The 57,671-nt window shown below is 73.3% G+C and carries 41 protein-coding genes and 1 pseudogene (1 of these 42 running past the window's edge); 24 read left to right on the forward strand and 18 right to left on the reverse strand.

Annotation, left to right across the window (positions count from 1 at the left end; translation table 11 throughout):
* Positions 1-100 precede the first annotated feature (100 nt).
* The 10 genes from ACWCXH_RS20545 to ACWCXH_RS20590 form a co-directional block, all read right to left on the reverse strand.
* Entirely contained in the window at positions 101-1,051 is a 951-nt protein-coding gene (locus ACWCXH_RS20545; RefSeq protein WP_449802861.1) for a 3-oxoacyl-ACP synthase III family protein, read from the reverse strand.
* 162 nt (positions 1,052-1,213) lie between these two features.
* Positions 1,214-2,194: an aldo/keto reductase gene (locus ACWCXH_RS20550; RefSeq protein WP_449802862.1), complete on the reverse strand. Its 981-nt coding sequence runs from the start codon at positions 2,192-2,194 to the stop codon at positions 1,214-1,216.
* Positions 2,195-2,222: 28 nt separating this feature from the next.
* Positions 2,223-2,762 (reverse strand): carboxymuconolactone decarboxylase family protein, encoded by a 540-nt coding sequence (locus tag ACWCXH_RS20555; protein ID WP_449802863.1) that lies wholly within the window; start codon positions 2,760-2,762, stop codon positions 2,223-2,225.
* Between the two features lie 43 nt (positions 2,763-2,805).
* A complete protein-coding gene (locus tag ACWCXH_RS20560; protein WP_449802864.1) occupies positions 2,806-4,371 on the reverse strand; it encodes an FAD-dependent monooxygenase in 1,566 nt (521 codons plus the stop codon).
* 3 nt (positions 4,372-4,374) lie between these two features.
* Positions 4,375-4,668 carry a putative quinol monooxygenase gene (locus ACWCXH_RS20565; RefSeq protein WP_449802865.1) on the reverse strand — a complete coding sequence of 98 codons (294 nt, stop codon included), beginning with the start codon at positions 4,666-4,668 and terminating at the stop codon, positions 4,375-4,377.
* Positions 4,665-5,321, reverse strand: coding sequence for a histidine phosphatase family protein (locus ACWCXH_RS20570; protein WP_449802866.1), 657 nt, complete (start codon positions 5,319-5,321; stop codon positions 4,665-4,667). The genes ACWCXH_RS20565 and ACWCXH_RS20570 overlap by 4 nt, the downstream gene beginning before the upstream one ends.
* A gap of 11 nt (positions 5,322-5,332) precedes the next feature.
* The gene (locus ACWCXH_RS20575) at positions 5,333-5,575 is read right to left on the reverse strand and encodes an acyl carrier protein (protein WP_449802867.1); all 243 of its coding nucleotides are present in this window, start codon (positions 5,573-5,575) and stop codon (positions 5,333-5,335) included.
* A 58-nt stretch (positions 5,576-5,633) separates the two neighbouring features.
* The gene (locus ACWCXH_RS20580; protein ID WP_449802868.1) at positions 5,634-6,635 is read right to left on the reverse strand and encodes a beta-ketoacyl-ACP synthase III; all 1,002 of its coding nucleotides are present in this window, start codon (positions 6,633-6,635) and stop codon (positions 5,634-5,636) included.
* Entirely contained in the window at positions 6,632-7,666 is a 1,035-nt protein-coding gene (locus tag ACWCXH_RS20585; RefSeq protein WP_449802869.1) for an AvrD family protein, read from the reverse strand. Before ACWCXH_RS20585 ends, ACWCXH_RS20580 begins: the two co-directional genes overlap by 4 nt.
* Entirely contained in the window at positions 7,666-8,133 is a 468-nt protein-coding gene (locus ACWCXH_RS20590; protein WP_449802870.1) for a PaaI family thioesterase, read from the reverse strand. Before ACWCXH_RS20590 ends, ACWCXH_RS20585 begins: the two co-directional genes overlap by 1 nt.
* 421 nt (positions 8,134-8,554) lie before the next feature.
* On the opposite strand from ACWCXH_RS20590, the gene ACWCXH_RS20595 reads away from it, so the two are divergent.
* The gene (locus tag ACWCXH_RS20595) at positions 8,555-9,532 is read left to right on the forward strand and encodes an aldo/keto reductase (RefSeq protein ID WP_449802981.1); all 978 of its coding nucleotides are present in this window, start codon (positions 8,555-8,557) and stop codon (positions 9,530-9,532) included.
* Positions 9,533-9,604: 72 nt separating this feature from the next.
* On the opposite strand, the gene ACWCXH_RS20600 is transcribed toward ACWCXH_RS20595, so the two are convergent.
* Both ACWCXH_RS20600 and ACWCXH_RS20605 read right to left on the reverse strand, forming a co-directional pair.
* On the reverse strand, positions 9,605-10,180 hold the full coding sequence (locus ACWCXH_RS20600; protein ID WP_449802871.1) for a helix-turn-helix transcriptional regulator: 576 nt from the start codon (positions 10,178-10,180) through the stop codon (positions 9,605-9,607).
* A 627-nt stretch (positions 10,181-10,807) separates the two neighbouring features.
* A complete protein-coding gene (locus ACWCXH_RS20605) occupies positions 10,808-11,497 on the reverse strand; it encodes a ScbR family autoregulator-binding transcription factor (protein WP_449802872.1) in 690 nt (229 codons plus the stop codon).
* Between the two features lie 75 nt (positions 11,498-11,572).
* Between ACWCXH_RS20605 and ACWCXH_RS20610 the strand changes: the two genes are divergently transcribed.
* From ACWCXH_RS20610 to ACWCXH_RS20700, 19 genes are all read left to right on the forward strand, one after another.
* Complete coding sequence (locus ACWCXH_RS20610) at positions 11,573-12,529, forward strand: ScbA/BarX family gamma-butyrolactone biosynthesis protein (protein ID WP_449802873.1); 957 nt, start codon at positions 11,573-11,575, stop codon at positions 12,527-12,529.
* Between the two features lie 1,024 nt (positions 12,530-13,553).
* A complete protein-coding gene (gene eccCa / locus ACWCXH_RS20615) occupies positions 13,554-17,534 on the forward strand; it encodes a type VII secretion protein EccCa (RefSeq protein ID WP_449802874.1) in 3,981 nt (1,326 codons plus the stop codon).
* On the forward strand, positions 17,531-18,925 hold the full coding sequence (gene eccD / locus ACWCXH_RS20620) for a type VII secretion integral membrane protein EccD (protein WP_449802875.1): 1,395 nt from the start codon (positions 17,531-17,533) through the stop codon (positions 18,923-18,925). The genes eccCa and eccD overlap by 4 nt, the downstream gene beginning before the upstream one ends.
* Before the next feature lie 13 nt (positions 18,926-18,938).
* Positions 18,939-20,279: a type VII secretion protein EccB gene (gene eccB, locus ACWCXH_RS20625; protein WP_449802876.1), complete on the forward strand. Its 1,341-nt coding sequence runs from the start codon at positions 18,939-18,941 to the stop codon at positions 20,277-20,279.
* Positions 20,276-23,584, forward strand: a complete 3,309-nt coding sequence (locus ACWCXH_RS20630) for a hypothetical protein (RefSeq protein ID WP_449802877.1) — start codon at positions 20,276-20,278, stop codon at positions 23,582-23,584. Before eccB ends, ACWCXH_RS20630 begins: the two co-directional genes overlap by 4 nt.
* Positions 23,581-26,910, forward strand: a complete 3,330-nt coding sequence (locus ACWCXH_RS20635) for a right-handed parallel beta-helix repeat-containing protein (protein WP_449802878.1) — start codon at positions 23,581-23,583, stop codon at positions 26,908-26,910. The genes ACWCXH_RS20630 and ACWCXH_RS20635 overlap by 4 nt, the downstream gene beginning before the upstream one ends.
* A gap of 11 nt (positions 26,911-26,921) precedes the next feature.
* Positions 26,922-27,266, forward strand: a complete 345-nt coding sequence (locus tag ACWCXH_RS20640; protein WP_449802879.1) for a WXG100 family type VII secretion target — start codon at positions 26,922-26,924, stop codon at positions 27,264-27,266.
* A gap of 42 nt (positions 27,267-27,308) precedes the next feature.
* Positions 27,309-27,596, forward strand: coding sequence for a WXG100 family type VII secretion target (locus tag ACWCXH_RS20645; RefSeq protein ID WP_449802880.1), 288 nt, complete (start codon positions 27,309-27,311; stop codon positions 27,594-27,596).
* Positions 27,593-28,252 (forward strand): hypothetical protein, encoded by a 660-nt coding sequence (locus ACWCXH_RS20650; RefSeq protein WP_449802881.1) that lies wholly within the window; start codon positions 27,593-27,595, stop codon positions 28,250-28,252. The genes ACWCXH_RS20645 and ACWCXH_RS20650 overlap by 4 nt, the downstream gene beginning before the upstream one ends.
* 77 nt (positions 28,253-28,329) lie before the next feature.
* Positions 28,330-30,999 carry a WXG100 family type VII secretion target gene (locus ACWCXH_RS20655; protein WP_449802882.1) on the forward strand — a complete coding sequence of 890 codons (2,670 nt, stop codon included), beginning with the start codon at positions 28,330-28,332 and terminating at the stop codon, positions 30,997-30,999.
* A gap of 21 nt (positions 31,000-31,020) precedes the next feature.
* Positions 31,021-31,455: a YbaB/EbfC family nucleoid-associated protein gene (locus ACWCXH_RS20660; RefSeq protein ID WP_449802883.1), complete on the forward strand. Its 435-nt coding sequence runs from the start codon at positions 31,021-31,023 to the stop codon at positions 31,453-31,455.
* Positions 31,448-31,834: a WXG100 family type VII secretion target gene (locus tag ACWCXH_RS20665; RefSeq protein ID WP_449802884.1), complete on the forward strand. Its 387-nt coding sequence runs from the start codon at positions 31,448-31,450 to the stop codon at positions 31,832-31,834. The genes ACWCXH_RS20660 and ACWCXH_RS20665 overlap by 8 nt, the downstream gene beginning before the upstream one ends.
* Positions 31,831-41,796 carry a WXG100-like domain-containing protein gene (locus ACWCXH_RS20670; protein ID WP_449802885.1) on the forward strand — a complete coding sequence of 3,322 codons (9,966 nt, stop codon included), beginning with the start codon at positions 31,831-31,833 and terminating at the stop codon, positions 41,794-41,796. The genes ACWCXH_RS20665 and ACWCXH_RS20670 overlap by 4 nt, the downstream gene beginning before the upstream one ends.
* 247 nt (positions 41,797-42,043) lie before the next feature.
* Positions 42,044-42,805, forward strand: coding sequence for a DeoR/GlpR family DNA-binding transcription regulator (locus tag ACWCXH_RS20675; protein ID WP_449802886.1), 762 nt, complete (start codon positions 42,044-42,046; stop codon positions 42,803-42,805).
* Between the two features lie 77 nt (positions 42,806-42,882).
* A complete protein-coding gene (locus ACWCXH_RS20680) occupies positions 42,883-44,220 on the forward strand; it encodes an ABC transporter substrate-binding protein (RefSeq protein ID WP_449802887.1) in 1,338 nt (445 codons plus the stop codon).
* Positions 44,221-44,309: 89 nt separating this feature from the next.
* Positions 44,310-45,263, forward strand: a complete 954-nt coding sequence (locus ACWCXH_RS20685) for a carbohydrate ABC transporter permease (protein WP_449802888.1) — start codon at positions 44,310-44,312, stop codon at positions 45,261-45,263.
* Entirely contained in the window at positions 45,263-46,099 is an 837-nt protein-coding gene (locus tag ACWCXH_RS20690; protein ID WP_449802889.1) for a carbohydrate ABC transporter permease, read from the forward strand. Before ACWCXH_RS20685 ends, ACWCXH_RS20690 begins: the two co-directional genes overlap by 1 nt.
* Positions 46,096-47,085 (forward strand): zinc-dependent alcohol dehydrogenase family protein, encoded by a 990-nt coding sequence (locus ACWCXH_RS20695; RefSeq protein ID WP_449802890.1) that lies wholly within the window; start codon positions 46,096-46,098, stop codon positions 47,083-47,085. Before ACWCXH_RS20690 ends, ACWCXH_RS20695 begins: the two co-directional genes overlap by 4 nt.
* Complete coding sequence (locus ACWCXH_RS20700; RefSeq protein WP_449802891.1) at positions 47,082-48,098, forward strand: carbohydrate kinase family protein; 1,017 nt, start codon at positions 47,082-47,084, stop codon at positions 48,096-48,098. The genes ACWCXH_RS20695 and ACWCXH_RS20700 overlap by 4 nt, the downstream gene beginning before the upstream one ends.
* A 24-nt stretch (positions 48,099-48,122) precedes the next feature.
* Here ACWCXH_RS20700 and ACWCXH_RS20705 read toward each other — a convergent pair.
* Positions 48,123-48,269, reverse strand: a pseudogene (locus ACWCXH_RS20705) (pirin family protein); the annotation flags it as partial.
* Between the two features lie 95 nt (positions 48,270-48,364).
* On the reverse strand, positions 48,365-49,048 hold the full coding sequence (gene rpe, locus ACWCXH_RS20710; protein ID WP_449802892.1) for a ribulose-phosphate 3-epimerase: 684 nt from the start codon (positions 49,046-49,048) through the stop codon (positions 48,365-48,367).
* A gap of 208 nt (positions 49,049-49,256) precedes the next feature.
* Between rpe and ACWCXH_RS20715 the strand changes: the two genes are divergently transcribed.
* On the forward strand, positions 49,257-50,111 hold the full coding sequence (locus tag ACWCXH_RS20715) for an SCO6745 family protein (RefSeq protein ID WP_449802893.1): 855 nt from the start codon (positions 49,257-49,259) through the stop codon (positions 50,109-50,111).
* Between the two features lie 21 nt (positions 50,112-50,132).
* On the opposite strand, the gene ACWCXH_RS20720 is transcribed toward ACWCXH_RS20715, so the two are convergent.
* From ACWCXH_RS20720 to ACWCXH_RS20735, 4 genes are all read right to left on the reverse strand, one after another.
* Positions 50,133-50,771, reverse strand: a complete 639-nt coding sequence (locus ACWCXH_RS20720; RefSeq protein WP_449802894.1) for a C39 family peptidase — start codon at positions 50,769-50,771, stop codon at positions 50,133-50,135.
* 90 nt (positions 50,772-50,861) lie between these two features.
* Positions 50,862-51,848, reverse strand: coding sequence for an aldo/keto reductase (locus ACWCXH_RS20725; protein ID WP_449802895.1), 987 nt, complete (start codon positions 51,846-51,848; stop codon positions 50,862-50,864).
* Between the two features lie 91 nt (positions 51,849-51,939).
* Complete coding sequence (locus ACWCXH_RS20730; protein WP_449802896.1) at positions 51,940-52,767, reverse strand: ABC transporter permease; 828 nt, start codon at positions 52,765-52,767, stop codon at positions 51,940-51,942.
* Positions 52,767-53,738, reverse strand: a complete 972-nt coding sequence (locus ACWCXH_RS20735; RefSeq protein ID WP_449802897.1) for an ATP-binding cassette domain-containing protein — start codon at positions 53,736-53,738, stop codon at positions 52,767-52,769. Before ACWCXH_RS20735 ends, ACWCXH_RS20730 begins: the two co-directional genes overlap by 1 nt.
* A gap of 184 nt (positions 53,739-53,922) precedes the next feature.
* On the opposite strand from ACWCXH_RS20735, the gene ACWCXH_RS20740 reads away from it, so the two are divergent.
* From ACWCXH_RS20740 to ACWCXH_RS20750, 3 genes are all read left to right on the forward strand, one after another.
* Positions 53,923-54,594, forward strand: a complete 672-nt coding sequence (locus tag ACWCXH_RS20740) for a TetR/AcrR family transcriptional regulator (protein WP_449802982.1) — start codon at positions 53,923-53,925, stop codon at positions 54,592-54,594.
* A gap of 433 nt (positions 54,595-55,027) precedes the next feature.
* Positions 55,028-56,524 (forward strand): glycosyl hydrolase family 18 protein, encoded by a 1,497-nt coding sequence (locus tag ACWCXH_RS20745; RefSeq protein WP_449802898.1) that lies wholly within the window; start codon positions 55,028-55,030, stop codon positions 56,522-56,524.
* A 128-nt stretch (positions 56,525-56,652) separates the two neighbouring features.
* On the forward strand, positions 56,653-57,671 hold the 5' portion of the coding sequence (locus tag ACWCXH_RS20750) for a serine hydrolase domain-containing protein (RefSeq protein ID WP_449802899.1). 127 nt of this gene lie beyond the right edge of the window; only the first 1,019 of its 1,146 coding nucleotides appear in the window; its start codon is at positions 56,653-56,655; its stop codon lies beyond the right edge, outside the window.

The following is a 57,671-nucleotide window of genomic DNA, read 5'->3' on the forward strand; positions in this document are numbered from 1 at the left end:
ACCACGAGGTGGCGCTCGTCGCGGGCCAGCGAGTCGGCGCCCTCCCCGGCGATGTCGACGGAGAGCTTCTTCGTCGGCCCCGGACGGCCCGGAGCCGTCCTCAGACCACCTGGAGCGCGGTGACGCCCCAGGTGAACCCGGAGCCGGCGGTGGCGATCAGCACGAGGTCGCCCGACTTCAGGCGGCCCGCCCGTTCCAGGTCCTCCAGGGCAAGGAACGGGTCGGCGCCGCCGAGGTGGCCCTCGACGTGGTAGTTGAAGACGCTGCGCTCGTGCGGCAGACCGAGGGTGTCCAGGAGCTTCCGCTGGGTGTTCTGGTTGCCGTGGGTGACCAGCAGGTAGGCCACGTCCGCCAGATCCCGGCCGACGGCGGTGAGCACCTGGTCGGTCAGGGCGGTGAAGTTGGTGATGAACGCCTCGCCGAGGCCATCGCCGCCCGCCCTGCGGAACACCTTGACCTGGTTCTCCCGGACCTCGCCGTAGTAGAGGTCGACGAAGGTCGGGTCGGTGCGGTTGGCCGAACCCAGCACCTCGTAGCGCGGGTTCTCGGCGGACACCAGGACGGCTGCGGCGCCGTCGGCGAAGTTGAAGAGCTCGACCAGGCCGCCCGGGCGGTCGACCAGTTCGCTGAGCCGGTCGGCGACGACGACCAGCGCGTAGCGGCAGGCCCCGGCCTTGACCTGGTCGTCGGCGATCCGGATCGCGGTGGGCGCGGCGTTGCAGAAGTTGGACACCTCATAGCAGTGCGCCTGGAGGATGCCGAGTTCCTGGGCGATCTTCGCGGCCGGCGACCAGAACGGGGTCCCCCACTCGCTGGAGCCCGCGTAGATGACCAGGCCGATGTCCTCGGGGGACACCCCGTTGCGGGCGAGGATCTTCGCGGCGGCGTCCCGGCCGAGGCTCCACGAGCTCTCGCCCGGCCCCAGCGCCGAGAGCCGGCCCGCGGGCAGGATCTCGTTCACCTTGTCCGGGTCGCAGCCGGATTCGCGGGCGAGCTGCTCGGCGGTGACCTTGCCGCTGCCGGTGGTGAGGGCGAAGTCTGTGATGCCCATGGTGGTCTCCGATTCGGTTTCGTGCTGGGCGGGTTCGGGCGGGAGGCGCCCCCGCGCGCCCGGCCGTTCAGGGTGTGCGGGCAGAAGGGCGTGCGGCAAAAAGGGGCCCGGGGCCCGGCCGTTCGGGGGTGAGGCCGGGCCCCGGGCGTCCGGGGGAGATGGTCAGACGTACTCGACGACCGCGTGCGGAACGTACGGGTCTTCCAGCCGGGCGAGTTCGGCGTCGTCGAGCTCGATGTCGAGCGCGGCGACCGCGTCCGACAGGTGGTGCGGCGCGGTGGCGCCGATGACCGGGGCGGTGACCGCGGGCTGGCGCAGCAGCCAGGCCAGCGCGATCCGGGCCCGCGGGACCCCGCGTTCGGCGGCGATCTCCGCGACCGCCCGGGCGACGCGCCGGTCGGCCGCTTCGGTCGGCCCGTAGAACCGCTCCTGGACCGGGTCGCCGGCCGTCCGGGCGGACCTCGCGTCCCAGTCCCGAGTCAGCAGGCCGCGGGCCAGAGGCGACCACGGGGTGACGCCGACGCCCTCCTCGAGGCAGAACGGGATCATCTCCCGCTCCTCCTCGCGGTTGATCAGGTTGTAGTGGTTCTGCATGCTGACGAACCGCGTCCACCCGTTCAGGTCCGCGGTGTACTGGGCCTTGACGAACTGCCAGGTGTGCATGGACGACGCGCCGAGGTAACGGACCTTGCCCGCGGTGACGGCGTCATGCAGCGCCGCCATGGTCTCCTCGATCGGCGTCTCGTAGTCCCAGCGGTGAATGATGTACAGGTCGAGGTAGTCGGTGCCGAGCCGGCGCAGGCTCGCGTCCAGCTCACGCATGATGGCGCTGCGGGACAGACCTCCGGACAGCGGCCCCGGGCCCGTCGCCTCGTACACCTTGGTGGCGATGACGACGTCCTCACGCCGGGCCAGTTTCTTCAGGGCGCGGCCCAGGTACTCCTCGCTGGTGCCCAGCGAGTAGACGTTGGCCGTGTCGAAGAAGTTGACGCCGAGGTCGAGGGCCTGGGCGATGAACGGCAGGCTCTCCTCCTCCGGCAGCGACCAGGGGTGGGTGCCCCGGCCGGGCTCGCCGTAGCTCATGCATCCGAGCGCCAGCCGGGACACCTTGAGGCCGGACGAGCCCAGCCGTGCGTACTTCACGTTGCTTCTCCTCGTACGTGGCGGCTGGTCACTTGACTTCGGTCAGGCGGCCCCAGGAGGCGATGTCCTGGTCGAGCGGGATCTCCAGGCTGGCCAGGAACATCGCGGTCATCGCGCTGTGGCCGGCCAGGTGGGTCACCTCGGCGACCTCGTTCTGCGAGTAGTGCTCGCGCAGGCCCCAGAACGCGTCGTGGCCGGCCTTGTGGTGCAGGATGCAGTCGTCGACGTAGCGGACCAGGGCGGCGCGGGACGGCGGCATCTCCTCGAACCGGCCCTCCTCGACGGCCTCGATCTCGGCGTCGGTCAGTCCGGCCTTGACGGCCAGGGGGTAGTGCAGCAGGCGCTCGAACTCGCTGTCGCGCAGCTTCGCCACCCGCAGCACGATCACCTCGCGGTCCAGCAGGCTCAGCAGGCCGACGGTGAACGAGCCGCCCAGGGCGAGGTGCGGACCGGCGGAGCCCTTGGTGAGCAGCAGCGCCCGGGTCAGGTTGGACTGGAATTTCTCGTACACCTCGCGCTGCTCGGGGGTCATGTCGGCGACGTCGGTGAGGGTCACGCGGTCGGTCATCTCGGTTCTCTTCTCTCTCGGCGTGAACGGTTGTTCAGGTTGTTCAACTGGTGACGAGGGCCCGGGCGGGGCTCGGCACGTGGCGGTCGTCCAGCGCCCGGTCGACGGCGCGGACGGCGGCCTCGGGCTCGCGGTCGTCGAGGTCGACGACCGTGTCCAGGTGGCCGTCCGGGCGGACCACGAGCGCGCACGGCGTCGCGCCCAACTTGGCCGGCAGCGAGCCCGGCGGGCGGCCGCCGAGGTCGGTGACCTCGGCGCGGTCGACGGCCTCGCCCAGCCGCTCGACCAGCTGGACCCACCGGTCGTACCGGTACTCCAGGCCGGGCCAGAGCAGGACGGTGTAGCGGTCGACGGCGAGGACCGGCGCGGCGGCGGACGCCCGCCAGCCGAGCGGAAGCCGCTCGCCGGGGACGAGGCCGCGGCGCTTGGGCCGCGGGCCGTAGTGGGTGTCGACCTGGGCCAGCTTCGGTGCCAGGACGCGTTCCAGGAGCTGGGTGGCCGAGCCGAACCGATAGGCGATGTCCCGGCCGATGACCTGGTGCGGCTTGCTGAACAGGCCGATCCGGGCCAGCCGGGTCGACAGCCCGGCCACCGTCTCGACGGCGGGCCGACGCTCCCGGTCGTAACTGGCCAGCAGGCCGGGCCGGTAGTCGCCGCGCAGCACGCCCGCGAGCTTCCAGCCGAGGTTTACGGCGTCCTGGATGCCGGTGTTGACGCCCTGCGCGCCGGAGGGGCTCATGGCGTGGGCGGCGTCGCCGACCAGGAACACCCGGCCGCGCTGGTAGGTGCTCGCCGACCGGACGTGCGCGGTGAAGACCCCGCTGAACTTCATCTCCCCGAGCCGCCGCTCCCCGGGGACCCGCTCGGACAGCAGCCGCTCGAAGAATGCCCGGTCCGGCTCGCCCTGGTAGCCGTCCGGCACACTGGCGCCCACCCGGAAGATCCCGCCGCCGAGCGGGGCGAGCACCATGTTGCCGGTGCGAGTGAGGTAGTAGGCCGCCTCGCTGCTGGTGGTCTCGCCGACCAGCTCGGCGTCGGTGATCGCCAGCCGGGTACGCATCGTCCGGCCGGCGAACTCGAAGCCGAACGCCGGGCGGACGGTGCTGTTGTAGCCGTCGGCACCGACCACGTAGTCGTACGACCGGGTGGTCGACGCCCCGTCGGGTCCGCGCAGGACGCAGTGGACAGCGTCGGCGGACTGAGTGCCCTCGACGAAGGCGTGGTCGTAGCGGACCGTACCGCCGAGGGCTTCGAGGTGCTCCTCCAGCACGGCCTCGGTGCGCCACTGCGGGATGGTGATGGCGAACGGGTAGCCGACGCCGCGCAGCCGGTCAAACCGAACAAGGCCGATCATCTTCTTGTTGGAGTAGTAGTTCATCTGATCGAAGTAGTGGCCCGCCGCCACCAGCTTCTCCCCCACGCCCACCCGGTCGAGCAGCTCCAAGATCCTCGGCCACAGGATGGTGGCACGCGAATGCGGGCTCTCCCGGCGGGCGTTGGAGATCACCTCGACCTGGACGCCGTGGCGCAGCAGCTCACAGGCGAGTACCATGCCGACCGGCCCGGCGCCCACCACAAGCACGCGCGGCTGTCCGTGCTCCTCCGCCATGGCTCAACCGCCGATCTCGGCCAGCCGGTGCACCCGGGCCGGGGCGCGGAAAGCGCCGTCGACCTTGGCCAGGAACGCCCCGGTGTACTCCTCCTTCATGTGCAGGTCGATGGCGTGCTGGTCGGCCCAGTCCTCGACCAGCACGACCGTGTGCTCCTCGGCCTGCGAGCGGAACACGTCGAAGCGCAGCGCGCCCTCCTCGCGGCGGGTGTGCTCGGCCAGCTCCTGGAACGCGGCCAGGGTCGGCTCCAGCCGCTCGGGAACGACGTCGAAGGTGACGACGATCTGAATGGTCATGCCGGGGTCCTTTCGTTCGGGGGCAGCGGGGACGCCGCAACGGGGCCGTCCTCGCACTCGTGCGGGGCGACGTCCCAACGCCACCCTTCGATCTGAAGCTCGCCGTCCGGGGTGAGAACGGCGTCAAGGCCGACCGCTCGGCAGTTGCCCACCATCCCGCCGTACGCGCTGCCGGGCAGGCCACCGCGCAGCAGGTTCAGGACGCCGCCGTGGGTGACCACCAGGACGGGTCCGTCGTGGTCGGCCGCGACGAGGTCGCGCAATGCGGCGACGAAGCGGCTGTGGGCCTCGACCCCGGTCTCGCCGCCGGGCGGCCCGTAGCCGGGATCGGCGAGCAGCCGGCGCATGGCATCCGGGTTCTCGGCGGCGTAGCGGGCACGGTCGAGGCCGTCGACCGTGCCAAGGTGCCGTTCGCGCAGCCCGTCGAGGGTGGACAGCGACAGGCCGAGCCGTTCGGCGGCGGGCCTGGCGGTCTCCACGGCCCGTGCCAGCGGAGACGCGTGGACGGCGGCCCACCGGCCCGGTGTCAACCGCTCGGCCACCTCCCGGGCCTGACGCCGTCCTTCGGCGTTGAGCGGGGTGTCGGTCTGGGACTGGAAACGGTTCCGGGTGTTGAGGTCGGTCTCACCGTGGCGGAGCAGGACGAGGCGCACGACGGTCGGCCTCAGGCGGCCGCGCCGAGCGAGCTGATCGTCTCGGCGGCCTCGCCGACGGTCTGGCCGGCATCGAGGACCCCCTCCTTGATGGCGATGCCGAGGCGCTTCTCCAGGATCAGGGACATCTCCAGCAGGGTGAGCGAGTCCACGGAGAGCTCGTCGAAGGCGACCTCCGGGGAGACCTCCTCGGCGGGCACCTGGTACTTGGTGGTCAGGATCTCGATAATCATCTCGGTGACGGTCCGGGTCATTCGTGGTCTCCTCGTGCGTAGGGGTGGTGGCCGGTCGTGCAGAGGGCTGCCGCCGGGCTCAACCCGGGGTGACGGCGGGCCAGGTGAGGGTTGCCGACCCCCAGGTGGCGCCACCGCCGAATGCGGTCAGGAGCACCCGGTCGCCGGGCGTGAGCCGACCGTCGACGGCGCCGTCCGCGAGGGCGAGCGGGATGGAGGCGGCGGAGGTGTTGCCGACCCGGTCGATGTTGAGGACGGCCCGGTCGGCGGGAACGCCGAGTTGGTCGGCGACGGCATGGATGATCCGGACGTTGGCCTGGTGGGCGACGATCCGGTCGACATCGGCGACCTGCCACCCGGTCCGTGCAAGGACGTCCAGGGAGGATTCGGTCATCCGGCGCACGGCGGTGAAGAACACCGACTTCCCGTCCATCCGGAAGTAGGCGTCCTCCTGGCGGGGCGGCCGGCCGCTGGTGCGCTCCTCGGATCCGCCGCCGCGGACGGTGATCAGGTCGGCCATGCTGCCGTCGCTGCCGAGCCGGATCTGCCGGACCGCGCCCGGTTCGTCCGGCTGCCCGGCACGCAGGACCACGGCACCGGCGCCGTCGCCGAAGATGGCCCTGGTGGAGCGGTCCTCGGGGTCGAGGATGGTGCTGAAAGTCTCGGCGCCGATGACCAGCACACTCGCGGCGTGGCGGGCGGAGATGGCGGCCACGCCGGCCTGCAGGGCATAGAGGAAGCCGGAGCAGACCGCCGCGACGTCGAAGGCCGGCACGCCGACCAGGCCGATCCGGGTGGCCACCGAGGGAGCTGTGGCCGGGCAAAGCCGGTCGGGGGTCGTGGTGGCGAGCACCACCAGGTCGACACCGGTCGTCCCCGCGCTCTTGAGGGCTCGCTGTCCGGCCTCGACGGCGAGATCGCCGGTGGTCATGCCGGGCTCGACGACATACCGCTGGGCGATGCCGGTACGGGTGCGGATCCACTCGTCCGAGGTGTCCAGACGCTGCGCCAGTTCGGCGTTGGTCACCACGCGCGGGGGCACAGTGGCACCGACACCGGCGAGGACGGCCGCGCGGGTCATCGCGCCACCGCCTCGGAGGCCGTCAACGGGTGGCCGGCGGGGAGGCGGTGGGTGACAGCGGAGCGAAGATCGATGCCGGCCGTGTCGGCGGCGACGGTCATGGTGCGCCAGGTGCCGCCGTTCAGCCGGAGCAGGTCGAGTTCGGTGAGGGCGGTGGTGACGGGCACTCCACCCTCGTACGGGCGGTGCGGGCCGACCGCGGTCATCACGGTCCGGCGCATCCAGAGGGTGTCGCTGTCCTGACGGCGGACGCCGTCCATCTCGTAGAGCATCACCTGGGCCAGCTGGAGCGCGGTCACGAAGGCATCGACCATGGTGACCGACGGGCCGTGGCCCGACTCCAGGCCTCGTGGGGCCGGGCTCGCCGGCTCCTCCTGCTCGATGCCGAGCCGGGCGGTGGCGAGGAGCGCGCCCTGGTCCACCGCGACCTCGCGGATCAGCTGGCGGCGGGTGGTGAAGCCGTGGTCGTAGTACCTGCCGGCGGCGGGCCCGAGAGCCTCGGCCGGGTTCGCGTACTGCCACTGGCCCGGGCGCGGATCCTCGCTCTGGTGGACCAGTTCGCAGCGGACCCGCATGGTGCCGATGCTGCAGTCGATCACCGAGACCGACCAGCCGGGGGCACCGTCGAGCGCTTCCAGTCGGCGGCGCGTGGCGACCGCCTCCAGCTGGTCGAGGTCCTCCTGCGGGCGGCTGCCCGCCGTGATCCGCACCTTGCGCAGCCAGGCCTCGCTCAGGTCGTCGCCGCGTCGGTCGGACAGGCAGAGTTCGGCGAGCTGCGCCGCGAGCACCAGCCCGTCGATGGTGCTGAAGTGCGGCCGGAGGTCACCGATGGCCTTGCGCGACCAGTCCGCCGGGTACCGGACCCGGACCACGGCCCGGGCGCCGGCCACGCCGTCCGCGGTGCGGACGACCCGGATCCGGCTCAGGTCGTAGTGGACCCGCCGGAAGCCCCGACCGAAGAAGCGCCGGTCGCCGGGGCCGAGGTAGTCGTCGACCGAGGCCAGTGTGGTGTTCGCGACCTGGATCGTCATCAGTTCTCCGTCCGTCGGGGGGCGTCCTGGGGCCGGCCGGCCCAGCGCCGGGTGGCGCCGCGCCGGATGACACAGGTGAGCAGTGCGGTACACGTTCGCTGTCCGGAGTCGTCGGTGATGGCGATCTGGTACGAGGCCACCGACTCCCGTTCGTACAGCGTCCGGCACTCGCCGGTCAGGGTGCCGGAGGAGACCCAGCGGTGGTGCGTGCAGGAGAGATCGAGACCGACCGCGCTTCCGTCCGGTCCGGCGTACACCAGTGCGGCCAGCGAGCCGAGGGTCTCGGCCAGCACCGCGTTGGCGCCACCGTGCAGGATGCCGATGGGCTGGCGGTTGCCGGCGACGGGCATCGTGCCGGTCACCAGGCCGGGTTCACAGGTGTGGATTTCGATTCCCATGCGCTGGGTGAGCTGTTCGAGTTCGTAATCGGCTTCGACGGGAACTGGCCCGAGCGTCATGCGGGACATCACGACATCCTTCCGCCCGCGGGCACGGGCACAGGAACGGCGGGAACAGACCGCTCTGCTGGATTGGAGGATTCTGGAAATTCGGCGGCGCTGCGTGGTCGGCACGGTTCGACAAGGGCGACACTGCCCGCGAATCCGACCGCCGGACCGGCGCTGCGGAATTGAACGACTCCGAGTCAACACGACCGACAGGAAGCGAACAAGTGTGTGGCCGATAGCTGCCACACACCGCTCCGGACCTGCTGGCACACCCCTCGAAGCCGAACGGCAGCCGGGTGGCCCGATCGGCATGACGGAGCCTCAGACCTGGTTTGGTGCACGGTCGTCGGCTGTGGTTATCTGCTGCCGTCAGAACCGGGCGGGAGCGGGCGGAACACCCGTCTCGCCGCTATCCGTTCACGAAGGGATGGTTTTGCCCTCCATGCAACACATTTCTCTGGGCGCGCTTGAGGTGTCCCGCATAGGCCTCGGCGCGATGTCGATGTCGGACTACTACACCGGCGCCGGCGACGACGACGCGGAATCGGTGCGAACGATCCGACGTGCACTCGACCTCGGGGTGAACTTCCTGGACACCGCGGAGATCTACGGTCCATTCGTGAACGAGGAGCTGGTCGGTCGGGCGATCGCGGGGCGGCGTGACGAGGTGGTGCTGGCCACCAAATTCGGCCTGGTCTCGCACGGCGGCGCCGGCCCGAACGTGCTCGACAGCTCTCCCGCCAACGTCCGTACCGCGGTTGAAGGTTCGCTGAGGCGACTGGGCACCGACCGGATCGACCTGTACTACCAGCACCGGGTCGACCCGGACACTCCGATCGAGGAGACCATCGGCGCGGTTGCCGAGCTGGTCCGTGAGGGCAAGGTGCGGCACATCGGCCTGTCCGAGGCCGGCCCGGAAACCATCCGGCGTGCTCACGCGGTGCACCCGGTGACGGCGGTGCAGACCGAGTACTCACTGTGGACCAGGGACCCGGAGGCAGATCTACTGCCGTTGCTGCGCGAGCTCGGCATCGGACTGGTCGCGTACTCGCCGCTCGGTCGCGGCTTCCTCACCGGAGCGATTCGCTCGACGAGCCAACTTGACGCCAGCGACTTCCGATTGACAACCCCCCGGTTCGCCGGGGAGAACCTCGAGGCCAACCTGCGCATTGTGGACGAGGTGGAGCAAGTGGCCGCGGAGGCTGGGGCGACGGCGGCCCAGGTCGCGCTCGCCTGGCTGTTGGCCCAGGGGGAGGACATCGCGCCGATCCCCGGAACCAGGCGCAGTGCCCGGGCGGAGGAGAACGCGGCTGCCGCCACCGTCACGCTGACTCCGGCCCAACTGGCGCGGCTCGACGCACTGACGCCGGCCACGGGGGCGCGTTACGCCGAGCAGGACCTCGCCCGGACCGGTCTCTGAGGGGCGCGGTCGGGGCGAACCGCCTGCCTCCGCCCCGACCGGACGACCTCGTCCGACGGAACCGGCGATCCGTCAGACCCATGTCCGCCGGGCCGCTTCGGCGCCGGCCTGAAAGCGGCTGCGGGCGCCGAGTCTGGCCATCAGGTCGGCGATGGTCCGTCGGTTGGTGCGCACGGAGAGCCCGGTGCGCGCGGCAATGGCCGCGTCGGTCAGTCCTTCGGCCAGCAGCCGCAGGACCTCACGCTCCCGACGGTCCGGCCCGCAGTCGACCCCCGAATCACCCGATCGCCCCAACTCCCTTCCTTGGTCCCAGAGTTGTTCGAAGAGCAATCGGCATGCGGCCACCGGGGCCACTCCGCGAAGGAAGACCCAGCCGGCCTGCTCGACGAGCGGGTCGGTCGGGACGATCGCCGCGTCCCGGTCAGCGACAGCCATCCACAGCGGCGGCTGCGGCACGGCCAAGAGTTCCACGCCGAGGGCCGCCATCCGCTCGGCACTGCCACCACAGGCGGGATCGTCCAGGTTCTCGGGGCCGAGCGCACGGACCCGCACCCCACGGCCGACCAGTTCCGCGCCCAGGAGTTCGAGGCGGGCGCGGAGCCGAGGGTCGACCGGCGCACTCGGCAGCACCAGCAGGATCTCGCGCACGGCCCGTCTGGCCAGCGCACCGAGCCCATCGAGCAGTCCGATCGGGCAGCCGGGACTCCGCACGGGCCCGCCCGGAGCCGGGGGCTGCGACGGGACACTCCGACCATTCCGCGACGGCGCCTTCCAGCTGCTGACAGTCGCTGCATCCCCGCCGGCGGCCGGCTCGCGCAGACCGCTCCCGGGAACTCGATCGTTGGGCCCAGCCAGTACCTGGACCTCAGACGCACCCATCGCTCCCCCTGTCACATTCGAGTGGCCAAGTTGGAGGAACACATGACGTCCCGGCCTTCCGGTTGCACTACTCCCCCGCCCGCCACCCGGGCCGACTCCGCCAGCGAGAATACAGAACGTTCTCATTGTTTTTGTGTGATGGCGATCACAATGCGCCAGGGGGGAATGGCCAGCTCAGGACCGGCCCAACGCCTCCCGACACCAGGGGGCCGCGGCTGCGATCCGGGCCAACGGTCCCGGTCCAGCGGGGCAGCGAGGTCGCCGCTCACCCAGTCCGCTCGTCCGCCACTCTCCGGCACCCGACGGGCCAGAGCGCGCACGCGCGCACCGCCGTTGGCGAGGACCCGCAGCACGGCCGAGCCGATGAAGCCGGTGCCCCCGTGAGTGCGACGCGGGTCAGCACGACCGCCCCCGGCATCGCTCGGCGTCCACCACCAACTTGTCGCGCGACCCCGGCATCGCGATGCCGGGCAGCAGGCAACGCCAAAGATTGGCGATCCGCTCCGGCAGGTCCACCCGGCCGCTCGCAATCTGCGACATCACCTGGGAACCGGTGAACCCCGCCACCAGGACGGCAGCGAAGACGCCCTCCTCCGCCTCGGGCAGCAACTCGCCCGCCGCCCGGGCCGCGGTCAGCTCGGCACGGAAGCACTCGATCCACTCCTGGTAGATCGAGTACTCGGACAGCCCGGACTCGCCCTGCTCGACCGCCAGCCGCACACCGGCCCGGAACACCACATCCCGCTGGAGTTCATAGGCGAGGTAGAAGGTGAGGTCGATCAGCTGCTGGAGGCCATTGGGCTTCTGGGGCAGCCCCTTCAGATGGGCCGCCTGATACATGATCACCGCCCGCGCCAGCCCCTCCTTGGACTTGAAGTGGAAGTAGATCGCCCCCTGAGTCGTCGCAGCACGTTCCGTGATCCTCGTGATCGAGCCACCGGCGAAGCCGGATTCGTCAAACACCTCCGCCGCCGCCTCCAGAATGAGCTCCCGGGTGCGAACCGCACGTTGCTGTCTGCCCACCATTGACGTCTCTCCAGTCTCACTTCGAGAAGAAAACACCCGAGCACCGATCTGAACCATCATTCGATATATTCGACACCCGTCCACCATTCCGGATGCGCAACCGAAAGAGCATCGAAAGAAGGAAAGTGCACCACCATGTCCGATATTGAGATCCTCTTGGAGCCGACCGCCCACCACCCCATCAACCGAAAGCTCGTCCACAAGCTGGATTCGGGCGAAGTCTTCCTCACGACGTGGCGCCGGACCGAACCCGACACGTTCTCGGTGACCGCACACTGGCCTGCCGATCGGCCATTCTACCGATCGGCCGACGGCAACTTCGATTCCTTACTCCTCACCGAGACGATCCGTCAACTCTTCCCGCTGATCTGCCATGTGGGATACGACACACCCTTCGACCACCATTTGGTCTGGGAGCACTACCGGTACGACCTGGATCCGGCGGTGCTGCGGGCCGGCAACGGACCAATCGCGCTGGAGCTGCGCGTGGCCTGCTCCGACCTCGTCCACAGGAGAACCGGGCTGGCCGGCATGACGATGAACGTGGACGTCCTGCGAGACGGAATTCGACTCGCCTCGGCCACCTCCCGGTTCACCGTCCAGGCACCCGCAGTCTACCTGCGGCTACGCGGGGCAAATTCCGACCGCATGCGTGCGATGGCAGCCGCACCGCCGACTCCTGCGGGAATTCCTGCAACCAGCACCGGACGCCCGGCCCAGGCCGACGTGGTACTTTCCGAAATCCATCACGAGGACATATCGGAACGAATAGTCGGCGAAATGTCCGATTTCTTGGGAACCAGCGCCGGCAGCTGGTGGCTTCGCGTGGACACCGCCCACCGGAAATACTTCGACCACCCGGTCGACCACGTTCCCGGCATGCTGCTGCTGGAGGCCGCCCGGCAGGCTACCCAGGCTGTACGGCACCCAGTACCGGCCCTGCCGCTGACCATGTCCGCCACCTTCCATCGCTACGTGGACCTCGACGCCCCGTGCCGAATCACGGCTTGGGTCGAGTCGCCCGCACTGATCCGGGTCACCGCCGAGCAACACGACCGGCTCTGCTTCACCTCGGATGTCGGCACAGCGTGAGCCGGTGAACCGCCCCCGTTGACCACCTGGCAGTCGACGGCGGTCCGATACCTCCGATCCGGGCCGCCGTCAAGGCGATCACACACCAGACCATGCCGTGGGCCCGTCACCGCACCAACGGCAGCACCTGTGCCCACACGCTGCAACGTCCGGCGGCGGACTTCCTCCGCGCCGTCATCGACCTGGAGGTCACTCCGGCCCCGTCGCCGCGGCGAACGACCACCCGCCGTCGCGGGCTCGGCCGGAGCGGCCGTGGCGGTGTGCCCGTCCCGGCACGCCACCCCTCGAAAGGCCGGTTCGGCGGCCCGCACCCCCGCGCGCCGATCGCCCGCGCCGGCCCGAGGTATCGCCGGGCTGCTGGCGCATTTCATTTCAGGCGTATACGTCGGACATTCCGTTGAATCCCGGCCGCCGAACCCGGTTGCCCGGTAATCGCCGGAATCCCCGGACCGCGGGCGGGCGCGCCTCATTGCGCGAGGCGTCCGGCGGCGGCGAACCCGGGCCCCGCCGCCGGGAGTTCGGCATTCGGGCGACGCGGGATCGGCGGGTCGGGCGCCCGGACCGGAGCCGTCCGGGCCCGAAAGGCCCGTCGGGCGCCACCGGAGGGTGCGGACCGACTGCGTCCGGCCCGTCGCGAGCGGGGCAGCGACAGGCCGGTTCACCAGCGGGAAGGCGGACTCCCGGCGCCCAATCGGGAACAAACCGGACCGGCTGCCCGATTAGCCCGACCTGCCCGGCAGCCGGGGGCCGGTGACCCGTTCCGAATTACCGGAATCCTGCCCGAGTGATGCCCGGATCGCCCACCCGGGAGTGGCGGTGGGCTCGCCGACCGGACGTGACCTCGTTCTTTTGAGCTCCAGCTGAGCTTTCGTCAATTCCGTTAACCTGCACGTCATGTCCGAACGGGCAAAAACGCCGGTGAACGGCGGATCGGCGTCCGGATCGCATTTACAGGGCCCCGTCAACGCCCCTAGAGTCCCTGATGCGATTTGTCGTGCCGACGCACGAAGGAATGCGAACTCCCTTGAGCAACTTCCAAGTCAAGCGCGCCGCGCGCGCCGAAAGTCCTGCCATGCCGGAGGGCGAGATCGAACTCGCCGAGCCGCCGGTTCTGGGCGAGCCCGCCGGGTTGGATTTCGGCACCGCGATGATGTACCTGCCGATGGGTCTGGGCGCGGGTGCCATGGTGCTGATGTTCTCCATGCGCTCCGCCGGTCCGACCACCTACCTGATGTCCGGGATGATGGGCGTCGCGATGGTGAGCATGACGCTCACCCAGCTCGGACGCTCCAGCGGCGAGCGGCGGCGCCGGTTGCGCGCCGAACGCCGGGACTACCTCAGGTACTTGGCGCAGAAGCGGCGGCAGGCGCAGCAGGCGGCGAGCCGGCAGCGGGCCGCGCTGTTGTGGGACAACCCGGAGCCCGGCGAGCTGTGGGCGCTGGCCCGCGGCCCGCGGCTGTGGGAGCGGCGTCCCAGCCACGAGGACTTCGGGCGGGTCCGGATCGGGCTCGGACTGCGGCGCGCCGCGCTGGAGTTCGTGCCACCCCAGACCAAACCGGTGGAGGACCTGGAGCCGCTGGCGGCGGTGTCGCTGCGGCGGTTCACCAAGGCGCACCAGACCGTCCGCCGGCTCCCCGTCCCGCTGGCACTGCGGCGGTTCACCAGTGTGGAGTTCGCGGGCGAGGGCGAGCCGGCCCTCGGCCTCCTGCGGGCGATGGTGGCCCAACTGGCGGTCCTGCACTCGCCGGACGAGCTACGGATCGCGCTGCTGGCCGATCCGGCCGGCCGCGCGGAGTGGGACTGGCTGAAGTGGCTGCCGCACAACGCGCACCCGACGCAGCAGGACGCGGCCGGTGCGGTCCGACTGGCGGCGGGGGACCACGACGCGCTGCTGGAGCTGCTCGGCCCCGACGTCACCGACCGGCCGGACCACGATCCGACCGCCTCCCCCGGCATCGCCGAACCGTTCGTGGTGGTCGTCGCCCAGGGCGTCCGGCTGCCGGAGACCTCCAGGCTGCTCCACGGCGGCCTGCGCAACCTGGTGCTGCTGGACGCCACGGGGGCGATGACCGGCGGGCCCGAGGTGCTGCGGCTGAGCCTGCACGGCCGCCGGGTGGAGTTCCCCTCCGGCACGGACACGGTGACCGCGACGGCGGACGCGCTGCTGCCGGCCGAGGCGGAGACCCTGGCCCGGGTGCTCGCGCCGCGGCGCACCGGCGGCGCCGTCGACCTGGTCGACCGCCCGCTGGAGCAGGACCTGGAGCTCACCACCCTGCTCGGCGTACGGGACCCGTACCGCTTCGACGTGCCCACGCTCTGGGGGCCGCGGCAGGCGCAGGCCGCCCGGCTGCGGGTGCCGCTGGGCGTGACGGACGAGGGCGAGGTGGTGGAGATCGACCTCAAGGAGTCGGCGCAGGGCGGCATGGGCCCGCACGGGCTGCTGATCGGCGCCACCGGTTCCGGCAAGAGCGAGCTCCTGCGCACGTTGGTCGTCGGTCTGGCCGCCACGCACTCGTCCGAGGTGCTCAACCTGGTGCTGGTGGACTTCAAGGGCGGCGCCACCTTCCTGGGCCTCGACCGGCTGCCGCACACCTCCGCCGTCATCACCAACCTCGCCGACGAGATCCACCTGGTCGACCGGATGCGGGACTCCATCAACGGCGAGATGATCCGCCGTCAGGAGCTGCTCCGGGACTCCGGCCACTCCTCGCTGTTCGAGTACGAGAAGGCGCGGAACGCCGGCGCCGACCTGGCCCCGCTGCCGTCGCTGCTGATCATCGTCGACGAGTTCTCCGAACTCCTGTCCAGCAAGCCAGAGTTCGTCGACCTCTTCGTCTCGATCGGACGGCTCGGGCGCAGCCTCGGCGTGCACCTGCTGCTGGCTTCGCAGCGGCTCGACGAGTCCCGCATCCACAAGGTGGAGGGTCACCTGTCCTACCGCATCGCCCTGCGCACCTTCTCGTCGATGGAGTCCCGCAGCGTGATCGGCGTCGGCTCCGCCTACGAGCTGCCGTCGGCGCCCGGGCACGGCTACCTCAAGGTGGACACCACCAACCTGGTGCGCTTCAAGGCGGCGTACGTCTCCGGTCCGGCGCCGGAACCGGTGGGCCCGGACGAGGAGTCGGCACTGCGGGCCACGGCACGCGACGAGGTGACCGCGTTCGCGCTGGACCGGCAGGGGCCGCTGCTCTCCGAGCCCGAGCCGGCCGAGGAGACCCTGCGGCCCGGTCCGCAGGCCCCCGCGGGGGCCGGGGAGGCCGGCGAGTCGCACGACACCGAGAGCCTGCTGGAGGTGCTGGTCGACCGCTTGGAGGAGAGCGGCCCGCCCGCCCGCCAGGTCTGGCTGCCGCCGCTCACCGAACCGTCCAGCCTGGACCAGCTGTTGCCCGGCATCGTGCCGGATCCGGTGCGCGGCATGAGCGCGGCGGACCACCCGGGGGTGGGGCGGCTCACCGTCCCGCTCGGCACCGTGGACCGGCCGTTCGAGCAGTCCCGCGAGCTCCTGCTGGCCGACCTGTCCGGCGCGGACGGCCACGTGGGCCTGGTCGGGGCGCCGCAGACCGGCAAGTCCACCCTGCTGCGCACCCTGGTCCTGGCGCTCGCGCTCACCCACACCCCGGAGGAGGTCCAGTTCTACGGGCTGGACTTCGGCGGCGGGGGCCTGGTCTCCATCGCCGGCCTGCCGCACGTCGGCTCGGTGGCGACGAGGCTGGAACGCGACCGGGTGCTGCGCACCATCGCCGAGCTCACCCAGCTGCTGGAGCGCAGGGAGCGGGAGTTCACCGAGCGCGGCCTGGAGTCGATGGCCGCGTACCGGCGGCTGCGCGCGCTGCGCCAGGTGGACGACCCGTACGGCGACGTCTTCCTGGTGGTGGACGGCTGGTTCACCCTGCGCCAGGACTTCGAGGACCTGGAGCCCCGGGTCATGGAACTCGCGGTGCGCGGCCTGTCGTTCGGCGTCCACCTGGTCGCCTCGGCCGTGCGCTGGTCGGAGATCCGGCCCCGGCTGCGCGACATGCTGGGCACCAAGTTCGAGCTGCGCCTCGGTGACGCGCTGGAGTCCGAGGTGGGCACCCGGATCGCCGCGGCCGTCCCGCACCAGCCGGGCCGGGGGCTGTCGGCGTCCGGCTACCACTTCCTGGCCGCGCTGCCCCGGTTGGACAGCTCCTCGGCGACCACCGACCTCACCCAGGCCACCAAGTCGGCGGTCGCGGAGATCGGCACCTTCTGGACCGGCCCGTCGGCGCCCGGCGTGCGGCTGCTGCCCAGCCGGCTTCCGGTCGAGCAACTCCCGGCCGCCGAAGGGGACGTGCGGATCTGCCTGGGCCTGGACGAGCAGCGGCTGGAGCCCGTCTGGCACGACTTCTCGGCGAACGGGCACCTGATGGTCTTCGGGGACGACGAGACCGGCAAGACCAACGCGCTGCGGCTGGCGATCCGGGCCATCACCGACCGGTACACCCCCGACCAGGCGCGGATCGCGCTCGCCGACCCCGGACGCGGGCTGCTCGCCATGGTCCCCGAGGAGTACCGGGTCGGCTACGTGGTGGACCGGGAGTCGCTCGGGCTCCTCGCCAAGAACACGGTCGTCTCGCTCGGCAAGCGCGTCCCCGGGCCCGACATCACCCCGGAGCAACTCGCCCGGCGCGACTGGTGGAGCGGCCCGCTGCTCTTCGTCGTCATCGACGACTACGACCTGCTCGCCGGCACAACCGGCCAACCCCCGGCGCTGGCCCCGCTGGTGCCGCTGCTGTCGCAGGGCCCCGCCATCGGGATGCACATGGTGATCGCACGCAGCACCTCCGGTGCCATGCGCGCCATGATGGACCCGGTGCTGCGCCACCTGTGGGAGCTCGGCAATCCGGCCCTGTTGTTCTCCTACCCGAAGGAGGAGGGCAAGTTCCTCGGCGAGGCGAAACCGCGCACGCTGCCCGCCGGACGCGCCCAACTCGTCACCCGCCGGTCCGTCCGGCTCGTCCAGACCGGATTGGTGACCGCCCCATGACCCCCGCAGCCCGCACCACCGCACTCCGCGAGCCGTTCGCCGTCCCCGAGGTGTGCCGGATCACCGTGGACGGTCCGGCCGGCCGGAGCGACCTCGCGATCCCCGTCACGCTCAGCGTCGCCGCCCTGCAGTCCGTCCTGCTGGACGCCCTGCCGGGGCGGTCGGCGGAGCCCGGCACCGCCTGGGTCCTGCAACGGCTCGGCGAGGATCCGCTCGATCCGGCCGGCACCGCGCAGACCCTCGGCCTGCACGACGGCGACGTGCTCCACCTCCGTCCGGCCGAAACGGCGCTGCCCGCGCTGCAGTTCGACGACCTCGCCGACGGCGTGGCCCACGTGGTCGGCGGGCAGGCCGACCGCTGGCAGCCGCGGTCCACCCGCCGGCTGGCACTCGCCCTGGCCGGGCTGACGCTGCTCGCCCTGGCGGCGGCCCTGCTCGGCAACGGGCCGGGCACGCTCACCGCGGCCTGCGCGGGCGGACTCGCCGTGGCGCTGGCCGGCGGCAGCGTGGCGGCTCGACGGCTGGTCGCGGACCGCGCCGCCGCGGTGATCACCGGCGGCGCCGCCCTGCTCTTCGGCGCGCTCGCCGGGCTGACGTCCGGCGGACCCCGTCCGGGAGCGCCCGGCGTGCTGATCGCCGCGGGCTGCGTGACCGTGTTGTCGGCCGTGCTGCTGGCCGTACGGGCGCTGCCGATCGCGCTCACCGGCACCGCCCTGCTGACCGCCCTTTCGGCGACCGGCGCGGCGGCCCTCGTCGAACTGGCGCACTGGAGCGCCGAGCAGGCCGCCGGCATGACGGCCGGGGCGATGTTCGTGCTCGGCCACTTCGGCCCGCGCGCGGTACTCCGGGTGGCCCGGCTGCGCGCCCCGCAACTACCCAACAACGCGGAGGAGTTGCAGGAGGACATCGAGCCCGAGCCGCAGGAGCGGGTCGAACGCCGGGTGGCCACCGCCACCGCGTGCCTCGACGCGCTCGGCCTGGCGGGCGCCCTGGTCCACACGGCCGGCTTCTGGTACCTGGCCCACCGGCCCGACTGGACCGGCTGGTTGGTGCCGCTGGTCTTCGCCGCGGCGGTGCTGCTGCGCGCCCGCGGCCTGACCGGCACGGTGCAGCGGGTGTCCGCGGTGCTGTCCGGAGCCACCGGTCTGATCGTGCTGCTCCTGGTGCGCGTGGCCGCCGCCGGGGACGGGCCGCGGCTCGCCGTGCTCGCGCTGCTGCTCACGTCCGCCACGCTGCTGCTGCTCGCCGCCCGGCGCCTGCCGAACAGCCGTCCGCTGCCGGTGTGGGGTCACACCGGCGACATCCTCGAACTCCTCACCTCGCTGGCCCTCCTCCCGCTGCTCGTGCAGACCGTCCACCTCTACGCCGCCGTCCGGCTGCTGTTCAGCTGAGGGGACGACACCAGTGCAGACCCGACGCGACCACGTCCAGGCCTACCAGTTCGCCATGGGCAGGCTGGCCACGGCCCTGGTCAGCGGTGACCCCGGACGCGGCGAGAGCCCGACCCGGCGCGCCGCGATGGGCACCTTCCTCGGGGCCGGGGCCACCGCCCTGCTGTGTGCCGGCTTCGCCGTCTACGGGCTCATCTCACCCGTCCCGCCGGCCGGTTGGCGGACGCCCGGCTCGATCGTCCTGGAACAGCAGACCGGCAACCGCTACCTGTACGTCAACGGCGAGCTGCGCCCGGTCCGCAACCACGCCTCCGCGATGCTCCTCGCGGGCAGCGGCGCCCCGATGCAGACGGCCGCCCGCGCCACGCTGGCCGGCACCCCGCACGGCGCCCCCGTCGGCATCCCCGGCGCCCCGGACACCGTGCCCACCGCCGCGGGCCTGCTGTCCGGCGGCTGGACGCGCTGCCTGCGACCCGACCTGAAGACCGGTGAGGCCGTGGACTTCGCCCCCCAGGGGCGCACCACGCCCGTCCCGGCCGGCCGCCGGGCCCTGCTCACCGACCCCGACGGCAAGCGCTACCTGCTGTTCGGCGGCACCCGCTACCCGGTGCCCGGCGACGGCGCGCTGATCGCCCTCGGCCTCGACGGCGACCGCGCGATACCGGCGCCGCGGAGCTGGATCGCCGCCCTGCCGGAGGGCGTGCCGCTCGCCGCCGCCCCCGTCCCCGGGGCGGGCAACCCGGCCGGAAAGGTGGCCGGCGTCGCGGTCACCGTGGGCCAGTTGTTCACCACCACCGCGGGCGGCACCGACCACTACTACGTGATGCTGTCCGACGGCATCGCCCCGGTCAGCGCCAGCGAGTCCGCCCTGCTCGCCGCGGCTCCCGGCGCGCCGGCGGTCCGCCCGGTGAGCGCGACGGACATGGCCACCGCGCCGCTCTCCGCCGCGCCCGCGCCGACCGCCAAAGTGCCCGACGTCCGCGACGCGCCCCCGATCGCCACCGCCGGGCAGGCCGTCTGCCTCGCCCAGTCGCCCGACGGCACGGGCATCACCACCCAGGTCGTCCTGGAGTCCGGCGCCGCGGCCACCGGCGGCCGGGCCGTACTCCTGCCGGCCGACACCGGCGTCTACGCGGTGGACCAGGCCCAGCTCGCCGCCCAGACCTCGAACCCGCGGACCTACCTGATCGACGACCAGGGCACCGCCTACCCGCTCGGAGACGGGCAGACCGTCGGCCAGCTCGGTCTGGTCGGCCGCCCCAGGACGCCGGTGCCCGCAGACCTGCTCGCCGAACTCCCGCAGGGCCCGGTGCTCGACGTCGCCGCCGCCCGGGCGACGGTGGGGGGTCGGTGACCGTGCGACTCAGGACCAGGCCTCCCGCCCCGGCGCTGCGCTGCCGGGCCGCCGGGCACGCGCTGCTCGTCCACCCCAAGGGCCAACCGGACCCGCAGGCCCTGGAGTTCACCGCCCGGCTGGCACCGGACCCGCAGCACACCCCGGTCGTCCTCGACCTGCCCCACGGCGCGCTGGACAGCCAGTGGGAGCCGGTCGCCCGGCTGCTCGCCGACCGTCCCGGCAGCCTGCGGCTGCTCCCCGGACGCGCCACCCCGGCGGAAGCCCGGTGCGCGGGGCAGCGAATCGCCGACCGGCTGAATCGGGTCGTCCTCGTGCCGGACGGCCGGCCGGTGCTCACCGCCGGCGGCGGCCTGTTCGTCCCGATCGACCACGGCGCCGGCTGGCTCCAGCTGCGCCCGGGCGGCCTCGCGCAACCGGAGTCCCGCCGCTACCCGCGGCCGATGTGGGAGTTCTCCACCCCCGACCGGCCGTGGGCCACCAGCCCCTACGGCGTGGTCGAGTCCGTGCCGTGCGGCGTCTGGCTGCGCAGCGCCCGGCCCTCCGGGCTGCTCGACGGGTGGCGCCGGCTGGTCGAGACCCTGCCCGCCGACCCCCACGTGCTGACCGTGGTCCTCGGGAGCCCGGGCGGCCCCGCGGTGCCGCTGGCCGACGCGATCGGGCTCTGGGACACCGTGCTGCCGTCGGTGCGCCGCCGGGTACGGTTCGTCCCGTACGGACCGGTCGCGGTGCCCGCGGGCGCCGGCGCGCTCGGCCAGGAGCTGGCGGACGCCTTCGGGCAGCACGTGGTGGTGTGCTCGGGCCTGCCGGTGGTGCCGGCCGGGCACGACGCCCCGCCGTACGTACGCGGCCTGCTCGCCGACGGCACGCCCGGCTGGCATCCCTTCGCCGCCCACTACCGCTACGCCCCGCGCCCCCACGAGCACACCGGAGCGACGCCGCCGGAGCTGCTCGGGGTGCGCACCCCCCTGCCGGGCCTCCCCCACGTGGGCACCGGCGTGTGGGAGCTGGCCGCGGGCACCGTGCTGGAGATCGTGCAGAGCGGGCTCTGGATCCGCCCGACGAGGGAGCCCGCCGACGGCGACGACGTCCGGCGGGTCCCCGCCCCGCAGGGCTACGCCGCGCTGCTCTACGACCGCAGCGAGCCGACCACCGCCGACCGGATGCGCGCCCACGCCCAGGACCTCCTGTGGCGGCTGCCGCCCGAGGCCCGCGACGCCTACCGGATCGCGCCCGCCGACGCCCCCGGCAGCGCCGCGCCGAACGACCTGTCCGGCCTGTGGCCGCTCGGGGAGCCGGTGGCGATGGACGACGGCACCCGGCCGGGCACCGCCGCGCGGACGGCTCCGCAGCGCCCGGCGCACCTCGCCTTCTGGGCGACGGCCTCGTCCGGGGCGACCGGCACCGCGGCGGGGGGAGCCCCGGCGGCGGGCGTCGACCCGGCCGCGTCCCGAGCACGCCGGAGGGCGCTCGCCCGGCCCGCCGGGGGCACGGCCGACGACCTCGGGGTGACCGCCGCGACCGCCGCCCGGATCACGGCCCTCCCGGCCGCCGAGGCGGCCTCGCCCGGGGTCGTCCGCCCGCCCTCCCTGGACCGGACGCAATCCGCGCTCGGCGCCGGGCCGTCCCGTCCGTCCGAGTCGCTGCTGACCTCGGTCGGGCCGGGCCTCGACGCGCCCGACGCCGCGCCCCGGTTGTCGAGCGCGCCGCCGGCCGCGGACGCCGGATCGCCGTCGACCACCGCGCCGGCCGTCGGGTGGACGGACTCCGGCCGCCCCGGCACCGACGAACCGACCGACCCGTTCAATACCCGTACCGCCGGCCCGGCCCGCCCCGGTTCCGGGCCGCACCGGGCGGAGCCGGGGGCACCCGCTTCGCCCATCCGGACCGAGCTGCCGGCGCCCCCGGCCGTCGGCGCCGCACCGCCCGCCACCCCCGGACCGGTCGTCGTGGGCGGCCCGCGCCAGGGCGGCACGGCTCCGGACCCGGCGCTCGACGCCCCGTCACCGGGCCGGATCGGACCGACCGGGAGTGCGGAGCCCGGGTCCGCCCCGGTCACCCCGACGACCCCGGTCGCTCCGGCCGCTCCGGCCGCTCCTCCCGTGGGCGAAACGCCCGCGAGCCGGCGCCCTACGGCGCCCCCGACCGTCACGTCCGACCCGACCCGGCCCGACCGCACGCCCCCCGCGCCGTCCACCGACGACCCGGCCGCGGCGGACAGCGACGGCCCCGAGACCGGCGGCTCCGACACCGGCCAGCCGGACACGGGCACGGCGGACACGGCCAACACGGACACCGCGGACGGCGACGAACCCGGCAAGCCGGACGCCGACGAGGCCGCCCCCGCGCCCGCCCCACGGGCCCGGCCCGCCGGCATCCCCGGCATCCGGCTGGAGTCCGTCCCCCCGCCGGAGCTGGCCGTCGCCACGCCGCGCAACGCAGCGCCAGACTCCCCCTCGCCCGTCACGTCGGTTCTCGCCGCCGCGGCGCCGTCCGGGGTCGTGGTGCAGCCGGTGCCCCGGCCGGGCGCGAGCGCCGTGCCGCAGGAGCGCGGCATGGCGCAGGAACGGGAGTGGGTGCGGCGCACCTTCGCCCGGCAGTTCAACGCGGCCGCCGGCACGGTGTCCCGGGTGCTGTCCGAGTCCCCCGGGCTGCGCGGTGCCTCCCGCGCCGAGGAGGCCGACGCCTACACCGATCTGGCGGCCCTGCGGCTCTACCTCACCGGCGACAGCACAGCGCTCGACGCTGCCGTCCGGACGGCCACCGTCGGACCGCACGTGCCGCTGGCCCGCTGTGTCGCGGCGGGACTCCGGCGGCTGCCGTCGTACCGGGGCGCCACGCTGCTGCGCGCGGCGCTGCACCCGTCCGAACGGGCCTGGTACCGCGAGGGCGACGTCCTGACCGAGTGGGCCTTCTGCACCGCGTGGGCCCGCACCGCGGAGCCCGCGGCCGCCGCGACCGACTTCCTGATCTGGTCGCTGACGGCCCGGCGCACCACCCTGGTCGCCCCGAACGTCGCGGACCGGGTGGTCTTCCTGCCCGGGACGAGGTTCCGCGTGCTGGGCACCGACGACCGTGACCGACTGCTGCTGCGAGAGCTCTCCGCGTCGGAGGGCTCCGAGGACGGAAAGGCGCGCGTGGCGCTCGACGAGATAGCCCTGGAGGGCCTGGCGCACGCCGCCGACGGCCCGGACGACACCGACGCCGCCCCCGCGCGGGCCGGGGACGCGGGGTGGACCCCGCCCTCCGCGGGTGCCCCGCCGGGCCTGCTGCCGCGGACGGCACGGAAGGCGGCGGCCGCATGACTCAGAGGTTGCTGGTCTCCCGGGAACGCCCGGGCGCCTACCCCACCATCGGCGCGGCGCTGGCCGACGCGGCCGAGGGCGCGCTGATCACCGTGGCCGCCGGCCGGTACGAGGAGGCGCTCACCATCACCCGGCCGGTGACGCTGGCCGCCGAGGACGGTGACGGCGCGGTGGTGCTGCACGCGGCCGCCGGGAGCACTGTCGTGCTGGACGCCGAGGCGGTGCGCCTGTCCGGCCTCTCGCTCTCCGGCGCCGACGCCCACGCGCCGGTGCTGGACGTGCGGCGTGGCCAGGCCGCGCTGGACGACTGCCGGCTCTCCGGCGAGGCCTGGGCCGCCGTACTGGCTTGGCACGACGGGGTGTTGGCGCTCCGCGGCTGCCAGATCTCCAACGCCCGCGGCGCCGGGATCGTGGTGACCTCCACCGGTGGCAACCTGGTGGAGCAGTGCGTGATCACCGACGTCGCCTCCTCCGGGTTCGTCATCGCCGAGCAGGGCGAACTGACCGTCCGCGAGTGCTCCTTGGACCGTCCGCGCGGCAACGGCATCTGCGTCAACGGCCGCGGCTCGGTGGTGGTCGAGGGCGGGCGGATCGACGGCGCCGGCAAGCCGGCGGTCGCTGTGGAACAGGACGGCCGCGCGCGGCTGAACAGGCTTGCCATCACCGGCAGTTCGATGCTGGACGCGTACCTGACCAGCCAGGGCGAGACCGTCCTGACCGACTGCTCGTTCACCGGGTCCCGGAGCACCTCGGTGCACGTCGGCGGCGGGGCCCGGCCCGAGCTGCGCGGCTGCGCCGTCGGCCCGGCCGCCGTCGGCGGAGTGCGGGTGACCGAGGGCTCGCGGCCGCGGCTGGAGCGGTGCCGGATCGTCGAGACCCCGGTCGGCCTTCTGGTCGAGGGCGATTCCGAGGTGGTCTGCGAGAAGACGTCCTTCGCCGGGACGACCACCGCCGCGGTGACCCTGGCGGGCGCGAGCTGGCTGACGGCGCGCGACGCGGAGATCGAGATCGAGCGCGGCTCCGGGATCGTGCTGACCGAGGGGGCGGCCACCGAGCTCGTCGGGGTGCGGGTGCTCGCCGCCGGCGGGGACGCGAGCCTGACGCTCGCCGGCGGCGCCCGCACGGAGCTGGTGTCGTCCCTGCTGCGCGGCTCCCCCGCACTGGTCGGGGACGACAGCGAACTGACTGCCAAGGACAGCGAGTTCACGGACTCCGGTGGCGACGGCATCCGGGTCGCGGAGGGCGGCTCGGTCAACGCCGTCGGCTGCCGGATCACCGGGGCGCGGCGCCACGGCGTGCACCTGCAGCCCTCCTCGCGGGCGGAGTTGAGCAACTGCGCGGTCAGCGACAACAGCGGCGACGGGGTGCGCTCCGCCACCGACGGGCCGGTGCGGATCCACGACTGCGAGATCCGGGGCAACGGCGGCGCGGCCGTCGGCCGGGCCCAGGGGGCCGGGCAGCCGAAGGTCGCGCGCCTGGACACCGACGACGACCGCCCGTCGGCGGGCGGGGCGGCGGACGGACCGTCGTCCGGCCGGGCTCCCGGTTCGGCGGACGCGTCCGGTCCGGGCACCGGGCCGCTGGCCGACCTGGAGGCCCTGGTCGGGCTGGAGAGCGTCAAGCGCGAGGTCACCGGCCTGATCAACCTCAACAAGCTGACCCAGCGGCGGCAGGAGATGGGCCTGCCGATGCCCCCGATGAGCCGCCACCTGGTCTTCGCGGGCCCTCCGGGCACCGGCAAGACCACCGTGGCCCGGCTCTACGGCGCGGTGCTGGCCGAGCTGGGCATCCTGAGCCAGGGCCACATCGTGGAGGTGGCCCGCGCCGACCTGGTCGCGCAGATCATCGGCGGCACCGCCATCAAGACCACCGATGTCTTCAAGAAGGCGCTCGGCGGGGTGCTGTTCATCGACGAGGCCTACACCCTGACCAACCAGTCCCGGGGCACCGGACCGGACTTCGGGCAGGAGGCCGTCGAGACCCTGATGAAGCTGATGGAGGACCACCGCGACGAGATCGTCGTCATCGTCGCCGGGTACTCCGCGCAGATGGACCAGTTCCTCGCCTCCAACCCGGGCATGGCCTCGCGGTTCTCCCGCACCGTCGAGTTCCCCAACTACAGCGCCGACGAGTTGGTCACCATCGTCGAGGGCCTCTGCGGCAAGCACTACTACGAGCTCGACGAGAACGCGCTGGCGGCGCTGCACCGGTACTTCGAGGACGTGCCGAAGAGCGCCACCTTCGGCAACGGCCGGGTCGCCCGGCAGGTCTTCGAGGAGATGATCAACCGGCAGGCCTCCCGGCTGGCCGGCGAACCGCCGGACGAGGACCGGGAGTTGTCCCGGCTGACCGCCGCCGACGTGCTCACGGTGCCCGCCGGACCGGCGGGACCGGCCGCACCGGTCGCACCCACGGCACCGGCCGGGCCCGCGGCACCGACCGCCCCGGCCGCACCGGCCCCCGGCGAGCCGACGGACCCGACGGAGCCGATACCCGGCAACCCGGCCTCCCCCGAGGGCGCTGCCGACGGACCCGGGCCGCGCCACCTAGCGGCGCTGGTCGGCAACGAGGAAGCGCGCGCCACGCTGCGCGAGCGGCTGCGGCGGACGGCGGAGGCCCTGCGTGCGGGGCGGCCGATCGGCGGGCCGGCGCACCTGGTCATCCAGGGCGCACCGGGCAGCGGCCGCCGGGCCCTCGCCCGCGCGTACGGCCGCGATCTCGCCGAACTCGGCTTCCCGTCGACCGGTTCGACGGCGCACCTGCCGCTGTCGGCCGTGCCCGCGCGCTGGCCGGAGCAGCCGCTGGTGCGACTGGCCGCAGCCCTGGCCGACGCTTCGGGCGGGGTACTGGTCGCCGAGGCGGACCCGGCGTTCACCCGGCGCCACCCCGAGGAGTGCGACGCCGTCCTCACGGCCCTGGCCACCGTCGCCGCGAGCGCCGAGGACACGGTGCTGGTCCTGACCGGCAGCGGCCCGTACCTGGTCGAGACGCTGCGCCGACGGACCGACCTGGCCGGCTCCTTCGCGCAGTACGTCGAGCTCGCCGACTACTCGGCCGAGCAGACCCTGGACATGACGATCCGCCATCTGTCGTCCCACGGGATGCGACTGGACGAGGAGGCGGCCGACGCGCTGACCGCCGCCCTCGCCGACCAGCCCGCGCAACGCACCGCGTACGCGGCGCACCGGCTGGCCGAAAGGATCGCCGCCACCGCGCGCGACCGCACGGTCACCCTGGACGACCTCACGCGTCCTCCGGCGGGCACCGGCTCCCGCCCCGAGGCTGAACGACTCCCGCAGCCGGAACCCGTACCCGCGCACTCCTGAAAGGAAGCACCGTGGCACAGCAGCTGTCCCAGGTCGAACTGGCGGGCATGACCGCCGCCCAGGGCACGTTCCAGCACGCCGTGGACGAGGCCACCACCTCCTACGCCAACGTGGAGGGCCAGGTCGAGGCGCTCGCCGCCAGCTGGACCGGTCAGGCCGCCAGCATCTACACCCAGGCCATGCAGCAGTGGCTGGCGGATTTCCAGAAGCTCAACCAGGCGCTGACCACCATGTTGGAGACGCTGGCCGCCAACACCAACGTCTACGCCAACACGCACCAGGACACCGAGCAGGTGGCCCACCAGGTCGCGCAGCAGGTCGCCTCGGGCGGCGGGCTCGTCGGCTTCCCGCTCTGACCCACCTTTCGCCTCCACTCCGCACCCCAGGGAGCAATCAGCATGAGCACGTACCGCGTTCAGATGGACCAGGTCGAGATCATCGTCGGTGAGATGGCCGCCATCACCCGGAAGATCAACGAGACGCTGGCCGACCTCGACAACCAGTCCACCGTCCACCTCGCCGAGTGGACGAGTGCCGCGCGCGACACCTACACGCAGGTCAAGGCCCAGTGGGACAGCGCTGCGGCCGACATGACCGTGAAGGCCACCAACGCGACCCAGATGCTGGGCACGATCAACGAGTACTACGCCTCCGGCGAGCGCTCCGGCGTTCGGCTCTGGTCGTGACCGGCGGCGCCCCGATAAAGCCGGCCAGGGACCTGGGGGGTTCCGCGACCCCGGCTCCCTCGGCGGACTACAGCAAGCTCCAGTACGGCGGCAGCACCACGATCGCGGGGGGGCACGGCAGCTACCACGCGCCCGACGCGTTCACCGCGCCCGAGGTCCCCCCGGCGCCGGGGAAGTCGAAGGGCACCACGGTGAGCACGCCGTCCCTGGGCAAGTTCGCCGACAACATCGACCTGCTCATCGCCCCGGTGGACGCGGCGGCGAAGGCGCTCCACGCGATCGACGTGCATCCGGGGGCCTTCTACCACGCCGCGAAGATGCGGGAAACGGTCAACGGCGGCGAAGGGGACGCCGGGCTGAAGGACCAGTGCGTCAAGGCGCTCGGCGATCTCTCGAACGCGCTGGTCGATCTGCGGGAGGGCGTACGGACGTTGAGCGGTCAGTACAAGAGCATCGAGGAAGCCAACAAGATGACCGCCAAGGACCTCCGCGATGCGATGAGTTCGGCGAACGACAAGTTCAACACGGTCGTCAAGGATGCCGGCGGCGACGCCGCCACGGCCGGTGGCGGCAGCCAGAGTGGCGGCGGCAGCCAGAGCGGTGACGGCAAGCACCACGGCAACAGCAACAGCGGCAACGACAGCAAGAACAACTGATCGGCGCGCCGCCCGTCGCCGCGTCCCGACCCTCGGGGGCGGCGACGGGCGGCGCGGCGAAGCGACCGGGAGGGACCATGGCCGGCAAGGGCGACAGCGGCAAGGACAACAGCGACACGGGCAACAACGACAACGGCGTCACCAAGGGCGACCACGGCTCCCTCAAGGGCAAGCCCACTACTAGCGAAAGTTTCCACGAGCACGACTACTACGAGTGGGACTGGAAGCACATCGAGGCCGCCATCGTCGGGTTGGGCGGCGGCGTCAGCAGCGCCGCCAACCTCGAATACGCCAAGTCGGTGGCCGACCCGCAGTCGCTCCAGAACGCGGCCGACACCTTCTACCAGGTGCAGTTGGTCCTCGTGGGCGTCTCGCAGGCGCTGACCGACCAGGCGAACGCGCTGGCGGGCAAGGACGGCGTGTGGACGGGCGACGCCGCGGACGCCTTCACGGAGGTGATCAAGACCTTCTCCAGGCAGGTGGGTGCGGTGGCCGACGTGATCTCCGGCGGCCACTCCGGGAAGAACTCCGTGCCGCAGCAGCTCGCCGACAACGCGGTCAACCTGACCAACGCGCAGAACAAGATCCTGGAGATCGACAACTGGTACGCCAAGCAGGCGCACGACAAGTTGCACCTCGACGCCATGAGCAGTACCGGCCTGATCCCGGTCAGCCAGAGGCCCGAGCTGGTCGAGATGATGAACCACGACATGCGGCAGGTGCTGATCAGCCTCGCGGGCGAGTACCAGGTCACCCTCGACACGATCACGTCGCCGGGCAGCATCAGCTCCCCCCTCGGGGGCGGGGGTGGCGGGCTGGACCAGCCCAAGCCGTCGGACCTGCCGGATCTCACCGGCCTCGACGGCGACGACCACAAGCCCGGTATCGAACCCGTCAAGCTCTCCGCGTTGCCCGAGCTGTCGAACCCGGCAGGAACCGACCTCGCCGGCAAACTCGGCCTGAACGGCCTCGGCCCGGACCCGACCGGCGAGAAGCCCGACCTCACGGCGTTCAAGGCCGGCACGGGCACCGCGGGCGCCGGTACCCTCGACGGCCCGCCGACTGCCTTCCCCGACCTCGCCGCCGGCACCCGCGCGGGCGACGTCAACGGTCTCAAGGCCGGCCTGGCCCCCCTCCCCGACGGAACGGGCACCGACGGCCTCGGTGGACTCGGTGGTCTCAGTGGCCTCAACCCGGCCCCGCTCGCGCCTCCCGGGGCCGACCCCTTCACCGGCGGGACGGGCACCGGCGGCACCGGCGGCCTCAGTGGCCTCTCCCCGCTGCCCACGTTCGGCACGGGGGGCCTCGGCACCCCCGCGCCCCTGCCCGGGGCCTTCCCCGGCGGCACCGGCGTCGGCGGTACGGGAGGCCTGGGCAGCGGTGACGGCCTCAGCACGGCCGATCCGGGCACCTGGGGGTCGACGCCCGCCCCCGTACCGTTCACCGGCGGCCTCGGGACCGGGGGCACCGGAAAGCTGGGCAGCGGTCTGACCGGCCGGAAGCCCAGCGCCTTCCCCGGTGGTCTCGGCACCGGTGCCACGGGAGGCCTGGGCAGCGGTCTGACCGGCGGCCTGCCCGCCGGCTTCCCCGGCGACCTCTCCACCTCCTCCGGGCTGCCCACCGACCTCTCCGGAGGGTCCTCGATCCCCGGGTTGTCGGGCCTCGGGGAGGCGGGCACGGCGTTCCCGGGCGGCCTGGGCACGGGCGGCACGGGGGGCCTGGCCGGCGCGGGCATGCCCTTCCTCCCGAACACCGGCGGCGCCCAGGCACCCCCCGTCAACAGCGAACGCAGCGACGCCTCGGGCCTGTTGGAGCACGACGCCAAACCGTGGGCCGGATCCACCGACGTCGGCGACGACATGGCCACCCACCTCGGCACCACCACCGGCGGCGAAGGACTCACCCTCCCCATCGGCGCCGGCACCGCCCACGAAGCCACCGCCCCGGCCGCGGGCATGCCCTACCTGCCGGGCATGGGCGGCGGCGCCCAGGCACCCGCCGTCAACAGCGAACGCAGCGACGCCTCAGGCCTGTTGGAGCACGACGCCGAACCCTGGACCGGCGCGGCGGACGGCGAGACCGCCGAGTCGGGCACCGCCGCGGGCGGCGAGGGGCTCGCGATGCCCTTCTTCCCCACCCCGGTCGGGTCCGGGCGGGAGCAACGCGACGACCGCCGGGAAGCGGCCGCCGCCGCGCTCCTGGCCGGGGAGGCCGCGGCCGTCTGGGCCGAGGGTGTCGCCATGCCCGGGACCGAAACCGAGGCCCAGGAGACGGCGGAGGCCGCGGCGGGGACCCCGGCCGCGGAGCTCGCCACCGCCGCACTCCCCTCCGCCACGATTTCCCTGCCGGAGGTCGTGGGTGACGAGGAGTCGGGCGCCGCCTGGGACGTCGCGGGCGCGGCGTTCGTGCCCCTGCTGTGGGCAGCCTCGGCGGAGGACGAGGCGGACGTCACGGCGGACGGTCCTGCCACGGCCGAGGAGGGCACCTGGGGGACGGCCGCGGCGGAGCCCGCGTTCACCACCTGGCAACCCAGCCCCGCCGGCCAGGCCGCCACCACCCCGGCCGCGGTCGCGCTCGCGGGCGCCGCGCTGTCCTGCGCCACCGACGACATCGCTCCCGAGCCCGAGGAGGAGACCGCCGAGGCGGAAGAGGCGGAGGCCCCCGCCCGCGGGGCCGCCGACCTGCTCGTCCAGGAGCGCGAGCTGTGGGGCACCTCGGACTCCGAGGGCCTCGGCGCCATCATCTGACCCGTGGCCGGAAGAGGAACCATGAGCTCGACGTACGACCAGGAGATCGAGGAACTCCTCGCGCTCTACCAGCGGCAGCGCGAGGGCGCGGCCGAGACCCGACGCAGGATCAACGAGACCACGGGGACGGCGACCGCACCCCGGCAGACCGTGAAGGTGACCGTCAATGCCGTGGGCGACGTCACCGGGATCGAGTTCCCCACGGGCGCGTTCCGGCGGCTGACCCCGAAGGAGCTCTCGGAGGCCCTGCTGACGACCATCGCCGAGGCCCGCCGCGACGCGCTGGAGCAGGTCGCCCGGATGACCGACCTCCAGCTGCCGTCGGGCGCGAACGCCGCCTCGCTGCTCCGCGGCGACGGGGACCCCGTCGCACTGCTGCCCGAGGCCCCCGGCATGCCGGACGAGGTGCGGGACTACATCGACACCGGCCTGAACCCTGGAGGCGTCCGTGGCTGACCGAACCTTCTTCGTGGACCCGGAGGGCCTGCGCGAGCCGATGTCCCACATCCGGGAGATCGCCGCGGAATTCCACGGCATCGGCGACAGTCTCACCGCCAGGCTCGCAGAGGTCGGCCCCTGCTGGGGCGACGACGAGACCGGCCGGCAGTTCTCCGAGGTGTACCGGGGCCCCCGCGACCAGCTCCTCCTCGGCTTCACGGCCATGTCCGAGGTCGTGAACGAGACGGCACACGGCATCGACACCATGGCGAAGAACTACCGCCGGCTGGAGGACCAGAACATCGCCCACGCGCAGACCCTCAACGGCGGCGCCGAGAACCGCCCGTCCGTCGGGGGAACCGGGGGCGGACACACGGGCCGGCCGGGGAAGCCGTGACCATCCAGCTGCCCCCCGCGCTCGAATGGGTCGCCTCCCTGGCGGTCGGCTCGCGGTGGCCCAAGGGCGACGAGGACGGCATGGCCGTGCTGGGCCACATCTGGGAGGACGCCAAGCGGCGGCTGATCGCCGTCGTCGACCGGCTCGGACCCGCCGGGAGTGCCGTTCTCCAGCACGTCGGCGGCCAGGTCGCGGACCAGTTCACGCGGTTCGTCCAGAGCCTGTCGTCCAGCATCCCCGATGTCGCCGGGGCCGCGGGGCAGCTGGGTCTCGCCGCGCGCGACACCGGGGTGCAGCTCCAGCACGCCAAGATGATGATCCTCGCGCAGCTGGTGTGGCTGGCGAACGATATCGTCGACCTGTCCTTCTGGGCGCCGGAGGCGATCCCCGCCGCGGTCACCTCGGCGCGGGTGGCAGTCTCTCTGATCCTGCGCCGGCTGGCGATGGCCGTCGCCAGGGGCGCCGCCCTCCTGGCCGGCATGGACATGGGGATCCAGGGCCTCCAGCGGCTCATGCACGACCGCACCTCGTGGGACTGGACCTCCATCGGGATCTCGGCGGCCAGCGGCGGGATCGGCGGGGGCGTCGGCGGGATCGTCGGCGAGGGAGCGCGCGGCCTCTTCAAGAACGCGGCCAACACCATGATCGGCAAGGGCGCCGTCGGCGGGGTCAGCGCCATCGCCGGCGGCACGGTGGTGACCTCCGTCTTCGGTGGACCGAACGACGTCGCCATGGCGGCCTCCGGCGGTGTGATCGGCGGGGTGGCGGGCGGCCGCAAGGGCCGCGGCACCACGCCCAAGATCGACGACATCGACGTCCACGACCCGGTGGTGCCGCACCTGCCCAAGTTCGAGGGCGGCGCGGGCCCGGGCGCCACCGGTGTGACGGGAACGGGCGGCATCGGTGCGGAGGGGACCCGCGGCGCCGACGACGGCGGATCGAGCGACCACCGAGGCGGTGACGGCCCGGGCTCGAAGGCCGTCGAGCCGGTGGGCGAGCCCTCCGTCACCCCCGGCGAGGACACCCGGTCGGCGCCACCCCCGACCACCGGCGACGACGTGCCGTCAAAGTCGCCCGCCCCAACTTCCACGGGCGGCTCCTCCGCCCCCTCTCCCGGAGAGGCCACGTCCCGGACCGACACAGGTGACGGCGAAGGCACCGCGAAGTCGCCGACCGGCCCGGCAGCGGGCTCACCGGCCGAAGGCTCCGGGACGACGTCGGGGTTGCCGGGCTTCGAGACGACGCTCACCGGGGTCCGGCCCGCCACCGGGTCCGCCTCGGGCGGCGAGCGGCCGGCGGCGGAGGGAACGGGCACGGCGCGGGCGGCCGCGCGGCCGCCCGCGCGGGGCGGGACCGACAGCCAGGGGTCCGGCTTCCGACAGTTCGGCTCCCCTCGTGACGGTGGGGTCTGGATGGCCCCACGCGCACCCGGCTGGCACGACGCCGACGGTGCCGCCCCGGCGGCGCCCGCCGCACAGCAGGCTCCGGCCTCCGCCAGTGGGACGCACCCCCAGGTCTCCACCGGCGGGACGACACCCGCCACGGAGATCGGACACCCGGTCAGCACGGGGGTGGGGCACCTGGTGACCACGGCCGTGGGACACCCGGTCACCACGGAACCGGCGGCGCCCGTCGCCGGGCACGGTGGAGGCGAGCTCCCGCCGTCGGGCTCGGCCGACCAGGCACCGGTCACCCACACCGGCGACGGTCCCGGCCACACCGCCGGGCAGGGCCAGACGGCCCCGACCTCCCCCGTCGCACACGCCGCCGAGCCGCAGGGAACACGGCAGGAACCGGTCGCACAACCGACGGCTGCCACCGCCCCGCCCACCCAGGCGCCGGCCCAGACCCGGGAACCCGTCCAGGGCACCGATCACACCGGTACGGCCACGGGCACCCGACCCGGCCCGGGTGCCGGCTCCACCACGGTCACGGCCGGCACGGGCAACGGCGGGACGCCGGTCCGCACGCAGGACCAAGCCCCGGCCCGCACCCAGCCCACCGAGACCCCCACCGCACCCGCCCGCCCATCACTCAGCAGCAGCAGCACACCGAACGCCCCGGCCACAGGCGGCACACACAACCCTGCGGAGCCGAACAACCACGCGCAGGAACCCGCCCAGCCCGCCACCGCCCACACCACCACACCCGAACCCACCCCACCGCAGACCACCCAACCCACCCACCCACCACTCAGCAGCAACGCACCCAACACCCCGGCCACAGGCGGCACACACAACACCGCCGTACCGGACGACGGGAGCAGCGGGTCGACGGTGCAACGGCTACCGGCCGTGCCCTCAGGGGTGTCCGGCGGGGCGCCGCAGCCCGCGTCCTCCGAGCCGGTCGCTGCGGCTCATGGGCCCGCGACCGCGCAGGCGCCTGCGACCGCTCACACGACGTCCGGCAGCAGCCGACAGCCCGACCCGACCGTCAGCCCGACCGCCCAGCCGCCCGCCGGGCCGGGAGGGCCGTTCGGACCGAGGCCGAGCGAGGTGGACCGCAACGCCCCGCGCCTGCTGCTGCGCTCCGGCTTCGACCAGCGCCGCTTCACGTTCCAGGAGACGCGCTACACCGACCTGACCGTCCGGGTGGCGTTCAACGGCGACCCGAAGGACGCCGCCGACACCGTCAACAGCCTCCAGCAGGGCGTCCAGCAGCGCTTCAACGACCCGAACCATGTGCTGCCCAACGGTGACCGGCTGCACGTCACGGTCGAACACGTCGGACCAGAGGGAAATCCGCACCTCACCGTCGACCTGGTCCCCCACGGCGGCCGGACGGACCAGTACACCTGGCCGATCGGCGCCGAGCCGACCACGTACACCCACGAGTTCACACACCAGCTGGGCCTGCGGGACGAAAGCGCGGACCCCACCAACCCGCACCGCGCCGATGCCCCGGGCAGTCTGCTCGGCGACTACCGGAAGCCGCCCGCCGACCCCGGTCTCGACCAGGGTGGTCTGCGGAACCGCCACCTGCAGTTGCTCGGCACGCTGACCGGGGGCGACGAGGGCATCTACCGCCCGCCCGCCGAATCGCCCGGCCGCGCCCGGGGCTCCGGCCGGGTGCCGGCGACCGAGGCGGCGGAGAACCCGGCCGGCCGGCCCGGCGCACTGCCCGAGGCGCCGGCCACCTCCGGCCCGGTCGCGCCGGCCGCGCGTCCCGGGACGGAGACCGGCACGCCGGCGGAGCCGCCTCCGGGCGGAAGCACCGCCCGAGGTCCCGTCAGCGCCGACCCCGGTTGGCAGAACGCCCGCGCCACCGCGCCCTGGGCGCCGCGCGAGCACACCTGGGTGGACCCGGTCGCCGTCCCCACCCGCACCGAGTACCCCGCGGCCGCCTCCAGCCGGCCGCACACCCCTGCCCCGGTGATCTCGCACGCGGCACCGCCGGCTGAGGCCACCGCGAGCCGCCCCACGCCGCAGGACCCGGCCGCCCAGGAGCCCGCCACCCAACCCGCCAACAACCTGCAACCCACCACCCAGGAGCCCACCCCGGCCCGACCCACGACGCGCGAGCCCGCCGACCAGTCCGCCACCAGCCAGCGACCCGCCACCCAGGAATCGACCTCACACGAGGCGGCCAACCAGCCCACCGCCCAGCCGGCAACCCACGAGCCCAACTCCCGGCCCGCCACCAGCGAACCCACCACCCGGCCCACCACCGACCAGCAATCCACCACCGACGAGCCCAAGAACCAACCCACCGCCCAGAAGCCCGCCAACAATCAGCAACCCACCACCCAGGAATCCACCTCACACGAGACGCCCAACCAGCCCGCCGACCACGAGCCCGCCGACCCGCACCAGGCGGCACCGCCGCCGCCCACGCGCCCCGCGCCCGCGCCGCCGGCCGCCCCGGTCGACCCCCGGCACACCACCTCCCTCGCCGAGATCAAGATCACCGCTGATCCCGGGCCTGCGGCCGTGCGGGCCCGGATCGAGGACATCCTCGGCGACCACCGCACCGACACGACGGTCGTGCAGGGGCTCGACTCCCACCTCACGGCCGGCAACTTCCGCGAGAACCATCCACAGATGGTCGACGACGCCTGGCGCTTCCAGATCATCGTCAACGGACGCCCGCACGAGGTGCAGATCACCGCCCGGACGAACGGCTGGCAGCCGGCCGCGCACGTACCCACCAAGGACCGGGCCGAGACGGAGGGCAAGACCGACGTCGAGTCGACCGCCAAGTCCACCTTCACCCCCGAGCCGCGCAAGACCCAGGCCTCCCGCACGCAGTCCGCCCTCAACGTCGCGCCGGCCATCACGTATCCGGTCAATGAGCACCTGTTCGCGACCGGTTCCGCCTCCGTCAGCGTCGGCGGGGCGAACCACGAGACGGAAACCACCGTCACGTCGAAGGCCGAGACGTCCAACAAGCTGACGCTGACCGGGCCGACCTCCCCGCACATCGCCCAGTTCGCCTACAACGCCACCGTCCTGGATCATCAGGGACGACCGCTCGGCCCCGGTGGACGTCCCCCGCTCACGGGCTCGGTGACCGCAGAGATCCCCAGCCGAGGGACCCCTGTCGGGACCGCGCCACGGGCCTGGGAAGGCTGGGATCCGGCACCGGCGGGCCGGCCCGCCCCGGAGCCGGGTGCACACCCCGAGGGGCAACCGCTCGCCGTCATCGGGCTCGGCAACGCCCGGAACGCGGTCTTCGACGCCCTGCCGGAGGAGAATCGCCCGGACGCCCCCGCACACAAGGTGATCAACGACTTCTTCACGACGAAGAACGTCCTCAACGAGTTCGAACACGCGGCGGGTTGGGGCATGACGTCGGCCCCGATACGGTTCTCCGACGGCAGTGAGGGTCACCTGCACCTCACCCTGGAACCCCACGGCTCCACCGTGCTGGACACCGTCGACCACAAGAGCGAACTGGCTTCGAACACGTCGACCGAGCACAAGGCGAGCCACGTGAACAAGTCGTCCCGGAGCGCGGGGTTCACCGGCGGTGTCCTGGGCCAGGTGAAGAAGTCGACGGAACCGGGCAGCCACGAGTCCACCTGGGCCGGCGGTTCGGTGGGCTACTCCTACACCGCGAACCGCGACCACGAGAGCAAGAACAACCACACCGTGAAGGTGGCGAGCAGCCATGAGCACGAGGGCAAGGCCGACCTGGTGGCCACCGACGTGCACTTCCACATCAGCGTGACGAAGCAGCGGTTCTCCCCGCGCCCCGACGGTCTGCACGACACGAACAACGTGCAGATCGGCGGCCGCGCCGTGACGGGCCACCCGCCCGGGGAGCACCGGATCTCCATGGAGGCCCCCATCACCGGCCAGGTGCGCCGCGTGGTGCAGTACCCTCCGACCACCCACACCCCCGCCACCCACGCCGAGCCCGCCGGTAGCGCTGGCGCCGAGCACGCTCAGCCACACGCGGCCCCGGCGGACGCGCCCGCCGCGCCGGCCAGCCCGGCGCCCCCCGCTCCCCCGGACGCCGCCGGGCTCCGCGAGCCGCTGAACAGCCAGCGCACCACCTACCTCAAGGTCCCCGGCTCGGCGGAGTTGGCGAACCACATCGTCACCCGACTGCACACGGAGGCTCCCGGGCTCCTCCCCCCTCCGGCCGGTGCCGCCGGCGCCCCGGGCGGGAGCCACGCCCGGATCACCCCGCAGGCGGTCAAGAACCTCGACGAACTCCACCAGCAGATCACCCCGTCCGCCCTGGCCCGCGGCGGGCCCGATCTGCTCGACGGCAGGTTCCGGATCACCCTGGACGCCTCACACCTGCCGGGGATCGACGCGAAGACGTTCGAGATCCTGGTCAAGGCCGACCTGGGCCCCGGCGGGCACGTCGGCTCCCAGACCTCCACCACGAAGAACAGCATCAGCCTCACCTCAGGCGGGGACCTGGTGGTCACCGACGGCGGCAAGCACGCGGTCACCGGCTCCGGGAACGTGCGAAGCTCGCTCAACCCGCCGGACACCACCCGAGCCTTCGTCAACGGCAACCTCGAAGGTTCCTCCAGCAAGAGCCACGTGACCACCACGGCCGCGGCCACCGAGACCAAACACGAGTTCAGCCTGAAGTCATCGGCCGACAAGTTCGGCTACCCGGTGACCTACCACGTGATGGTCGGCCGCGAGAACTCCGAGCACCCCACCACGGTGCTGGACACCGGCGCCGGCTCCGCGCACGCCGGACAGACCCGGACGTTCCAACCGCACGACGGGCAACTGGTGGTGGAACAGCACCAGCCCGCTTCCCCGTCCGACACTCCGCCGCCCCAGCACCTCGCGACCCCCCGGCTGCCGCAGGCGAGCTTCATCCGGCACGTCGACGACCAGCAGGCTTTCCGGGAGAGCGCCGAGAAGGCGCTGAACAGCGCCTTCGACCAGTGGCTCCTCGGACACACCCCGGACCTGTCCAAGGCACTGGACGTGCTCGGTGGGCCGAACCAACTGCGCGGTGCCGTCACCTCGTCACACGGCGGCTGGTCGAACTCCGGCGAGGAGCAGGTGGGTCGGGGGATCAGGCAGGGCGCCGCCGGATTGTCCACCCGGACTCAGATGACCGACTTCCACTACCTGGAAACCCTCCCCGGCGAGGGCAAGCTCACCATCGAGAGCACCTCGAAGACGTCCACGGCGGTGGAGGACAAGTGGACCCGCGCGGGGAAGGGCGGAGTCGGCCCGGATTTCGGCAGGTTCCCCGAGAATCCGACGAACCAACACCAGTCCAGCTACCAGGTCCGGGGCGGATTCAAGGTCAAGGGCGGTGCCACGGTCACCGGTGGCGACGCGGTCAAGAACGAGATGTCGACCACCCGGACGCTCGCCACGCCCAAGGGCACCTGGCACGTCTACCAGGCCCACGCCCGGATCACGACCGTCGGACGGGTCACCGACAACAGCGGCAAGACGTACTACGGCGAACCACAGCAGAGCGAGCACATCGTGCACGTCCTGCTCTCCGACGGAGACGTTCGCGCGCTGGGCGGGCACACCGAGGCGCCGGAGCCGTCCGACCCGCGCACCGCCCCGCTGCTCGACCACGGCATCAGCGGCGGTGCGTCCGTCCACGTCCCGAGCAGTGACGAGATCCTGGGCGAGATCGACCGGCAGCTGCGCGGTCCACGGCCGGCGGGTGAGGTGCCGACGGCGGCACTGCCCTTCGCCGACGCCTTCTCCCCGCACAACCTGAGCGCGAACCCTGACGACGTGATGGGCAAGGGCATCCTCGCCACCCACGTGGACGAGAGCCGCACCAACCGGGTGATCACCCAGGTGCTGGTCCGCGGGGTGCCGCAGGCCGGCTGGCGCGACGACCACCAGCAGGCGGAGAACGAGATCAGCCGCAAGGTCACCAACTCGCAAACCTCCACCGGAAACTCCGGCGGCTCGGGCTCACTGGGCGCGGAGACACAGAACGTGCGCATCTCGGGCCTCGCGCCGAAGAGCGTCCCCCGCCTGAGCAACGGCAGCTTCAACCCCGCCGGGGGCATCGAAGGCACGCTGACCAACGGCTCCAAGTCGGGGATCACCACCGAAGTCAGCCACAAGACCTCCGGCTTCGGCACCAACCACAAGTTCTCCAACGACGTGCACTTCGACGTGACGGTCAGCCAGTACAACAGCTACGGAAGGTTCGTCAACCTCCACCACGCCCCCCAACCGGTCAGGCCGACCTGGCGGGTCGAGTCCTGGGTGCCCGAACCGCTGACCGAGAAGCCCGCGGCGGACCAGGATCCGGCCACCGTCCAGCCGCCGCCCGCCCAACAGCGGCCCGACGCACAGCCGCAGGCACCGCAGCCGGTCGGCGACGGGTCGGGTGCCCCTCCCGGTGGGGGGATCGCACTCCAGCCGGTCGGACCGCACGCGGCCGACGTCAACGCCTGGCGCGGGCAACTCGCCGGTGGCCACGACATGGTCGGTTTCGACAACGCCGGCCAGCTGATGGACAACGCCGTCCACACCCTCACCACCCCCCGCCCGTGGGGCAACGGCGTCCTGGGCCGGACCGGATCGGCCCTGGCCACGGGCGCCGGGGCGGTCGGCTCGGCCGTGAGTGCGTTCGCCCACGCCGTCACGCCGCAGCCCGCGCTCGACCTGCACCACCGGGTCGTCCAGTCCTTCGTCAGCGACCCGCGCCTGCCGGCGGGAAACGTGCTGAAGCAGGAGCAGCACCTGTCGCTCGACATGCAGGCGGCGGTCCGTCAGGTGTTCTCCGCGCAGTCCATGCCGCCCGTCTACCACCAGCTCAACACCCCCGGTTCCGAGTACCGGACGGTCCCCCTCGGCGCGGACGGCCAGACCGGCCTGGCGGTCCGGATGGAACCGACCGGCCCGGCCGTGGAGGTCAGCACCCGCGACGAGGCGAAGGACGAGCTCACCATCGGCGCCGAGGACGCCTCCAGCACCACGTCGACCAAGGGGTACACCTGGAGCGCCACCCCCGCGGACTTCTCCGTGCTGACCAAGGATCCCCTGGTGAGCGTTCCGGTCAACCCCCTCAACCTGGGGGGCCAGGCCACCGCCGATCGTTCCACCCCGGTGACGCACGCCCCCGGCGTGCCCAGCCGCTCCCTGCCGCTTCCCGACATCCCGCACGGCAAGGCGCCGACCGAAGCGGGCAAGGCGGAGCTCACGGGGCCGCAGGCGCTCGTGCGCCAGCCGGTGATCATCACCACGCAGAAGGTCGACCAGAACGGGCCGTACGGTGAGGCCGTGCCGACCCACGGCAACCTGTACTACTGGACGGAGAAGCCCGCTGCGGCCGCCGACACGCCGGCAGCCGCACCCGCGGCGGCGCCCGCACCCGCACCCGCGGCCGCCGGTGGCTCGTCGAACGCCGGCGCCTCCGGCAGCGGTTCGGCTGGTGCCCCGGCGCCTGCGGGCGCTCCGGGAAACGCCTCCACACCCGCCGCGCACACCCCGGCAGTGCCTCCCGGGAACATTTCCTCCCAACCCGCGAACACAGCCGCACCCGCACCCGCACCCGCATCCGCATCCGCATCCGCCGAGCCTGCGAACGCAGCCCCGCCCGCGCCGGCCCAACCGGCGAACGCACCCGCACCGGCCGGCAGTTCGACCAGCGCAGCCCCACCCGCCACGACCAGCGCGACACCGCCTCCCGCCACCGCCCTGCCCGCACCCACCAGCACCACCAACACCGCCCAGCCCGCGAACGCCCCGACCCCCGCCGGTAGTCCTGCGAGCGCACCCAGCGTCCAGCAGCAACCGGCCACGGTCACCCCGGCACCCGCCACCGCCGCACGGCCCGTCGTCACGCTCGACACCTCGCAGCACCCCGGCCCGCCACCCATGGCCCCAGCCGTCCGCCGGACGCCGGACGACGCCGCCTCCGAGGTGTCGAGCCTGCATTCGGTGCTGTCGGACCTCGCCGGGCAGTCGCCGGTCTCCCCGGTCTCCACCCACTCCCCCGCACCCCTCGGCTCGGGCCATTCCGGCGACTTCGGCGGCTCCGTCCTGGACGATCTCGCCGCGTCCACCACACCCCGCCAGGCACCCGCGTCGGTGCCCGCGGTGACCAACGCCGACCAGCCCACTGCTGCGGGCTCCTCGACCGCTCCGCCCGCCAGGCCCGGTCCGGCGGCCGCACCCACGGCCGCCCGGCCGCCGCAGCTCCCCGTCGCCGGGCAGGGCGGCGGCACCGCGGGCGGCACGCCCCAGGCCAGTCAGCTCGGGCGACCCGGCTCGGACCGGGCCCAGGCACGCGCCGACGCGCAGGGCACCCCGCCGGGCGCCGATCCCGCGGCACCGGCGGCGGACGGGCCGATCCTGTCGGCCTCGGGCGGTCTCACCCTCGCCCCGGTCCCGCTCACCACCGGGCCCTCCCCCGCAAGCTCGCCCGTCGCCCCCGTCCTTCCGGCCGCCCCGACGCCGCAGCTCCCGCCCCCGCGACACCCCGAGGCTGCCGGAACCCCCGCCGCCGGAGCCCCGGAGGCGGGGGCCGCCCCGCCCGATCCGACCATCCGTTAGCGAGTGCCGCCCCGCCCGCCGTTCGGGCGGGGCGGACACCGATCGGGCGAGCGCGGCGCCCGTTCGGACATTTCCCGCACCAGAGCCAACCCAGTACGGACCACAACCGGTCAAAGACCGGTAAGGATTCCGCAAGATCCGGGCGCTCCCGGCGCCACGCGGAGCCGGTATAAATCTCGAACAGGTGCCGAACGGGCCGACGACGCCCGAACGGGCCACTACGGAAGAGGAGTTGAGGGGGCCCTTGATGCGCGGGGAAGAGCGGAAGCACCGGATCCTCACCCTGGCACGCCAGCAGGGCCGGATCGAGGTCACCCGGGTCGCCGACGAGCTCGGCGTGGCACAGGAGACCGTCCGCCGCGATCTGCGCGTGCTGGAGGACCGGGGACTGCTCCACCGCACCCACGGCGGGGCGTACCCCGTCGAGAGTGCGGGCTTCGAGACCGACCTGGCCCGGCGCACCACGCTCAACGTCGACCAGAAGCGCCGGATCGCGGCCACCGCCGCCGGCCTCCTCGGCGAGGCCGAGACGGTGTTCATCGACGAGGGCTACACCCCCCAGCTCCTGGCGTCACTGCTGCCGACCGACCGGCCGCTGACCGTGGTGACCGCCTCGCTGACGACCGCCGCCGCGGTGGCGGAGTGCAACAGCCTGACAGTGCTGCTCCTCGGCGGCCGTGTCAGGTCGCGCACGCTCGCCACGGTCGGCTCGTGGACGTGCACCATGCTGAGCGGATTCGTCATCGACCTCGCCTTCATCGGCGCGAACGGCATCTCCCGGGAGATGGGGCTGACCACGCCCGATCCGGTCGTCGCCGACGTCAAGGCCAAGGCTCTCCAGGTCTCCCGGCGGCGGGTCTTCATGGGCGTGCACACCAAGTTCGGCGCCAGCAGCTTCTGCCGGTTCGCCGAGGTCGGCGACTTCGAGGCGATCGTCACCGACACGGGCCTGCCCGCCGTCGAGGCCCACCGCTACGCCCTGCTCGGCCCCAAGGTCATCCGGGTCTGACGACCCGCCCCCTCCCCCCGCCGACGGCGCACGCCGCCGACCGGTCGCACCCGCACGAACCCGAAACAGGAGCACCCATGATCCCCAGACGCGCCCTCGCGGTCGGCGCCGCCCTGCTCACCACCGTCGGCCTCACGTCGTGCAGCGGGGCAGGCGGAACCGGCGGCGCGCACTCGATCAACGTGCTGATGGTGAACAACCCGCAGATGATCGACCTCCAGAAGCTGACGGCCGACTACTTCACGAAGTCCACCGGCATCACGGTCAACTTCACGGTGCTGCCGGAGAACGACGTCCGCCACAAGATCACGCAGGACTTCTCCAGCCAGTCCGGCCAGTACGACGTGGCGACCATCAGCAACTACGAGACGCCCATCTTCACCAAGAACGGGTGGCTGGCGCCGCTGACCCCGCGCGCGAACGCCGACGCGGCCTTCGACCAGAACGACGTCCTGCCCGCCATCCGCACCTCGCTCACGGTGGACGACCAGATGTACGCCGAGCCGTTCTACGGCGAGTCGTCGTTCCTGATGTACCGCAAGGACGTCTTCGCGGCCAAGCAGCTGACCATGCCCGACAAGCCCACCTGGCAGCAGGTCGCCGCACTGGCCGCGCAGGTGGACGGCGCCCAGCCGGGCATGAAGGGCATCTGCCTGCGCGGCCAGCCCGGCTGGGGCGAGCTGACCGCCCCGCTCACCACCGTGGTGAACACCATGGGCGGCACCTGGTTCGACAAGGACTGGCACGCGCAACTGACCAGCCCCGCCTTCCAGAAGGCCACCTCGTTCTACGTCGACCTGGTCCGCTCCCACGGCGAGGCCGGCGCGCCCGAGGCCGGCTTCACCGAGTGCCTCAACAACCTGGAGCAGGGCAAGACCGCCATGTGGTACGACGCGACCTCGGCGGCCGGCGCCCTGGAGACGACCGGCTCGCCGGTCGCGGGGAAGATCGGCTACGTGCCCGCCCCGGTGGAGCAGACGGCCGGCTCGGGCTGGCTCTTCACCTGGGCCTGGGGCCTGCAGAAGGCCGGCAAGCACCAGGACGACGCCTGGAAGTTCATCTCCTGGGCGTCCAGCAAGCAGTACGAGCAGCTGGTCGGCGCCCAGTTGGGCTGGTCCCGCGTCCCGGCCGGCAAGCGGACGTCCACCTACGCCACCCCCCAGTACCTGCAGTCGGCCTCGGCGTTCGCCCAGCCCACGCTGACCGCCCTGCAGTCCGCCGATCCGGCCGACCCCGGCGTCCAGCCGCGCCCGGCCCCCGGCATCCAGTTCGTGGGCATCCCCGAGTTCGAGGACCTGGGCACCCAGGTGTCCCAGCAGATCAGCTCCGCCATCGCGGGCCAGATCAGCGTGGACCAGGCACTGGCCACCAGTCAGGGCCTCGCCGAGAAGGTCGCCGCCGCGCACGCCAAGTAGCGGCCACCACGAACGACATCCCCCATCCGGTGGCCCCCGGCTGACACCGCGCCTCCCAGCCGGGGGCCACCCGCACCCGAGGGACTCCCATGAGCACAGCCTCCCTACCCGACTCCTTGCAGGCCTCCGTGGCCGGCCGCGGCCGCACGGAGCCCACCGGGCGACGCCCGCGCGGGGCCTGGGCGCGCCGCGCGCCCCTGCTCCCCGCCCTGATCTTCATGATCGTGGTCACCCAGCTGCCCTTCGTGGGCACCCTGGCGATCTCCTTCATGCGGTGGAACGCCCTGGACCCGGCGGGCCGCGGGTTCGGCGGGCTCACCAACTACGCCCACGCGCTGACCGACCCGGCGCTGCGCACGTCCATCCTGACGACCGTCGAGCTGACCGTCACCGTCGTCGCCGTCAGCCTCCTGCTGGGGCTCGGCGCGGCGCTGCTGCTCGACCGCCGCTTCCTCGGCCGAGGCCTGGTGCGGACGATGCTGATCACGCCGTTCCTGGTGGTGCCGGCGGCCTCCGCGCTGCTGTGGAAGCACGCGCTCTACAACGCCTCCTACGGCCTGTTCGACGGCCTGCTCACGGCGGTGGCCGGCGACGACGCGCCGCAGCCGGACTGGCTGTCCAGCCTGCCGCTGCTGTCGGTGGAGGCCTCCCTGGTGTGGCAGTGGACGCCGTTCATGATGCTGATCCTGCTCGCCGGGCTGCAGAGCCGCCCGCTGGACGCCGTTGAGGCGGCACGGGTGGACGGCGCCAACGCCTGGCAGATCTTCCGGTACCTCACGCTGCCGCACCTGCGCCGCTACCTGGAGCTGGCCGCCCTGCTCGGCAGCATCTACGTGGTGCAGAACTTCGACGCGGTCTTCACCCTGACCTCGGGCGGCCTGGGCACCGCCAACCTGCCGTACACCGTCTACCGGACGTTCTACGAGGGGCACGACTACGGCCAGGCGTCGGCGGACGGGGTGATCGTGGTCGTGCTGACCACGCTCATCGCGACCCTCGCGCTGCGCACCGTCCTCTCGCTGTTCCGCGAGGAGAGCCGCTGATGACCACCACCCGGGTGCGCCGCACCAACAGCCTGCTCGGCCTGGTCGCCTGGCTGGTCGGCCTGCTCTTCCTCCTTCCGTTCGCCTGGATGGTGCTCACCTCGCTGCACAGCGAGCAGGACGCCGCGACCAACCCGCCGAGCGTGGCCGCCCCGCTGACCCTCCAGGGCTACCGCGAGTTCTTCGGTGCCGGGACGGGGATGAGCCCCTGGCCGCCGCTGATCAACTCGCTGACCGCGAGCGTGGTGTCCACCCTCCTGGTGCTGGCCCTGGCCACCCCGGCCGCGTACGCGCTGGCCATCAAGCCGGTCCGGAAGTGGACCAACACCCTGTTCTTCTTCCTGAGCACCAAGATGCTCCCGGCGGTGGCGGCCCTGCTGCCCGTCTACCTGATCGCGCAGAACGCCGGCCTGCTGGACAACATCTGGCTGCTCATCGTCCTCTACACCTCGATGAACCTGCCGATCGCGGTGTGGATGATGCGCTCCTTCCTCGCCGAGGTGCCCAAGGAGATCCTGGAGGCGGCCGCCATCGACGGCGCCGGTCTGCCGGCGGTGCTGCTGCGCGTGCTGGCGCCGGTGGCCGCTCCCGGCATCGCCGCGACCGCCCTCATCTCCTTCATCTTCAGCTGGAACGAGCTGCTGTTCGCCCGGGTCCTCACCGGCGTGGTCGCCGGCACCGCACCCGTCTTCCTCACCGGCTTCGTCACCAGCCAGGGACTCTTCCTGGCCAAGGTCTGCGCGGCCGCCGTCTGTGTCTCCCTGCCGGTGCTCGTCGCCGGTTTCGCCGCCCAGGACAAGCTCGTCCAGGGCCTCTCCCTTGGAGCCGTCAAGTGAAGGCAGTCGTCATCAGCTCGCCCGGTGTGCTCGGCATCGAGACCGTGGACGACCCGACGCCCGGCCCCGGCGAGGTGGTGGTGAAGGTCGCGGCCTGCGGCCTCTGCGGCACCGACCTGCACATCCTGGAGGGCGAGTTCGCCCCCAGCCTGCCGCTGGTCCCCGGCCACGAGTTCGCCGGGGAGGTCGTGGCGCTCGGCGCCGGGGTGACGGACCTCGCGGTCGGCGACAAGGTCGCCGTCGACCCCTCGCTGTACTGCCACGAGTGCCACTACTGCCGCCTCGGCCGGGACAACCTCTGCGAGCGGTACGCCGCCATCGGCGTCACCACGGCGGGCGCCGCGGCCGAGTACGCCGTCGCCCCCGCCGCCAACTGCGTCCGGCTGCCCGAGCACGTCGGCGTCGAGGACGCCGCCCTCATCGAGCCGCTCTCGTGCGCGGTGCGCGGCTACGACGTCCTGCGCGGCAGGATCGGGTCCAACGTCCTCATCTACGGCTCCGGCACCATGGGCCTGATGATGCTGGAGCTCGCCAAGCGCACCGGCGCGGCCTCGGTGGACGTCGTCGACCTCAACGACGAGCGCCTGGCCACGGCCCGCCGGCTCGGCTGCGACCGCACGGCCGCGGGCGCCGCGGAGTTCGACCAGCCCCGCGGCTGGGACGTGGTGATCGACGCCACCGGCAACGAGCACGCGATCCAGGACGCGCTCGGCCGCGTCGGCCGGGGCGGCACCTACCTGCAGTTCGGCGTCGCCGCCTACGCGGCCCGCGCCGTCATCGAGCCGTACAAGATCTACAACCAGGAGATCACCATCACCGGCTCGATGGCCGTGCTGCACAGCTTCGAACGCGCGGCCGCGCTCTTCGCCGCCGGGGTGCTGGACCCGGAGGTCTTCATCAGCGACCGCTATCCCCTCGCCGACTACGCCACCGCCCTCCAGCGCTTCCGGGCGGGCCAGGGCCGGAAGATCCTGGTCACCCCGTGACCGACCACACCCTGCTCCCCCCTGCCGACCTCGCAGCCCCGTCGCCGGCCGCCCCCGCCCCGACCGGCTGCGCGCCGGCCGTCCTGGTCGTCGGTGAGGCGCTCGCCGACGTGGTCGACACCCCCGACGGCCGGCGCGCCCACCCGGGCGGCAGCCCCGCCAACACCGCCCTCGGCCTGGCGAGACTCGGCCACCGGGCCCAGCTCGCCACCCGGCTGGGCGACGACGCGTACGGCTCGATGATCCGCGACCACCTGGCCCGCGACGGCGTGACGCTCACCCCCGACGCGGTCGACGCCCGCCCGACGTCCACCGCCACGGCCGTCCTCGACGACGAGGGCAGGGCCGCCTACACCTTCGACATCCTCTGGGACCTGTCACCGACGGTCACCGAACTGATCGGAGAGCAGTCCTTCGGGCACCTGCACGCCGGTTCGGTCGCCGCCCTCCTCGAACCGGGAGCCGCCGGGGTGCTCGCCCTGGTCCGCGGGGCGCCGACGGCCGCGACGATCTCCTACGACCCCAACCTGCGGCCGGCGCTCCTGGCCGCTCCCGGGCGGGAGCGGCCCCGGGTGGAGCGGCTGGTGGCGCTCAGCGACGTGGTCAAGGTCAGCGACGAGGACCTCGACTGGCTGTACCCCGGGGAGGACGCCCAGGAGATCGCCACCGCGTGGGCGCGTCGCGGCCCCGCGCTGGTCGTACTGACGCGGGGCGCCCTGGGGGCGAGCGCCCACTGGCGGCACGGCCGCCACGACGTGGCCGCCATCCCGGTCGAGGTCGCCGACACCATCGGCGCCGGTGACGCCTTCATGTCCGGCCTGATCAGCGGGCTCCTGGAGGGCGGGCTGCTGGGCGCCGGTCGCTTCGGGCTGGTCAGGGCGACCAGCACGGAGCAGCCGTCCCCCGCGCTGGTGGCCGCCCTGGAGCGGGCCGCCCGCGCGGCGGCGCTCACCTGCGCCCGCCACGGCGCGGATCCGCCGACCCGGGCCGAGCTGGCGGCGTTCGGCCTCTGAAGCCGGTCCCGGCGGGCGTCACGCCTGGCGGCCCGGGTTGGGGAGCAGGCGCCGTACCACGGTGCTTTCGCCGAGCGGGACTTGGCGCCCGGTGAGGAGTTCCCTCACCGGGCCGCCGCCGGCCTCCCGACCGCAGGGGGTCGGGACGGGCTTGAGGTCGAGGTTGCTCATGTGCGGGTCCACCACCGTACGGAGCAGGGCCGACGAGGGCCGTTCGTCAGTGATCGTCCCTCACGGCGCCGGGAACCCGCACCCGCGACGCGGGCTCAGTGCTCGCAGGCCCACCAGGCGTCGGCGCCGGCCTTGGACGCCAGTTCGCGCAGGTTGCGGACGGCCTCGGCCGGATCCTCCGCGCCGTAAACGGCCGAGCCGGCGACGAAGACGTCCGCACCGGCCTCGGCGCAGCGCTCGATGGTGCTCGCGGAGACGCCGCCGTCGACCTGGAGCCACAGTTCGAGGCCGTGCTTGGCGATCAGCTCCCGGGTGCGGCGGATCTTCGGCAGCATGATGTCGAGGAAGGCCTGGCCGCCGAAGCCGGGCTCGACGGTCATGATCAGCAGCATGTCGAGCTCGGGCAGCAGGTCCTCGAAGGGCTCGATCGGCGTGCCGGGCTTGAGGGCCATGGACGCGCGGGCGCCCTTGGCGCGGATCTCGCGGGCGAGGCGGACGGGCGCGGCGGCGGCCTCGACGTGGAAGGTGACGGAGCCGGCGCCGGCCTCGACGTACTGCGGGGCCCAGCGGTCCGGGTCCTCGATCATGAGGTGGCAGTCGAGCGGGATGTCGGTGGCGCGCGCGAGCGACTCGACGACGGGGACGCCCAGCGTGAGGTTGGGTACGAAGTGGTTGTCCATGACGTCGACGTGCAGCCAGTCCGAGCCCCGGACGGCCTCGGCCTCCTCGGCGAGGCGGGCGAAGTCCGCGGACAGGATGCTGGGGTTGATCTGCGCCATTACCAATACCTTCACACGAGGGCTCGGGCGCCACCGTAAACGGGCACCTCGTCCCATCATCTCCCGTGCCGGCACCGGCCCGCGCACCCCGCGTCGCCCGCGTGACCGTCATCACACCCCTCGCAGGGTTGCCGCGGCCGCCGCCGTGGTCATCAGCACTGGAGCGACGCCCAGACCCGTCCCACCCCCTTCCAAGGAGGGTCCGCCGATGGCCGATCTCGTTCACCCCGCCCGCTCGCTGTGGTGGCTCTTCGAGCCGGTGCACTCCGTCACCTCCTTCTCGCCCGAGGGCCGGGCGGCCTTCGAGGCGGCCGGGCTGCGGGGCGGGTGGCGCGGCTACTTCGCCGGCCGGTCGGCGCCGCTGGGCGCGGTGGACGCACCGCCGGTGATCGCCGCGTTCTTCAGCTTCGCGCCGGCGGTCGTCGAGCGCGCGGTGCCCGAGGTGTGGACGCACGCGAGCCCGGAGCGGGCGCTGGCCGCCCGGATCGAGGGGTCGTCCGCGGCACTGGCCCGGGTGCTGGAGCACGTCGACCCGAAGCAGGTCGAGCTGGCCGCCGGCGCGCTGGAGCGGGCGGCGGCGCGGCTGGACTGTGCCGGGCGGGTCCTGGCCGCCGCGAACGCCGCGCTGCCGCGGCCCGCCGACCCGTACGGGCGGCTGTGGCAGGCCGCGACCGTCATGCGCGAGCACCGCGGGGACGGCCACGTGGCCGCGCTGGTCGCGGCCGGGCTGGACGGCTGCGAGGCGCTCGTCATCCGCTGCGCGATGGACGTGCGGCGCGAGGACCTCCAGCCGCGACGCGGGTGGACGGACGAGGAGTGGAAGGCCGCCGGGGAGCGGCTGGTCGAGCGGGGCTGGCTGACGGCGCAGGGCGCGGTCACCGAGCTCGGCCGGATCCGGCACCAGTCCCTGGAAGCCGCCACCGACCTGGCCGCCGCCCGGGTGTGGGAGGACTACCCGCGCAGCGAACTCGACCGCCTGGCGGCCGCGTTGAAGCCGATCTCGGCCCTGTGTCGCGGCGAGCTGCCGGTCGACCTGCTCGGACTGCCGAGCGTCAGTCCGTAAGGGCGCCACTGCGCGGAGACGTCACCCGGCAGCGCCCCCGGGCGCGCCGAGGACGATTCCCCGCCCGGCGTAGAAGCGCCCGAACTCCGGCCACGGCACGTGTGCGAAGGCCTGCGATCCGCCCGGGAACCCGGACGGGTTGTGGATCACCAGCGCCGTGCTCGTGGCGCCCACCGCGAGCACCAGGTGCCCGCCCCGGCGGGCCGGTCCCGGTCCGCCGGGCTCGCGGATCGACGGGTGCACCGACAGCATCGGCAGCCGCCCGCCGGCCACCTCGGCCGCCACCTCCGCGGGCGCCAACTCCCGCGCCTCGGCGGCCAGTCCCCACCGCTCCCGGACGTAGGCGGCGAACGGCGTGTGGATCAGCCCGCGCAGGCCGTCGCCGTCCCGGACGTACGCGCCCGCCGCCTCGCACTCCCGGGCGAGCGCGAGCGCCGAGGGCGCGAGCCCCCACCAGAAGTCGAGCGCCATGCGCAGGCAGGCCACCCCGCACAGCCGCCACGACCACCACGCGTACTCCTCCGGCGTGACCGCCCCCGACTGCCCCCACCGCGGATCGTCGGCGGCGTCCAGCCCCCCGCCGATGATCTCGCGCACGAGCTCCGCCGACTCCCACTGCGCGTAGTACGGCACCTCGTGCACAACCGCCTCGTCACCCATCCCCCGACGCTCTCACGCCCCAGCGGGCCGCGCGACCGGCACGGGCCCCGCCCCGGGTCGAAACCACCGGGGCGAGGCCCGCCCGGACGCCTACCAGGCGTAGTCCTCCGGGGCCGGGCGGTGGCCCGGGAAGAGTTCGTCGAGGCGGTCCAGCGTCTTCCGGTCGAGCTCGACGTCCACGGCTCCCACCGCCGCGTCGAGGTGCTCCAGGGTGCGCGGGCCGATGATCGGGGCGGTCACGGCCGGGCGGCTGAGCAGCCAGGCGAGCCCGAGGTCCGCAGGGTCGACGCCGAGCTCGTCGGCGAGGTCCTCGTAGGCCTGGATGCGGTCGCGGTGGACGGCCAGGAGGTCGCTGGCGTGCGCCAGTGCGCCCCGCACGCGGGTGCCCTCGCGCTCCTTGCGCAGCACGCCGCCGAGCAGTCCGCTGCGCAGCGGGGACCACGGCAGCAGGCCGAGGCCGTAGTGCCGGAGCGCCGGCACGACCTCCAGCTCGATCGTCCGGTCGAGAAGGTTGTAGAGGGACTGCTCGCTGACCAGGCCGAGGAAGTGGCGGCTGCGGGCGGCCTCCTGGGCCTGGGCGATGTGCCAGCCGGCGAAGTTGCTGGAGCCGACGTAGATGATCTTGCCCTGGGCGACCAGGACCTCCATCGCCTGCCAGATCTCCTCCCAGGGCGTGTCCCGGTCGATGTGGTGCATCTGGTAGAGGTCGATGTGGTCGGTCTGCAGGCGGCGCAGGCTCGCCTCCACCGCCCGGCGGATGGCGAGCGCGGAGAGCCTGCCCTCGTTGGGCCACTCCCCCATCGCCGCGTAGGCCTTGGTGGCGAGGACGGTCCGCTCGCGGCGCCCGCCGCCCTGGGCGAACCAGCGGCCGATGATCTCCTCGGTGCGGCCCTTGAGGTTGCCCTCGCCGTCGCGGCCGTAGGCGTTGGCGGTGTCGAAGAAGTTGATGCCCCGGTCGTGGGCGGCGTCCATGATGCGGTGGGCGTCGGACTCGTCGGTGTGCGGGCCGAAGTTCATGGTGCCCAGGCAGAGGCGGGAGACGGTCAGGCCGGTGCGGCCGAGGTGGGTGTACTCCATGGCGTCCACCTTCGGCCGCACCGGCGCGGGTGTCCAGCACCTGCACGGAACCGGCGGGTCAGCGCCGGTGCGCCTTCGCCGGACCGGCGGGTCAGCGCCCGTGCGTGGCGAACTTCCGTACGGCCAGCGGCATGCAGAGCACGAGCAGGATCGCGCTCCACAGCAGCGAGGCGAGCACGGCGTGCTGCATCGGCCAGGCGTCGCCGGGCGCGGAGGGGTTGCCGAACAGGCTCCGGCTCGCCTCGACCACCGAGCTGATCGGGTTCCAGTCGGCGACGGTCCGCAGCCAGCCGGGCATGCCGCCGGTCGGCACGTAGGCATTGGTGATCATCGCCAGCGGGAAGACGGCGACGGAGAGTTGGCCGGCGGCCTCCTCCTTGCCGACGGCGAGCCCGAGGCACGTCCCGGCCCACGTCATGACGAACCGGAAGAGCAGCAGCAGCCCGAACCCGCCCGCCGCGTCCGCACCCCCGTGTCGGACGCGCCAGCCGGCGGCGAGGCCGACGAGGGCGAGCAGCGCCAGGACGACGACGCTGACCAGCAGGTCGGCGAGGGTCTGGCCGAGCAGGAGCCCGGTGCGCGAGACCGGCATCGAGCGCAGCCGGTCGGTGACCCCGCGCCCGGCGTCGCGGGCGGCACCGACCATGGTCGGCATGATGCCGTTGGTGGCGACCATGGCGAACAGGCCGGGCATCAGGAACTCCCGGTAGTCGCCCCCGCCCGGCACCTGCATGGCGCTGCCGAAGACGTACCCGAAGACCACCACCATGACCACCGGCACGCCGAGCGAGGCGGCCAACAGGCCCGGCGAGTGGCGGTAGTTGAGGAGGATGCGGAGCATCGACGTCCAGGTGTCGGAGAGCAGCCGGGACGGGCCGGTGACCATGGGGGCCGCAGGGGCCGCGTGCGTGGCGGCCATCAGGCGGCCCTCCTCGAAGTGGTGGCGGACTCCCGGGTGAGCGCGAGGAACACGTCGTCCAGCGAGGGCGCCCGGACCGCGACGTCCTCCGCGACGACCCCCTGTGCGTCCAACTCCCTCACCAGCGAAGGAAGCAGGACGTCGGCGCCCGGCGGCGTGACCACCGTGACCAGGCGTTCGGCGATGTCCACCTGCGCGTCCCCGCCGGACAGCCGGGACAACACCACGGCAGCGGGGGCGAGTTGGCTCACGTCGGCAAGGGTGACGGACACCCGGCTGCCGATCCGCGCCTTGAGCCGGGCCGGCGGGCCGGTGGCGATCGCGGCGCCGTGGTCGACGACGACGATGTCGTCGGCGAGTTTGTCGGCCTCCTCCAGATACTGGGTGGTGAGCAGCACGGTGGTGCCGTCGTCCGCCAACTCCTTGACGGTGTCCCAGATCTCCTGGCGGCTGCGCGGGTCGAGCCCGGTGGTGGGCTCGTCGAGGAAGAGGACCGGCGGGCTGGTGACGAGGCTGGCGATCAGGTCGAGGCGCCGCCGCATGCCGCCGGAGTAGGTGCGGACGAGCCGGCCGCCGGCCTCGGCGAGGCCGAAGCGGTCGAGCAGTTCGTCGGCCCGGGCGCGGGCCCTGCGGCCGCCGAGGTGGTGCAGCCGCCCGAACAGGTGCAGGTTGTCGCGCCCGGTGATGCCCTCGTCGACGGCGGCGTGCTGCCCGGCCAGGCCGATGGCGCGCCGGACGGCCTCCGATTCGCGGGTGACGTCGAACCCGGCGACCCGGGCGGTGCCGCGGTCGGGGGCGACGAGGGTGGCGAGGACGCGGACGGCGGTGGTCTTGCCGGCGCCGTTGGGTCCGAGGAGGCCGCAGACGGTGCCGGCGGGGACGGTGAGGTCGAGGCCGCACAGGGCCTCGGTGGTGCCGAAGCGTTTCGCCACGCCCGCCATCTCGATGGCGGGCCCACGGCTGTCGGACATGACTGTCTCCACCCTTCTCTAGGTACAGCGTACGTAGAAGCGCACGCACGCGCATCGTACTACGTACGCCGTACGTATCTAAGATGGGAGACCGAGGTGATCTTCAGTGCCGTCCAGCAAGACCCCCAGCAGCCGCGAAACCCCGCGCACCGGCGAGTGGCCGACGCCGCCCGAGGCGCCCGAACTGATCTGGCTGCGCCCCGAACGCACCGGCCGCGGCCCCAAACCGGCCCACAGCCGCGCCTCGATCGCCGACGCCGCGGTCCGGATCGCCGACGCGGAGGGCCTGGACGCCGTCTCCATGCGCCGGGTCGCGGCCGCACTCGGCGCGGGCACCATGTCGCTCTACAACTACGTGCCGAAGAAGGAGCACCTGCTCGACCTGATGCTCGACGCCGCCGCCGGCGAGTACGACTACGGCACCCTCGCGCCCACCGGCGACTGCCGCGCCGACCTCCTCCGGCTCGGCCACGAGCAACTCGACCTCTGCCGCCGCCACCCCTGGCTGCCCGCCCTGGTCCTCGCCCGCCCGGGCATCGGCCCGAACGCCCTGCGCTACACCGACCACTACCTGGCCGTCACCGCCCCGAGTGGCCTCGGCGGCGGCGCCCGGATGGAGGCGATGGCCCTGTTCAACGGCTTCGTCTGCCAGTACGCCCAGTACGAGCAGACCGCCGCCTCCGGCGCCAAGTGGCAGGCGGAGCTGGCGGGTTACCTCGTCCAGGCGGCGGCGAGCGGGGCCTACCCGAACCTCGCCGCCGCCTTCGCCACCCCCGGCCCGCCCGCCGACCCGGCCACCGCCTTCGACCGGGCGCTCGACCGGGTGATCACGGCGATACTGACACCCGCGCCGTGAACCACCCGGCCGCCCTCCCGCGTGCGGTCAGGCACCCGGAGCGCGGCGCGGTCCTTGACGCTGCCGCCGGCGTTGAGGAGACTCCGCCTTCGCGCAGCCGGGCGCGGCGAGCCCTGCCCCGAGGCGGGCGAGGCGGAACAGCGGCGTCCCGCCGATCGCGTCGAGTACGGATTCGCGCACTGCGGCCGCGTGCGGCTCCTTTCGGTCGATGTCCGACCGAGGCTTCTCGAACACCGGGCCCGGCAGCCGCGCGGCCACACCGCGGATCTCCTGTCATCGACCTTCCCGTAAACCATGATTGACGATACGTCAATCATGGCAACCGAACCCGTTCACACTCCGGGCTCTCCACACTAGGCTGCATGGGCATGATCGGGCCCGGCGCGGCCGTCCGGGCGCTTTCCGTCGGCACGACCACAGGGAGAGACGCGCGATGAGCGAGCTGGTGTACCCGTCCGATCCCGGTCTCAACGGGCAGGGCGTCGGCGCCGCCGAGCGGACGCACGCGGCGAACGGCTTCGACCCGGCCACCGCGGACCGGCAGTTGTCCCACACGCCCTGCCGCGTCGCCAAGCCCCTGTTCAACACCTACCGGCGCAGCGGCTTCCAGACCGTCTCCGGCTTCCTGGACACCACCTGGGCCTACGACGCCCGCCTCGACCCGAACTCCCAGGACCTGGGCGGCGGCCCGGGGGCGGACCTCACCCGGCTCGACGCCGCGAACGGCGCCTTCGACGGGATCGTCCTCGGCCTGACCGGCATCGTCGGCGACGAGGGCGGCCTGGGCGCCGCCACCGCCCAGGCGGCCCGGGACTTCGGCATCCCCGCCTCGGAGCACGGCGCCGTGACGTTCGCCGACGCCTGGAGCGCGGTGGCCGCCCACCAGGGCTACGGGTTCGACGGCTGGATCTCCAACGACTACCCGGCACTGTTCGACCAGCGGCACGCCCAGGGCCTGCTCGGCGCCGCGCGCCGCCTCAAGGAACGCAACCCGGACCTCACCGTCGGTCTGCACGTGGGCGGTTGGGAGCTGAGCCAGGCCTTCCGCACCATCGTGCACGACGCCGCCGCCCGGCAGCGGTTCGCCGAGTCCGTGGTGCGGATCTTCGAGTCCTTCCCGATGTTCTCCGCACTCCACCTGGACTGGCGCTGGCCCGGCCTCGGCCGGGACGCCACGGACTACGCCGCACTCGTCGGCGAGACGAGGTCCGCCCTGACCGCCGCCGGCCTGCGCGCGACGATCGCCGTCGCCGCGCCGGCCTCCGTCACGCAGCTGAAGGCGCTCAACGTCCCGGTCCTGGTGGAGGAGGGCGTCAACCGGCTCGACCTGATGTCCTTCGACCTCTTCGGCAGCCCCTGGTCCCCCGGGCTGGGCCACCACGCCTCCCTGCGCCGCGACCCCGCCGGCGGTCAGGCGGACTGCATCGACGACGCCGTGACGTACCTCCTCCACCAGGCACGGGTGGACTCCCGCCGCATCCACCTCGGCTACGCCACCACGACGCGCAACGCCCGCCGGGCCCGGATCGACAACGTCTCGCCCCTGCGGGGCACTTACGACAACGGCACGGGCGACGCCGCCGGGTCCTTCCGGCCCGGGGTGACCCACTTCGCCGACGTGCTGCGCAACTACCTCGATCTGGAGGACGGCCGCGGCCGCAACGGTTTCACACTGCACACGGACACCGCCGCCGACGCCGACTTCCTCCACAGCCCCGACAGCGGCCTGTTCCTCTCCCTCGACACCCCGCGCTCCGTCCACGCCAAGGCCGCCTACGCCCGCGCCCGCAACCTCGGCGGCCTGTTCGCCGAGCACGCCGCGGCCGACCCCGGCCTGCTCACCAACGCGGCCCGCGAGGGCCTGGGCCACACCGCCACCACGACGGTCGTCGACATGAAGCCGCTCTACGTCACCGGCCGCAGTGCCTGACGGACGCCCCGGTCCCGCACCCCTGAGCCCCCAACCCCCGCACCACTCCCGGCAAACCGATCGCGCCCCCATCCCCGGTCCCGTACCGTGGAGCGGTCGATGATCTTGGGCGAGGGAAGAGACTCACCATGCAGCAGTACCAGGGTTGGGCCGACGAGCGCTTCGGCCCCGTCGCGGACGTGTTCGCCCGCAACTTCGCCGAGTTCCCCGAGCTCGGCGCCGCCGTCATCGTCTACGCGGGCGGTCGCAGGGTCGTCGAGCTGTGGGGCGGCACCGCCGACGACCGCACCGGCCGGGCGTGGACGCAGGACACGCTCGTTCCGGTCTTCTCCGTCGCCAAGGGCGCGGTCGGCATCAGCGCCCACCTCCTCGCGCAGCGCGGCCTGCTCGACCTCGACACCCCGATCGCCCGGTACTGGCCGGAGTTCGCGCGGCACGGCAAGCAGGACATCACCACCCGCATGATCCTCGGCCACCGGGCCGGCCTGCCCGCGCTCGACGCCGTGCTCCCGTTCGAGGAGATCGCCGCGTGGGAGCCGGTCGTCCGCGCGATCGAGGAGCAGCCGCCGCTGTGGGAGCCCGGCACCACGTACGAGTACCACGGCCACGTGCTCGGTTTCGCGGTCGGCGAGGTGATCCGCCGGATCACCGGCCTCACCCCGGGCGCGTTCCTCCGCAAGGAGATCGCCGAGCCGCTCGGCGGCCTGCCGGTCTGGATCGGCCTCCCGGAGGAGCAACTCCCGTGCGTGGCACGCCTGGTGGAGGCCGAGGGCCGCCGGCCGATGCCCGGCCCGGAGCACCTGCTCACCCGGATCGTGACGATGAACGGCGCGCTCGCCTTCCCCGGCCTCGACGTGCCGCACGGCTGGAACGACCCGGCCCTGCACGCGATCGAGCTGCCGGGCGCGGGTGCGGTCGCCTCCGCGACCGGCCTCGCGGCCCTGTACGCGGCGGCCGTCACCGGCCTCGACGGCGGCGAGCGCCTGCTCTCGCACGACACCGTGACCGACGCGGTGCGCGAAGTCTCCTCGGGCGCGGGCTTCCTGGGCTTCGACCTGGGCGCCCGCTGGGGCTCCGGCGTCCTGCTGGACTCTCCCGCCTTCCGCCCGCTGTTCGGCGCACGGAGCTTCGGCAACGACGGCGCGGG

This window comes from Kitasatospora sp. NPDC001660 (genome assembly GCF_053596725.1).

Coding starts and splice junctions, on each gene's coding strand:
- ACWCXH_RS20735 (WP_449802897.1), bottom strand. CDS start 53,738: ATGTCCGACAGCCGTGGGCCCGCCATCGAGATGGCGGGCGTGGCGAAA.
- eccD (WP_449802875.1), top strand. CDS start 17,531: ATGACCCCCGCAGCCCGCACCACCGCACTCCGCGAGCCGTTCGCCGTC.
- ACWCXH_RS20690 (WP_449802889.1), top strand. CDS start 45,263: ATGACCACCACCCGGGTGCGCCGCACCAACAGCCTGCTCGGCCTGGTC.
- ACWCXH_RS20605 (WP_449802872.1), bottom strand. CDS start 11,497: ATGATGGTTCAGATCGGTGCTCGGGTGTTTTCTTCTCGAAGTGAGACT.
- ACWCXH_RS20560 (WP_449802864.1), bottom strand. CDS start 4,371: ATGGCGGAGGAGCACGGACAGCCGCGCGTGCTTGTGGTGGGCGCCGGG.
- ACWCXH_RS20585 (WP_449802869.1), bottom strand. CDS start 7,666: ATGACGATCCAGGTCGCGAACACCACACTGGCCTCGGTCGACGACTAC.
- ACWCXH_RS20685 (WP_449802888.1), top strand. CDS start 44,310: ATGAGCACAGCCTCCCTACCCGACTCCTTGCAGGCCTCCGTGGCCGGC.
- ACWCXH_RS20575 (WP_449802867.1), bottom strand. CDS start 5,575: ATGACCCGGACCGTCACCGAGATGATTATCGAGATCCTGACCACCAAG.
- ACWCXH_RS20580 (WP_449802868.1), bottom strand. CDS start 6,635: ATGACCCGCGCGGCCGTCCTCGCCGGTGTCGGTGCCACTGTGCCCCCG.
- ACWCXH_RS20745 (WP_449802898.1), top strand. CDS start 55,028: ATGAGCGAGCTGGTGTACCCGTCCGATCCCGGTCTCAACGGGCAGGGC.
- ACWCXH_RS20635 (WP_449802878.1), top strand. CDS start 23,581: ATGACTCAGAGGTTGCTGGTCTCCCGGGAACGCCCGGGCGCCTACCCC.
- ACWCXH_RS20725 (WP_449802895.1), bottom strand. CDS start 51,848: ATGGAGTACACCCACCTCGGCCGCACCGGCCTGACCGTCTCCCGCCTC.
- ACWCXH_RS20645 (WP_449802880.1), top strand. CDS start 27,309: ATGAGCACGTACCGCGTTCAGATGGACCAGGTCGAGATCATCGTCGGT.
- ACWCXH_RS20565 (WP_449802865.1), bottom strand. CDS start 4,668: ATGACCATTCAGATCGTCGTCACCTTCGACGTCGTTCCCGAGCGGCTG.
- ACWCXH_RS20545 (WP_449802861.1), bottom strand. CDS start 1,051: ATGGGCATCACAGACTTCGCCCTCACCACCGGCAGCGGCAAGGTCACC.
- ACWCXH_RS20675 (WP_449802886.1), top strand. CDS start 42,044: ATGCGCGGGGAAGAGCGGAAGCACCGGATCCTCACCCTGGCACGCCAG.
- ACWCXH_RS20655 (WP_449802882.1), top strand. CDS start 28,330: ATGGCCGGCAAGGGCGACAGCGGCAAGGACAACAGCGACACGGGCAAC.
- ACWCXH_RS20590 (WP_449802870.1), bottom strand. CDS start 8,133: ATGTCCCGCATGACGCTCGGGCCAGTTCCCGTCGAAGCCGATTACGAA.
- ACWCXH_RS20730 (WP_449802896.1), bottom strand. CDS start 52,767: ATGGCCGCCACGCACGCGGCCCCTGCGGCCCCCATGGTCACCGGCCCG.
- ACWCXH_RS20720 (WP_449802894.1), bottom strand. CDS start 50,771: ATGGGTGACGAGGCGGTTGTGCACGAGGTGCCGTACTACGCGCAGTGG.
- ACWCXH_RS20595 (WP_449802981.1), top strand. CDS start 8,555: ATGCAACACATTTCTCTGGGCGCGCTTGAGGTGTCCCGCATAGGCCTC.
- ACWCXH_RS20555 (WP_449802863.1), bottom strand. CDS start 2,762: ATGACCGACCGCGTGACCCTCACCGACGTCGCCGACATGACCCCCGAG.
- ACWCXH_RS20610 (WP_449802873.1), top strand. CDS start 11,573: ATGTCCGATATTGAGATCCTCTTGGAGCCGACCGCCCACCACCCCATC.
- ACWCXH_RS20715 (WP_449802893.1), top strand. CDS start 49,257: ATGGCCGATCTCGTTCACCCCGCCCGCTCGCTGTGGTGGCTCTTCGAG.
- ACWCXH_RS20680 (WP_449802887.1), top strand. CDS start 42,883: ATGATCCCCAGACGCGCCCTCGCGGTCGGCGCCGCCCTGCTCACCACC.
- rpe (WP_449802892.1), bottom strand. CDS start 49,048: ATGGCGCAGATCAACCCCAGCATCCTGTCCGCGGACTTCGCCCGCCTC.
- ACWCXH_RS20660 (WP_449802883.1), top strand. CDS start 31,021: ATGAGCTCGACGTACGACCAGGAGATCGAGGAACTCCTCGCGCTCTAC.